A 41047-nucleotide genomic window follows, 5' to 3' on the forward strand; every position below is an offset into this window, starting at 1 on the left:
CGCGTACGCGGGGCACGCTCCAAAATATCCAGCTTCATGTAGAAACGGTATAAAACAAAGCTTTTAATGGGAAAATCGTCCTGGTTTTAGAAACTGTACTAGTTCAAAAACAGTTGTTTCTCTGCTTACGGAATAAGAGGCTAACTTCTATTTTTTTGTTACGATGTATCGCCGAATGCTTTTTTGAAAGGCTGTAATTTACATTTACAGAAACATCTATAGCTGAGAAATTTACGCTGTACAAATAGCGTTTCTCCTGACAAGCATTTTCTCAAGCAACGAATTAGAGATTAGCCATACCTGGCGAGTAACTCATAACGGGCATAAATCTTTCCAGGTTTAGGTTAGAAGCAACCTGAGCAAGCTTATGCAGATCGGTGGGGTCATCTAGATGAGGAATGCAGCCCAGCACTGGTTTTTGGGTAAGTGACTGAATCAGTTTGGTGGGTGCCCAATTGGCAATTTCTTCGTCGGTACAAGGTTTAACGCAGTTGAGAATGATGCCTTTGAGGTGTACCCGAGACTGTTGAGCAAGAGCAGCGTTAGCGACAGCTTGAGAAATCGCCCCTAACCTCACAGGCACCACCAGCACCGTTGGCAGTCGCCAATCCCACGCTAAATCAGCCACAGTGGTTTCATGGGTAACCGGTGAACCCAACCCACCTAAAGATTCAACCAGGACAAAGTCTCGCTCTTGCTGCAGGGTTTGAAACTGCTGCCAGACCTTTTCAAGCTGAATTTTGCGACCTTCGCGATCGGCAGCGATCGGGGGTGCTAAAGGGGCTTCAAAGTAGAGTGGCGTAATTTCGTCGGCAGACTGCTGCAGGGTAAACAGGTGAGTATAAAGTTCGCGATCGCCCTTCCCCGACTGAAGCGGCTTCATAATACCGAGCCGCTGTGAGCTGCAATAGGTTTGCCAGTAAGCTGCCAAAGCGCTCGTTAAAACAGTTTTTCCGGCATCCGTATCGGTGCCTGCAATCAAGAGGGCGTTCAAGCGTCACTCCACTTTTAGTTAACAATTCACAATCAGGAACTATACCCTTCTGGTGCTTTAACAGAAGCCTATTCTGGTGGCGGTTCCGTGGGAGCCGTCGCACTAACGCCTAACGTAAAGTCGGTTTCGTCGGTGGATATTACTTCTACAATGTAATCGCCACCGTCCGGCACCTGGAAACCCCAGAAAACTACATTTGAGGCATCAGGCACCGGTTCACCATTGGGGAAAAGAATATTGAGGGTAGCCGCACCGTCTATAATCTCGGCGGAAAAGACTTGCCCTTCCTGTACGTTGACCAGGTAGCGTTTGGTAAGGCGATCGCTCACCGTATCGCTGACTTCTACACCCTCTGAGCCCGCCGGAAAACTCAAGCGTTGTGTATCGACCTGAGGCTCGACTGGAGTTGGGCTGGGGCTGGGTGTTGGAGTTTCAGTTGGGGTCGGGGTTGGTTCTGGTTCCGGTTCTGGAGCCGCTTCCAGGCTGAGGTCTAGTCTATAGTCGCTTTCCTCAACTCCTCGGACGGGCCTCAGCTCAAGATAGTATTCACCCGTGAAATCAAGCACTCCCTGCCACTGCTGGACTCGCTCAGCGTTGCCCTCCACCAAGTCTCCATTGGGGGCAAAGACGCTGAGCAATACTCCCTCACCCTCAATTGCAGCAGACAGAGTTTGCGCTTGCTCGGCAGACACAATGTAAGTTACAACCTCATTTTCTCTCAGCGTTCCCTCAACGCTGGTCGTATCTCCTGGCGCAAGGTTCAGCCGCTGACTGTATTCAACGGGTTCGTCGGTTGGAGTTGGGGTTGCTGTTTCAGTTGGAGTCGGCGTCGCGACAGGTGTATTGTCAGACCCATTGCGGATCGCGCTAACCACCGCAAAGGTGGTTATCAACGTGACAATTGCCAATCCGGTGACAATTCCAGCCACCGCCCAAGGATTGTCCCAGACAGAGGTTTCTGTCTGAGTTGGAATAACTGGCCCTGCAGCCCGACGGGGTGCATTGGAGCTATGGGCTGTTGGCTCTGGACGGCGACCTACTGCCACGGTTTGCATTCGAGAAGTAGGGTTGGCTGCCTGAGTTGCTGAGGTTGGGGTAGGTGGGGGTGGAGGTGGGGGTGTAACGACCGAAGGGTTGGCTAATGCCTGGAGCGCTTGCGCTACCTCACTGACAGATTGGTAGCGATCGCCCGGACGATAGCTCAGCATTCGATTCAACACTTGAGCAAAACCAGGATTTACCTTTGCCCACTGCTGCCAGTACCAGGTAAGGCTGCGATCGTCATACAATTCCTGGGGCTCTTTGCCCGTCAGCAGCACTACCGCACTAACCGCCAACGCATAGAGATCGCTATTAGGGTAAGCCCGGCCTGACTGAATTTGCTCACTCGGCGCGTACCCAATCTTGCCAACGGTGGTCGGTTGATGCTCTGTTTCCGCTGGTTGAACGCGAGTGACAATTTCTTTGACTACACCAAAGTCAATCAGCACAGGCAAATGATCCTGCTGCCTGAGAATGATGTTGTCAGGCGCAATATCTCGATGAATAATTCCTTTACTGTGAATGTGCGCCAACACGGGCAAAAGCTGCTGCATCAGTTGCAGCACCTCGGCTTCTGTAAAAGCTTTACCTTGCGCCTTCCGCTCGTTGAGTAGGGTACGGTAGGTCTTGCCTTCAACGTAGTCTTGTACGAGGAATAAACGCTGATTTTCCTCAAAGGTGGCACGAAACTGCGGAATTTGAGGATGCTGAATCTGATAAAGAATCGCGGCTTCCCGCTGAAACAGTTCCTTCGATTTATCTAAAACGTAAGCGCCACTCTGCGATGGGATGAACTCCTTCAGCGCACAGCGCTCGTTAAATCGTCCTAAATCTTCTGCCAGATAGGTACGACCAAACCCGCCTTGCCCCAAAATGCTCGACAAGCGGTAGCGATTTTGTAAAACAGTCCCGGTGGGAATGGGTGGTTGCATGACAGATGATTCACTGAGATCTCACAAACAAATAGGAACAAGCTCCGCCAAGTTAAAATTGCGGATGCTTATTGCTCCAAGATCTTGAGCGTATCGCACCAACAGCAATTCGCCAACTGACTTGCTGAGTAGTTTGAGCAACGCCAGCCCTATTGCCTTGCGAACACCTCATCATACCAGGGAAGGTCACGCCCCGCGCTGCAACCCATTCAGGCGAAACAGCAAAAATTGGGTGAACTGATCCGAGTTGAAGTTGTCATCACTCACCAGCAGCAAACTTTGACTGCCATCTGGTAACTGCGGCCCCAGCACCATACCTTCTAGGTTGTCCAGGGGAATGCCTAAATCTGCCAGGTCGAGCAACAGCCGCTTGCGAATGGGTTCGATGCTGCTCAAGTCTCCACCTAACCTGGGAATGCCGGATGTATCTGTGGCTCCACCTGTAGCCAGCTCAAAAATGCGGGCACCCGCTCCGGCAACGCCAAAAGAGTGTTCCATGCTCAGGAAATGACCGCCTTGGTCTAGCACGAGTAACTCAGTCAAACCATTCACCGTGAGCAGTGGTGGCGAATCATTGGGATAAAGATACTCCGCGATCAGCACAGGTAGCTCATTGCCAATAAGATAGTGCAGAAATCGACTGTAGTTGGGTCGTTCTGACGCTTCTGTCTCGTCTGAGTTGACGGGTCGGCGGTCTTGTTCCAGCTCTGCCTCGGTTGCAGCAAATAGGCGAAACGGTTCTAGCCAGGTCGTGCTAAAGCCTCCAGGATTGAGCGTTAGGGCTTCAAACCCAAGGTTATTTTGCACGCCCTGGGGCTGATCCTCCACAGTTTTAGGGAGATAGCGTTCTGGAATCGGCAAGTGCTGCTGCCATGCGCCTGTCGCCAAGTCAAACTCGTCTATAAATGGAGGAATGCCATCAGAGGCAACGCCTTCGCTGGAGATAAAGACCGTTTGGCGGGGAGAGAGGGCAAGCCCTTCAGGATCAATGGTGCCCTGGGCAAAGGGTTCTCCGTTTTCTCCAAGTAAGGTGGTTACTTTCTCGATTTCAACTCCAGCGATCGCCACCTCCCCAGACTCATTACTCAAATTGAGCTTGAGCGTGTAAAAGCGAGCCGGGGCAAATTCACTGCGATCGTCTGAGAGAACGTAGAAGCGATCGCCCTGCCTGTCATAGGTAAGTGCTGAAAGCCCACGCACGGGTGTGTCTTGAAACACCGTATCGGTCGGCAATCGATATTCACCTAAGAAATCAAGGGAAAGGTCTAAAAAGAGTCGCTCCTCGGCACTGACCTGAGGCAAAGTACAGCCTGCAAGGAGCAGTACTGTAAAACTGAGAAGTAGAACTCTTAGAAAAGGGAAAAACCGTTTCAACACTTTAGAAATACCCAAATGCCCCGCCGGAATGCACTGTCTGTATCTTAGCGAAACAGTGTTTTAGCGGAGGGGCGATCGCCTTCCCAACCGAGTCAGGGGTAAAGCGATTTACCATCCTAACCAACCCAAACTTGACTTCCAAGAAACTCATCTAATCTTCATAGGAAGCCATGCTGTATCTACTTTCCAACAAGACTAAGTGAAGTCGCTAGCTCGAAACTTGAAGCTTCAGTAAAAGGTGAGTGGGCATGATCCGAGATATTTCCTGTTTGAGTGCGCTGATCGTTAAGCCCCCTGATTAATCTCACACCCCTGAGTAAGGAACCCAGATATGAAGCCTCTCACTCAGATTTCATCGGCAACAATCGTTACGACTACTTTGCTCGGTGGCCTGTGCATGGGTACGCAGGCAGCGACGCTGATAGGAGAATACCTCTCAAAATCTGGCAGCAAAGTCAGTTCAAGCCTGATTTCACTTTCAGCAAATTCAGGAAATAATACAGGATTGTTCCCAGGAACTTGGGCAAATAATTCTCTACTACAAACTTATGGCGGTCATGTGGTGATTGATGCGATCGCCTCTGACAACACCGATGTCCTCTACGAAGATTTGCTTGGACTGGGACTCCAAAACGGCTCCAAATATGGCTCCCTTGTCTCTGGTTTGCTGCCGCTTGACGCAATTTCCTCAATGGACAGCTTGAGTAGCTTAAAATTTGCCCGACCCACACAGTTTCTATCTAACGTAGGGGTAACGACAAGTCAGGCTGATAGATCAATGCGGGCTGATATTGCTCGCTCGACCTTTGGGGTTGATGGAACAGGTGTGACAGTAGGTGCGCTGTCTGATAGTTACAACAACTTAGATGGTGAAGCCGCTGACATTGCTAGTGGCGATCTGCCGTCCAATGTGAACGTGCTTTTAGACCTTCCTAGTGGTGGCAGCGATGAAGGGCGTGCAATGCTGCAACTGATTCATGATGTCGCTCCTGGTGCAGATCTAGCGTTTTACACTGCATTCCTGGGGGGGCAAGCAGACTTTGCAAATGGCATTCTTGAGCTGGCCGCAAGCGGATCTGATGTGATTGTGGATGACGTCATTAACCTGGCTGAACCAATGTTTCAGGATGGCATCATTGCCCAAGCAGTTGACCAAGTCGTAGCTGATGGTATACCGTACTTCTCCTCGGCAGGCAACAACGATCGCAATGCCTACGAAAGCACCTTCAGAAACAGCAGTGTGCTTGATCCCATCTTTGGAGGTGAACTGCATGACTTTGACCCTAGCGCAGGTGTAGATCCGTTTCAAAGCATTTCGGTTCCAGTTGGCGGAGAACTCTTTATTTCCTTCCAGTGGGATTCGCCCTTTTTCTCGGTCAGCGGCGGTGAAGGCTCTCCGAACGATCTCGACATCTTTCTGTTCGATGATTTCGGCAATTTACTAGCTTTGGGGGCAGACGCAAATGAAGGTGGCGACGCGGTAGAAATCCTGAGTTTCTTTAACGACGGCTCGTTTGGCACAGACCAATTTAACCTGGCAATCTCTAACTTTTCTGGTCCCGATGCTGGATTCATGAAATATGTTGTGTTCGGTAACGCCAGCATCAGCGAGTACGACACCAATAGTGGCACTGTATATGGTCATGCAAATGCTGAAGGTGCTGAGGCGGTTGGAGCATCCTTCTACGCCGATACGCCTGAGTTTGGAACTAATCCACCTGTGTTGGAGCCATTTTCTTCGGCTGGGTCAACTCCAATTTTGTTTGATGAGAATGGCGATCGCCTCTCCACTCCCGAAGTTCGCCTCAAACCTGAAATCGTTGCGCCCGATGGCACCAATACCACTTTCTTTATTCCCGGTTTAGATGTTGAGGGTGATGGCTTCCCCAACTTCTTTGGCACCTCGGCAGCGGCTCCCCATGCGGCGGCAGTTGCAGCCTTGATGCTGGAAGCGGCACCCGGTACAAGTCCTGAGGTGATTTACGAGACGCTGGAAGAAACGGCGATCGACATGAACGCTCCCGGATTCGATTTTGACAGCGGTTTTGGGCTGATTCAAGCAGACCGGGCAGTAGGAGCCTTGATTAGCACGCCTCCTGAAGAGGTACCTGAGCCTGCGTCGGTCTTTGGGTTACTGGCAGTGATTGTGGGTGCAGGCTCACGTTTGAAGCGTAAACCGAAAGCTGCATAGAACAATTAAAAAAAGGTAGAACTTCAAGTCCTACCTTCCCTACTGCTTAGTTTTGGTTGCGTTGCTAGAGAATGTAAAGCAAGAAGAACAGCACAATCCAGATCACGTCTACGAAGTGCCAGTAGATTTCTGCTGCTTCTACGCCGAAGTGGTGTTCGCCGGAGTAGTGTTCCTTATTGCGCGATCGCCACAGCACTGCCAAAATCAAGCACAGTCCCAGGAATACGTGCAAACCGTGGAAGCCAGTCAACACATAAAAAGTGCTGGCGTACAGGTTTGTCTTTAAGCCGAATTCCAGGTTGTTGTACTCATAAACCTGACCTGCCAGGAAGATTGCGCCCATTACCGCAGTCACTAGGAACCAGGTACGTAAGCCCTTGACGTTATTCTTCTTGACTGCCACATCCGCTTGGTGAATCACAAAGCTGCTAGAAATCAGAATTAGCGTGTTGATTCCTGGTACAAGCAGTTCGCGCTCAGGAGTGCCTTCAGGTGGCCAAACAGGCGCAACCACGCGGAAGGTCAGGTACGCCAGAAACAGACCTGCGAAGATCATGCTCTCAGCACCCAGGAAGACGAGCAGTCCAAACAGACGATGGTCTGGATGTTCCTCGTGGTGAGCGGCTGCCTCAGTTTCGTGATGATAGTTGAGTGCAGTCTTAGCGGGATCAATCGTTGAACCTTGCATAAGTTTCTGATACCTACGAATGCGACTTTTAAAATTTAAGTGAGATGGACAGTGCCTACCGGACTGGGAGCAGGTAGGTTGGCACCGCCCACCATGCGCTGATTAAGGCTCTGGACTGCCAGCCCTCGCTTCTTCAGGAGGAATGAAGCCCGGAGGTGCCTCCATATTTGATTGAGATTCCTCTGGCTCCATTTCAGGATTGCGGTTACCTGAACCGTAGTCGTATGGACCACTGGTGAGTACAGGCAATTCCTCAAAATTTTCGATCGCAGGAGGTGAGGTCGTCATCCACTCAAAGGTCAATGCCCGCCAGGGGTTGTTTCCTGCCTTTTTGCCGCTAATCCAGCTCCAGCCTGCATTCGCCAGGAAGGGTAGGGTTGAAACCGCAAGAATGTAGGAGCCAATCGTACAGACCAGGTTGAGCGTTGCGAACTTAGGATCGTAGAGCGCAATCCGGCGGTTCATTCCCAGTAAGCCCAGTTCGTGCATCGGCATGAAGGTCAGGTTCATGCCAATAAAGGTGAGGATGAAGTGAACGATGCCCAGCGGCTCGTTCAGCATCCGTCCAGTCATCTTGGGGAACCAGTGATAAATCGCCGCATAGATGCCAAACACGCTGCCGCCAAACAGGACGTAGTGCAGGTGAGCCACGATGAAGTAGGTATCGTGAACGTGAATGTCAAAGGGTACCGCTGCGACCATTACGCCGCTGATACCGCCAATCACGAACATCGAAATAAAGCCCATTGCAAACAGCATGGCGCTGTTGAGTTGGATCTTGCCGCCCCAAATCGTGGCTAACCAGCCAAAGACTTTAATCCCTGTTGGGACAGCGATTACCATCGTGGTGATCATGAAAAACATGCGTAACCAGGCAGGAGTGCCACTGGTGAACATGTGGTGGGCCCAGACGATTAGACCCAAGAAGCTGATTGCGAGACTGGAGTAGGCGATCGCCCGATAGCCAAAGATCGGCTTGCGTGAGTGAACCGGGAGAATATCTGAAATTGCGCCAAACAGCGGCAAAATCATGATGTAAACCGCCGGATGCGAGTAAAACCAGAACATGTGCTGGTAAACAATCGGGTCACCGCCGCCTGTGGGGTTGAAGAATGCGGTCCCAGCCAACAGGTCAAACGCCAGCAAAATCAACGCTCCTGCTAACACAGGCGTACCAATCAAAATCAGCGCTGAAGCTGCCAGCATAGACCAGCAGAACAGGGGCATATCATTAATCCCCATGCTGGGCACGCGCATCCGCAAGATGGTCACAAAGAAATTGATTGCGCCCAAGATTGAGGAAGTTCCTAAGACCAGCAGGGTAAAGATCCAAATTCCCTCACCCACCTTGCCCGTCATTAGGCTTAACGGCGGGTAGGAAGTCCAGCCTGCTTGAGGCGCTTCCAAGAAAAAGCTGGCGATCAGTACCAGACCTGCCGGGGGCACCATCCAGAAAGCAAGGGCATTCATCTTCGGGAAGGCCATATCCCGCGCCCCTACCATCAGCGGAATCAGGTAGTTCGCCAATCCTGAACCTGCCGGGATGATCCAAAGAAAGATCATCACCGTGCCGTGAACGGTTAGCAGGTTGTTGTAAAGTTCTGGGCTAACCAAATCTGACTCTGGTGTCGCTAGCTCTGTGCGAATGGCGGTCGCCAGAACGCCACCAATCATATAAAAAATGAAAGAGGTAACCAGGTATTGAATCCCGATTACTTTGTGGTCAGTGTTAAACGTAAAGTAGTCTTGCCACTTGCGTTTCCCCGGAATCGCGCCTTCGGTCGTGGGGGTAGTAGTGGATTGCCATTCTGCTTGTGTCATAGCTGGCTGTTGTGACTCTTGGCTGTTGAAACTCTTAAACTAACGATTCATTGAGATGTGCTGGGGATGGAGTTGCTCTAATGCGGTGGCAGCATCAATTCCCATTTGATCTACAAAGGGTGCTAAGAACTCAGCATCAGAGAGGTCTTCGGAGGGAGCGATCGCTTTCATTGCAACAGCCTGATTTGGATCGTTCAAACTGGCGATTTGCTCCTGAATCCAGCCGTCATATTCTTCCTGGGTCTGGACAAACAGCTTCGTGTTCATCGCGCCATGATAAGCACCACACAGTTCTGCACAAATCACGGGGTAGGTGCCGATGTGCCGGGGGACAAACCGCAGTTCCGTGTCTCGACCGGGAATGGCATCCTGCTTCAACCGAAATTCGGGCAGCCAAAAGGCGTGGAGCACGTCCTGCGCTTTGATGTTAAGCTGCACCTCTTTATCCACGGGAATGTGCATCTCGCCTGAGGTGATGCCACTGTCTGGGTAAGTAAAGATCCAGGCATACTGCAACCCCATCACATCAATATTGACATCAGCGGGTCTGCCTTCGTCTTTGGGAAAGGCTCCAACTCCAAGTGCCAAATGGTTGTGGATGTGGCGGGGCTTGGGCTGGTTGGATGGGTCAATCAACCCAGTAGCCGATTCACCGGGCAGCATTGCAATCTGAGCAATGCCAGGGTCGGTCGCCGCCTGTGGGTCAAATCCGCCCATCGCTTTATAAATGTCGAAGCTGTAAACCCCAATGATTAGCACAATCACTGCTGGAATTGCCGTCCAGACAATTTCCAGCGGGATGTTGCCGTGAATTGGTGGTCCGTCAGTATTGTCGCCAGGACGACGGCGGAAACGAATTATAGAGATAATAAGTACGCCTTGCACCAGGACGAACAGCCCAATTGAGACTGTCATCATGGAGTTAAACAGCCCATCCACCAAATTAGCCTCATCGGAGGCAGCTTCGGGCAGTAAACCGTGGTTTTGACCATACCAAAGACTCACCAGCGTTAGGATAATGCCAGCCAGTAGGGTAAGAATGTTGCTTGGAATTTTCACGGTAAGTTTGATTCAGCTCATTCAGCTTTAGTTCCGTTCAACTACCACGTTAAAGCAGGAATTGATAACGACACGGAATTCATATCTATCCTTAACGCTTTTTTTGGGATCTCAGCAGCCCTTGTGTAGCAAACACTACAAGGTGAAATAACAATATTAAATCTTGTGAAAGATTTGGGCGAAAGCTAACTTTAAGCCGCAATTTTTTAATTCCTTTAGTTAAGAATTTTTCAACCACAATCCGAAGAAAATCCTAAAGCTTTTCACGCCTGGGCATTGCGTCGCTAAGCTGGTGAATGAAGCTGTTGTAGACAGTGGAAAAAGTAAATACTCAGGTTTTTGTCAACTTTGGTATTGAATGATTCTCAATTCGATTACGGAGGCATAGCTGATGACTAACGTTCACACTCAAACGCATCAGAGTATGCCAGCTTCCGTTCCTTCTTCTCAAGTTAGACCTCCGCTTCAGCCTCAAGACCAGATTCGACGGCTCGTGTGGAAGATGGCGATCGCCACGTTCTTGTTAATGGCGATCGGCAGCGCCACTCGCGTCATGAACGCAGGGCTAGCCTGCCCTGACTGGCCACTCTGCTATGGCACCCTGATTCCCAGACAGCAGATGAACTTGCAGGTGTTTCTGGAGTGGTTTCACCGTCTGGATGCTGCTCTAATTGGGCTGCTGGCGATCGCCCTCGTTGCTCTAAGCGTGTGGCATCGTCGGGTCTTGCCCCGCTGGACACCCTGGGCAGCCTTGTTTGCCCTCAGCCTGATCGTGTTTCAAGGGGCTTTGGGCGGACTTACCGTCACAGAGCTGCTGCGATTTGATATCGTCACTGCCCATTTTGGGACAGCGCTGTTGTTCTTCACCACCCTGCTGCTTATGGGTATGGCGCTGCTGCCCTATCAGGGGACAGGTAATGTCGGCAAATTGTCCTGGATTAGCTTGACGGCTGCAATTTTGGTCTACCTGCAAAGCCTTTCCGGTGCGCTAGTTGGCTCTCGTTGGGCAGTGCACCAATGTTTGGCGGGCTCCCAACTTTGCGGGGTAATGAACACTCACTTGTTTGGTGTGGTTCCCGCAAGCCTGATGACCTTAGCGGTCGTTGTCCTAGCTTGGCGCACCCCGGCTCTCCATCCTGCCCTGCGCCGACTGACTTATGTTGCTGGAGGATTTCTGTTGCTCCAGGTGGCATTAGGATTTGCGACATTCCACTTCCACTTGCAGGTTGAGCCACTTACTATTGCCCACCAAGCAATCGGAGCCGCTCTGCTGGGTACGTTGGTTTGCTTCACTGCATTGGGAATGCGCGATCGCCAATTCACCAAAACTATTGCTTCCGCTCCCCCATCCCCCATCCCCACCCCCCAATCTCCTCTCGCCACCTGATCTTGGCTTCTGCCTACAAATTCTAGGAACTCAACTAATGCATGAAACCGTTTGGAATGATGCCCCTCGTCACCACCAAAACGTTTGGCAGGTGATTCAAAGTTACTGGCAGTTAACCAAGCCCCGCATCATCATCTTGCTGCTGATCACCACCGCAGGCAGTATGTGGATTGCTGCTGAGGGCAAAGTCGATCCGCTGCTGCTGCTGGTGACGCTACTCAGTGGAGCGCTGGCGGCGGCTTCTGCGAATACGATTAACTGTCTGTACGATCGCGACATTGACTATGAAATGGAGCGAACCCGCCATCGTCCGCTTCCCTCGGGACGAATTCAGCCGCGAGATGCGCTGCTGTTTGCGATCGCCCTTGCCGTCCTTTCCTTTACGCTGCTTACCGTCTTTGCCAACCTGCTGAGCGCATTGCTAGCCATGTCGGGCATTGTCACTTACGTTGTCGTCTACACTCACTGGCTAAAGCGACACAGCACCCAAAACATTGTGATTGGCGGTGCGGCTGGCGCAATTCCGCCTCTAGTCGGTTGGGCTGCCGTGACGGGTGAGCTGAGCTGGGCTGCCTGGGTATTTTTTGCGATCGTCTTTTTCTGGACACCGCCTCACTTTTGGGCGCTGGCGATGATGATTCGCGAAGATTACGCCAAGGTGAAAGTGCCAATGCTGCCTGTAATCGTTGGCGATGCCCCGACTGCCCGCCAGATCTGGATCTACACGCTGCTGTTGATTCCAGTGACGCTGCTGCTGGTCTATCCGCTGCATGTGATGGGCGCGGTTTACACCGCTGTGGCGCTACTGTTGGGTGGTGTTTTTGTGGCGAAAGCGTGGTCTTTGTTGCAATCGCCTTCTGATCACCAACTGGCACGATCGCTGTTCAAGTACTCCATCCTTTACATGATGCTGCTTTGCGCAGGTATGGCAGTCGATAGCCTTCCCATTACCCATCAGCTTACAGGCGCTCTAACCGAGAACCTAAATTCGCTGGTCAGCACTTTAACAGTGGGGTTGAGCGGGGGTTGAAAGGGGGTTGAAAGGTTAGTTATTACACTAAAATCTTGTACTCCATTGTTCGTATTTCATGGTGAAGGGTGATATGGCCTCCGCAGTTTTAATCGAAAAGCTCCAAAAGCGCTATGGCAGCGTCGAAGCAGTCAAAGATGTATCGCTCCAGGTTGAGCCTGGAGAAATTTTTGGGCTGCTTGGACCGAACGGAGCAGGCAAAACGACGACTTTGCGTTGTCTCTGTACGCTAGCTACTCCCGATGCTGGGAAGCTAGAGGTGTCAGGCGTTTCAGTCTTAGATAACCCCAAGACGGCGCGACAACTGCTGGGTTATGTGGCGCAGGAAGTTGCCCTCGACAAAGTGTTGACCGGTCGAGAGTTGCTTCAGCTCCAAGCGGCGCTTTATCACCTACCACGCGGCACTGCCAAAGAGCGAATTGACCAAATGCTTTCACTGCTAGGCTTAGCAGATTGGGCAGACAAAAAAACTGGAACCTATTCAGGTGGTTTAAAGAAGCGGCTGGATCTGGCGGCAGGACTGCTGCACCAGCCCGATGTTTTAGTGCTGGACGAACCAACGGTCGGGCTGGATATCGAAAGTCGCGTGGCTGTGTGGGACTTTTTGCGTCAGCTTCGCAGCAATGGCACGACTGTTTTAATCACCAGTCATTATCTGGAAGAGGTGGATGCACTGGCAGATCGCGTTGCCATCATCGACAAGGGTGTAGTCATCGCCACGGGTACGCCGTCTGAGTTGAAAGATAGGGTAGGGGGCGATCGCGTCACCCTTCGTATCCGAGAATTTACTCCACCTGAGGAAGCCGAAACCGCTAAAACAATGCTGAAAGATCTTCCCTTTGTGCAAGAGGTGATTATCAACGAAGCTCAGGGCAACTCACTCAATTTAGTTGTCGATCCGCAAAGCGAAGCTCTGATCACCATTCAGCAAGCACTCAAGGAAGCTGGACTACCAACCTTTGGCATTTCTCAAGCTCGTCCTAGCCTGGATGACGTTTACCTTGCCGCGACCGGAAAAACGCTGCTCGATGCCGAACTTGCTGCCGCCGGGACCCGCGATCCGAAGGCAGAACGCAAACAAAATATGCGGTAGAAATTCTACTTCTCACAGATCGCTTCTCATACGCAGAAGGAAACCACTATGGATATCTTGTCGGATACAGTAGCGCTATCGCGGATGCAGTTTGCGCTCACTGCACTGTTTCACATGCTCTGGCCCACGATGACTACGGGAGTTGGAATCTATCTTGTCATTGTGGAAGGACTGTGGTTGAAAACCCGCAATCCCGACTACTATCTTCATGCCCGCTTTTGGTCAAAGCTGTACGTGCTGAACTTTGGCATTGGCGTGGCTACGGGCATTCCGATGGAGTTTCAGTTTGGCACCAACTGGGCTCCCTTCTCAGAAGCGGTCGGCAATTTCTTTGGCAGTGTGATTGGCTTTGAGGCATCCTGGGCATTTATGCTGGAGGCGGCTTTTCTCGGCATTATGCTGTTTGGCTGGGAGCGGGTGAATGCGCCAATTCACTATATGTCCACAATTCTGGTGGCGGTGGGGGCAAATTTGTCAACGCTGTGGATTTTGACGGCAAACTCCTGGATGCAGTCCCCGGCAGGTGGGGAAATGATTGACGGTAAGTTTGTTGTGCATGATTACTTTCAGGCGATCGCCAACCCCTTCATGAAGAACAGCGTCCTGCACATGTTCTTCGCCACCACAGAAACCTCTCTCTTTGTGATCGGTGGCATTAGCGCCTGGTACATCCTCAAAAATCGCCATTCAGAATTTTTTTCAAAATCCTTTAAAGTCGTGCTGGCAACGGCGATCGCTGTTGCCCCCATTCAGATCTACATGGGGCACCTCAGCGGCGAACAGGTTTATCACTATCAACCCTCAAAGCTAGCCGCAATGGAAGCCCAGTGGGAAACGACTCCCGCCGGACAGCCTGCTGACTGGAGTGTGATTGCCATTCCCAATGACAGCGCCGAAAAGAACGATTGGGAAATCACCGTTCCCAATGCCCTCGGCTACATTCTAGAGTTCAAGCAAAACCTCACCGAACCTGTAATTGGACTGAGGGACTTTGAGCCAGAAAACCGCCCTCACATGGTTGGGCTAATTTACTATTCCTTCCGCATCATGATTGCGATCGGCTTTTTCCTCGCTTTTTTGATGCTGTGGAGTACGCTTTACTGGCTACTGGGCAGATTCTCAGCCGAAAACATTGCTCAGCAAAAATGGTTAATGCGAACCTGGATTTTTGCTGCGCCTTTGGGATTCATTGCGATCGACTCCGGTTGGATTGTTCGCTGTGTTGGACGGCAGCCCTGGACACTCTACGAACAGATTCGTACCGTCGATTCAGCTTCTCATGTGCCTGCTAGTAATGTTCTGGTTTCACTCACTGCCTTTGCCCTCGTTTACTCACTGCTGTTTGTCGCCACGCTCTACTTTGGCAGTCGGATTATTCGCAAAGGGCCAAATCTTGACCTTCCCATACCCGGCACTGAAGTCACTAAACCTGCTGTAAAAACAGAGCCCGGTGAGTTTGTACCCGACGAACGCCCTGTTGAAGCTCAGCAGTAGGCGAATGAGTCTTGCTGGTCTAAGAAGTTTTTGAGCGTGAAAGTTTGCTTTCACGCTCAAAAATTATCTCCAAAATTAGCCACCTCTATAGGTGAGTAGACTTCCTGCATGAGCCATTTTTTGAAGCGTGAATGGCTGATTGACTGACAAATCTTCTGATGTAGGTTGGTGGAGCAAAGCGGAACCCAACTCCTGCCTTGGTTTTGTTGGGTTCCGCGATGCTCCACCCAAGCTAGGGAATATCAATGGTTTTAGGAGTCTTGTTAAGTCAACTAGGCGTGAATATTGGTACAGCTTCCCCGCACCAACATTCACGCTGGAGATCTAGCAATTAACGGGTAACTCAGGAAAAACTCATTCGGGTTGAAGTGACTACGGATAAATTAAATAAAGAATGAGTTTAAGTCTTATAGATATAGCGCTACGCGCATACTTTAGGAAACGTTTTGGTGTAAAATTCCCGCGCAGTGGGTAGGTTCACACTTTCTAGCCCAAGTTCCAACTTTGACAGTTTACTCGCTAGCCTTTGGGTAGCATGGACATCAAAACAGTGAGGCAGCGTTTATCGAATCTCAAAAAGGGTTGGCGAGGAATTGACCCATTTTCGCTTCAGTTTCGTTTGACGGTTGGCGCTACGTTAGTCTCAATTTTGGGCATCGGCAGTGTGGGAATGTGGACAACCTGGAAGACGCAGCAGATTCTTGTGGGTAGCTACAAGCAAAGTATCCAGGCTATCAGCGATCGCTTTCCGCAAGATGTTGAACTGTATGACGATATGCTGCCCATGTCAGAAGCGTTGCAGCGGGCAGTGGATGCTCGCACATTACCCAATCTGATGGTTGTGGTGACTGATGATGCAGGTCAGATGATCGTTCAAACCACGGATGTATGGCAGCGCGAAGATATTTCGACGGTGATTGCTACCCTTCCCGCAGTTCCCGAACCTGCAATTTACGAAGCCAGCGATCGCTACATCATTCTCTCCAAAGTGCCGCTGGTTATAGAGAGCAATAACTTAGGCACCCTGTACGTCGCACAGGATATTACCACCGCTCACACAATGTTCTGGGCTGTGATTCGCAATTTAGCGATTGGTAGCCTGCTGGCGATGGTGGCGATCGCTATTGGCATTGCGCTGTATGTGAAGCGATCGCTACAGCCGTTGCGCCAAATGAATCAGCTTACAACCACACTGTCAGTCGAGGACTTAGACAAAGCTCAAACTCAACTTCGCTATGCCCCTACCGAAGTGAGAGAGTTAGTGCAAACCTGCAAGCAAATGCTAGCAAAGCTCTCCGAATCCTTAGAGCAACAGCGACGATTTGTCAGCGATGTTTCACACGAACTCCGCACTCCGCTCACGGTGGTTCATGGCTACATTCAAAGCACTTTGCGCCGTAGCACCAACCTGACCGAACCGCAGCAAGAAGCACTGGAAATTGCCGCTCTAGAAACCGATCGCACGATTCGACTGCTGCAAGATTTGCTAGACCTGGCGCGGGCAGATGCTGGGCACATGCACTTCAACCTGGAAACTTTTGCCCTGACTGAAGTGATTGAAGAACTGCTCGGCATGGCCTCAAAATTCAGCGATCGGGATATTCAAATTGAAGCGGCTCAAGAAAAAATTGTGGTTGAAGCAGACCGTAACCGACTCAAGCAAGTGTTGCTCAACCTGCTCGACAATGCCTTGAAATATTCTGAACCTGACCAACCTATTGTCCTTAAGCTTGATCAGGGGGGTGCGCAGGCAGTGATTCAGGTGTGCGATCGCGGCTATGGCATTCCCCTCCAGCATCAGTCCCGAATCTTCGATCGCTTCTATCGAATAGACAAAGCCCGTGCCCGCACAACGGGTGGCTGCGGTTTGGGGCTATCCATCGTTAAAACCCTAGTTGAAGGCATGGGTGGCAGTGTCACCTTGCGCTCAAAGCTAAACGAAGGCAGCATCTTTGTTGTCACCTTGCCCTTATCTAACTCCTTAGACCTAATCTGAAGGTTTATTCTTATCTGCTTTCCGCACAAAAATAGACCTTGTAGTCAGCTTTAAGGTACGCCCTAACTTCAACCCTTCACGGATTCCCTGACTTTATAATGCCTCTCACTCCGTAGAACTCCATCCATAGAACTCTATAGAACTATGACAGCAGAATTATGACAGCTCATATCCTGGTGGTTGAAGATGAAATTAACCTGGCGCGGTTCATCGAGCTAGAACTAAGCTACGAAGGCTATCGCATCACCGTGGCTCATGACGGTTTAACTGGATTGACCAAAGCGCGAGATATTGGGCCGGATTTGATCATCCTCGACTGGATGCTGCCTGGACTAAGCGGTCTAGAAATCTGTCGGCGGATTCGGGCAACGGGCGGCAGAGCCCCCGTGATTATCCTCACTGCCAAGGATGAGATTAACGATCGCGTTGCCGGCTTAGATGCTGGAGCCGATGACTATGTGGTGAAGCCGTTTAGCATTGAAGAACTGTTGGCTCGGGTGAGAGCATTTTTACGCCGCAGTCAGGATACGGAGGCAGACGTGCTGAGCTTTACAGATCTGCTGCTCAATCGTCAAACCCGAGAAGTGTTTCGTGGCGATCGCCTGATCGAGCTAACCGCCAAAGAATTTGACCTGCTGGAATATTTGCTAGCTCACTCGCGCCAGGTGATTACGCGCGATCGCATTCTAGAAAAAGTTTGGGGTTATGACTTTATGGGCGACTCCAACATCATTGAAGTCTACATCCGCTACCTGCGTCTCAAACTGGAAGCCAATGGTGAAAAACGACTGATTCAAACTGTGCGCGGTGTAGGCTATGTACTGCGCGAAACCGGATCGAGTGTATGAGTTTTGCCAGTCAGTTTTGCCAGCCAATTTATCTAAGTAAACCAGCTATGTTTCTGTCGATACATTCTCACCAACCCTCTCTCTTTATTTTGATAAGCTGGGGTGGCTAATCCAGAGAAAACCCTCTCAAGTTATGCACAGGTTACTATCAGGATCGCTGAGCGTTGATCATTTAACCGTTGAAATTGCCGAATTGCCAAAACCGCTACAGGGCTGCAAGCTGGTTCAACTTTCAGATTTGCACTACGATGGCTTGCGACTCTCTGAGCAACTACTAGCAGAAGCGATCGCGGCAGCGAATGCCGTTCAACCTGATCTGATTGTGCTGACGGGCGACTATGTAACCGATGACCCAGCCCCAGCCCGTACCCTCGCCTCGCGTTTAAAGCAGCTCCGCAGCAGTGCTGGCACCTATGCGGTGTTAGGCAACCATGATATTTTTCCTGCGGGTTCGCAAACAGAAATTACTACCGCATTTGTCGAAGCCGGAATTCAAGTTCTGTGGAATCAGATCGGCTATCCGTTTGGGTCAGAATTACCGCTGGTCGGGCTTGCCGACTTGTGGTCAAGAGAATTTGACCCTGCCCCTGTGATGAATCGGTTGGACCCAGCTACCCCTCGAATTGTTTTGTCTCACAATCCAGATAGCACCGTTCATCTCCAGCCTTGGCGAGTAGACCTCCAGCTTTCGGGACATACGCACGGCGGGCAGGTTGTCATTCCGGGGTTAGGGCCACTTCCCACTTGGTATCAAGCTGTGCGGCGACACGTCCCTAGACGACTGCGCCGCTGGATTCCGTACATGCGAGAAGATTGCTACAAAGTCGTGCGTCACTGGGAATGGGCCCAGGGCTTTCACCAAGTCGGCTCCAATTATCTATATGTAAACCGGGGCTTAGGCACCTACCTACCTGGACGGCTGTTTTGTCGCCCAGAGGTGACCGTAATTACGCTTGCAGAAAAGGCGATCGCACTGAATGAGCCAGATTCCAGTACAGTTAACAGACCGCTAAACTCGAAGGGAAGGCTTTCTCCTACTGCCTAATTCCTAACTCAGTAAAGTCCAATCCAGCTTCGGGATTAGCTTGATGCAACCCACTTCTACAACACCCTCTTTATCGGTATCGCCGTCAACAGACTTGATTACGATTGGCTTTCACGCCCTCTCCGATCCGTTGCGGATGAAGGTGTTGGATTTGCTCCGAGAGCAAGAGCTTTGTGTTTGCGAACTGTGTGACTTCATTGGGGTCAGCCAGTCCAAACTGTCTTTTCACCTGAAGACGCTCAAAGAAGCTGCCCTCGTGCGAACCCGTCAGGAAGGGCGCTGGATTTACTACAGCCTCAACCTGCCGCAATTTGTGGTTTTAGAGCAGTACTTGTCAGAATACCGCCGTTTTAGCCAAATTTTACCTGCCCGCTCCTGCGATCGCTAACCAGCAAAGGGATAGGGGCGAACAGCCGTTCGCCCCTACAAGCAGATTGGTCAAACTTAGCTCAAACTTAGACTGCTAGCTCAGCCAAAATGTCAGTAGCGTGGCTGTCTGTTTTGACGGTGCTGTAGACCTTGGCAATTTTACCGTCGCCACCAATGACATAGGTAACGCGCTTGGAATAGCCGCCGCCATCCACGTCATAGGCTTTCGTGATTGCGCCATCCACATCAGCTAAGAGCGGGAACGGAAGGCTATATTTTTCCGTGAACTTCTGGTGGGACGCTTCATCATCCATGCTCACCCCAAACACGGTAATGTCTTTGCCCTGGTAATCGGCGTAGTAGTCCCGGAAGCCACAGGCCTCTTTAGTGCAACCTGGCGTGTCGTCCTTGGGATAGAAATACAGAATGACGGTTTTGCCAGCGTAGTCGGAGAGTGAAACCGTATTGCCGTTGGTGTCTTTGACGGTAAAGGCGGGAGCCGTTGTGCCAACTGATAAAGGCATGGGTTCTATTTCCTGCTTTTGCATTGTTCGTTACAGATTGTAACTGCAATTTTGGTGTGGCGATCGCCCCTCTTGCGTAAAGATGTGCGACAACTGCTTGATATCAGCAGCCAATATTCTGTATTTTTGTAGTAACTGATACAGAATATTTTCTGTTTATATCAACTTAGCCACAGTTCTATTTCCGAAACGATCTTGAGGAATTGCTGATGGCGAGATGACTTTGAAGCACAAGGTCGCTTATTTTTCCTGATTGGCTTATTTTTCCTGATTGAGAGACACGATATGAAGTTAGACTTTTGCTCAGTAGAATACGACACCCAGTCCCGCTGGTGTAATCTTCCCAAAATCGCCTGCGACTGGCAAACAGTTCCGCATCCAGAAGTTCCCCAGACCGAGTTTCAAGCCTCTACCTGGGTGCAGCTATTAGAACTTCCTAACCCCTTTAGCTTTGATGAGGCGCTTTTGCTTTGTCAGCAATCGGCCGATCGTTGGCTAGCCTGGGTTCCCGATCACGGCGAAGTCTTGCTGCATGAGAACCAGTTTTGCGCTACTTGGAACTGATTGGAACCGATTGGAGCGGATAGGACTATCCTCCTGCTACCATTGCCTCGACCGCTTCGCCGCGCAGCAGCCCCATAATTTCTTCCTTATAGTCCTGAAATTTAGGCTGGCGCTTAATGTGGTAGTCTCGCTGATTCGGCAAGTCCAGCACAACCTCACGCAAAATAGTGCCGGGGCGTGAAGTCAAAATGTAGATGCGTTGCGACAGAAAAACGGCCTCTTCAACATCGTGAGTAATCATGAAAATGCTGGTGCGGGTACGCTCCCACACTTGAAGCAAAAATTGCTGCATCGTTTCTTTGGTTTGCACGTCCAGCGCTCCAAAGGGTTCGTCCATCAACAAAATTTTGGGCTGAGAGGCAAGAGCGCGGGCGATCGCCACCCGCTGCTTCATGCCGCCAGATAGCTCTTTGGGTAAAGCGTTGGAAAATTGCGATAGTCCTACCACGTCCAGATAGTAAGACACGCGCTGTCTGCGTTCCTTCTCAGACATGCCTTGCAACTTCAGCCCAAAGCCAACATTCTTGGCAACGGTCATCCAGGGATAAAGCGTGTAATTCTGAAATACCATGCCCCGATCTGCGCCTGGACCTGTCACCCGCACTCCGTCTACCCGCACCTCGCCCGCTGTTGGCGTTTCCAACCCAGCAATCAGCCGCAGCAGGGTAGATTTACCAGAACCCGACGCACCCACCGCGCAAACAAATTCGCCCTCCTCAATGTGCAAATTAATGTCTTTGAGGGCAACAATCGGACTATTTCGAGTCTTAAACTGTTTGTGGAGTTGAGCAACTTCAAGGTACATAGCTGTGAGTGAGGTAAGTGTGAGTAGCAGAAACCCGTTAGCAGTTAAAAATTAGAAGTTAGAAATTGAAGCAGATGTAGGGGTGCAGCATTCGGCAGATAGCCCTTGAAACAAACCAAGAATTCTCGCTCGAATGCTACGCCCTCATAGGGGAATAAGCTTTTCAAGCCTTTCAAGTTGCCCAGCGACCGGTGAGTTTTAGTAGCAGCCGAAACAGCAAGTCGATCGCCAAACCAATCAAACCAATGACAATTAATCCAGCAAAAATTTCATCCGTTCTCAGGAACCGTTGAGCAATACTAATTCGCTTGCCTAACCCTTCGGTTGCAGCAACGAGTTCTGCCACAATCACCAAGTTCCAGGATGAAGCCATGTTGACGCGATAGGCATCAATAATGCTGGGATAGATGTAAGGCAAAATCACCTGAAGTAAAACCTGTAAGCGTTTCCCTCCCAAGGTGTAAGTTGTTTCGATTAATTCTTTGGGGACAAACTTAACGGCATCCATAATCATCAGTGTGTTGAAGAATAAGGTGCCAATGAAAATCAATAGAATTTTGGGGACTTCGCCCAAACCAAAATAAAGAATGAGTAGGGGAATAAAGGCAGGGGCTGGCATATAGCGAATGATGCCAATGATAGGTTCCAGAAGCGATCGCCAACTCGCAAACGAACCCATTAATACACCCAAAGGGACAGCAATAATCGCTGCTAAGAAGAAACCGCTAAAGACCCGAAACATGCTGTAGGCGATGTCTGTGGGCAGTATTCCCTCCGTCCAAAGGCGTTGCAGTGCTGCTAGAGTTCGCAACGGAGTTGGCAGAAAGATTGCATACACTTCATAGTTTGCAGCGATGTATTCAGAAACCATCCACCAAAGGGCGATCGGTACAGTGATCGACAAAACAATCAGCGTCCAGGACAAGTTCTTAGGAATATCTTCAGCAATTCGCCAAAATACAGTAGGTGGCAGCATTCTGGGCGCATCAGAAACATTTTCGTTCCCTATAAACTCGCTAGATTGGCTCATTTGCTTTGCCTCAAAACTGCCTCAAAACTGCCTTAAATTGCCTGTGCTTTTGCAAGCAACATGACCTACCTAAATCATCAAATGACAGGTAGGAGGTAGGAGGTTGCCTAAACCCAATTCCTACCTGCTACCTAACCTTCCAATTCTTTATCCCTTCCCTGCCTGTTCTGCGTAAGCTTTGATAAACCGATCGTCAAAGATGTTACTCACGTCAGGAGCTTCTTGAACCAACTCGCTTTCTACCAGGAATTGGCTAATTTGTTCAGCAGCATAGGGCAAAGAAGACATATCTGAACCTGCTTCAAAAGCCTTGAGGTTGTCCTCAATACTGAAGATGGTTGTGCCCTGGTCGTATTCTTTGTACTCATCAACAGTCACGCCTGCCCGCTTCGACATGGTGTCGAATGCCTTGTCCTGATTTCCTTCGATGAATTCCAGCGTGGCAAACCAGGTATTGACTAGAGCCTGAACGTCTTCAGGACGCTCATCAATCATTTGACGGGTCACAACTAGGTGATCGGGAATTGAACCCGGATAATCTGCTGAAGTAAACAGTGGTTTGCTTCCCGGACGTTCTAGAGCCTGAGTGGTGAATGGGGCAAACACTCCAACTGCGTCTAACTGACCTGCCGCAAAAGCCGCCGCTGCTGCCCCAGTCTCTAAAGGCTGAAAATCGATATCAGCCTGAGTCATGCCAGCATCTTTTAGACCCAACAACAGTAGGAAATGGTCAACCGTGCCCTCTTCTGCTGCAACTCGTTTGCCGCGCAGGTCTTCAACAGAGTTAATTTCCTCGCTGGCGATAATCATGTCATTGCCAGTCGAGTTGTCGTTGACTAGAACAATGACCTGATCTGAGCCAGCAGCCACGGAGCTAATCGTGTCATTGAGCGTTTGAGTATTTGCATCAAGCTGTCCAGAGGCTAGGGCATTAATTGAATCGAGATAGCCGTCAAACCACGTCAGTTCAACGTTGACATTGTTTTGCTCAAACAAGCCTTCCTCGTCAGCCACCTGCCAAGGAATCCAACCAGGCCAAGCGCTGAAGCCCATAACGACAGGTTCAGCAGCAGTATCCGTACCAGGGGTTGCAGAATCCGTGCCAGGATTGGGCGCACAGCTTACTACAACGACTAAACCAAACAGAAAAGCAACTCCCCAAGATAACAGCTTGCGAATTCTCAATTCAGGCTCCTTTAGAACAGGTTGGTTAGTGAATGAATAGCGATAACTTTGCTGATAGCTCTAATAAACTTGAACTATTTTCAGTTGGAGATTCACCCAATGTAGATTCACCAAACTGTAGGCTGGGTAGAGTTTAAGAAACCCAACAGTCTTTGAATCAAGCAAGGATTTAGATCTGTTGGGTTTCTTGCTTCAACCCAACCTATACAGGTGTCAAGTTTTGCGTTTTAGAAGTCGTTTGAGTCGAAGGAACTTGTGACTGTAGCCAGTCAAACCAAACAGCTAATCCTTCTCCGGTTTTGGCAGAAACGGGAATAATTGTTGCATTTGGATTCATCTGACGGACGTTGGAAATGATTCGGTTTATATCAATCTCTAAATGAGGGGCTAAGTCCATTTTGGTGATGAGTAAGCAATCTGCTTCTTGAAACATCACCGGATATTTCAGCGGTTTGTCTTCTCCTTCAGTAATGCTTAAAAGGGCAACCTTGGCATGTTCTCCGACTTCAAATTCGGCAGGACAAACTAGGTTTCCAACATTTTCAACTAACACCAAATCAAAATCAGAAGGGTCGTATTGATGCTCTAGCTGATGCAGCCCACCCGCTACCATTTTGGAATCTAGATGACAGGAACGTCCAGTGTTAATTGCGATTACAGGAACGTTATATTGGCGCAGGCGGTCAGCATCTAATTCTGTGGTCATGTCGCCTTCGATTATGGCGATCTTTAGCTTCTGATTTAAGGCGGCCAGAGTTTTTTCTAGCAGCACGGTTTTACCTGCACCAGGGCTGCTCATGATGTTGAGGCAGGTGATTCCCCATGCGTCAAAGTGGGCACGATTGTGGTCGGCTCCTTCCTGATTTGCGTGCAGCAGATTGATTCCCAGAGCCGCGTCAAAGGTTTGATGCATAACTTTCCGCAGAGTCAGAACAGTATTCGATTCGATCAATCTTTAGCTCTCGCCCTGAACGAATGTCTTCCATTGGCGATCGACATTCAGGGCAAGCATATTGAACGCCGATTTCAGGGCGATATTCCTGCTGGCAGTGGTGACAAAAGGCAATCAAAGGTGTTTCTTGAATCACCAGTTTGGCAGCTTCTAGAAACGTGTTGCGGGTTTGCACCTCAAAGGCAAACTGTAAGCTGACGGGTTCTACACAAGTGAACTGCCCTACTGTGAGATGCACCTGAGAAATTTTGGGGCGTTCTGGCTGCGCTGCCCACCAATCTTGCACTGTTAAAATCAGTGCCTTCGTCATATCAGTCTCATGCATAGCAAAGATCCAAAATTTGCTGCTGTCCTTCTAACCCTCTAGATGTTGTTGGGTTCTGCATTCGCTTCACCCAACCTACGGGATGCTTTCATCCCTGATCTCTTTCCCTTAGCTCCACTCGACGAGTTCGGGTTGAGCTTCGGGGTGAATGTAGGCGGGCTTTTGCGATCGCGGCAGTTGTCCCGACAGCACTAAGTGCGCCATCGTGTCGCAGATTACCCGTGTTGCCATCAATGAAGTAATGTCACTGATGTCGTAAGGGGGTGAGACTTCAACCACTTCCAGTCCGCAAACTGGAGCTTTTTCGACAATCTTGCCAAGCAGGTAGAGTGCTTCGCGGGGCATCAGTCCACCGGGTTCTGGCCAACCTGTGCCAGGGACAAAGCCCGCATCAATGCAGTCAATGTCAAAGCTGATGTAGACGCAATCGGTACCATCTAGGGCACGTTCTAGAGCAAAATCGACTGCCGCATCTAAGCCCCGTTCAACAATGTCGGTGACAGTGAGAATGTTGGTGGCGCGATCGCGACATACCTTCACACCCTGACGTGGTACCTGCCACCCGCCGATGCCAAGCTGCACCAAGTTCTTAGCGGGAGCATTTTTCATATTGGTGGCATGGAACCAGGGGCAGGTGTGCATCCGCTCGTCCAGGTCGGTTTCCTGAGTGTCTACATGGCGATCGAAGTGAATAATCCCTACTTTTTTGTCGCCCAGATGCCGACAAACCCCACGCACGGTCGGAAAGCCAATCGAGTGGTCTCCACCCAAAATGATTGGAAATGCACCAGAACTGAAGACGTGAGCGACCCCCTTGGAAATCTGGTCAAACGACTTCTCGTTGTTGGCTGGAATGGTGAAAATATCGCCAACATCACAAAGCGTAATTTGTTCGCGCAGGTCGATGCCTAACTCAAAGTTATAGGGGGTGTAAAGCGCAGAAATGCGGCGAATTCCCTGCGGTCCAAAGCGGGTGCCAGGGCGGTAAGTGGTGCCCGAATCGTGCGGTACACCAATAATCGCCACATCATATTCTCCGACCTTTCGCACGTCTTCTACGTAGGGTGCTTTCAGAAAGGTATTGATACCTGCATAGTGAGGCAGTTCGCCCCGAGAAAAGGTAGGAATGGAGCGATCGCGAATGCTTTCAGCCGCTTCTAGCCCAAACTCCAGCCCTCTAGCGACTTCTTGCTGCCACCCAGTCATGGGCAAATGAGTTTCCCGTTCTAGAGCATATTGAGCCTCAGTTTGGGGTTGATGTCCGTTAGATGGATTTTGAAAGAGAGGATCATCAGTCATGTAAGTCACCCAGAAATCGTTGAATTATGCTAATTCTTTGACTGACCTGGGAAACTCGCTTGAGTTCGATTGAACTGCAAGGCAAAGCCCAGGAGACAGTCTCAGCCATTAGACTGCTTCTCCCGGGCTTTTATCCCGCCGTGTGGCTAGCTCACCTTCCATCTAAATGGTTGCAATGGCTAGCTGGCTTCTCTCGGACCAGACACTCAAATCGTAGGACCTGAACCGGAACCCTAGAAGCGACCTAATTGTTTCTACTAGCTTCAGCAGAGGGAACCTTAGTAAAGAACCCGTCAAAATTCGGTTTCCAAACTAGACCGCCTCTGTTCAAGATTCGAAGCAAAGTGGCTCGAACGCCCAATAGAGTGTTGTTATCCCTTCGCTGACAAACCTTGCAGATGCTTAGTAAAAGAGTTACCAATGGAACTAAATAAAAAATGTCATAGATGCTACTAAAGAACGTCAGGATCGATCAAATCTCTTAATTTTTGTCTTCCCCTGACGGCTTCCGACTTACTCATAAACTGCTGCTAAAGCCTGATGGCGTGCGATCGCCCCAAAAAAACAGCATAAGATAGACAAGAATGTAAATTTTTAGCTTTGCTTAGCCTTGCGCTGCTTTCTTTTGACCAGCCTCACCTAACCAGCCTCAACAGTTGCTAATGACCTCAATTCAATCCAGCAGTGCCCCGTCGATTCGATACCCCCGTCGCGCAGTTGAGCGAGCAGAGCGGGCGGTGCGGTGTGCGCCCTTTCAACTCCATCTGTTCGCTACGATGCGTCAGGAGAGTGTTGGGTTAAAGGCGATCGCGGGACAACCCGGCATCCAAAACCGCTATACCCGTCGCTCCCTGCCCGAATTAGTGGCAGAAAATGATTTACTTTGGCTGATTCAAACTGGATTGCTGCGAAGAGAGGTAGACGGACAGGGCTTAACAGACAGCTTTCGACTGACGCCACTGGGTCGGCAACTGGTTGAAAAGTGGCAGCACAAGGGTGAACATCTACCTGCACCGAGCCTACTCGATCGCTTACAGAATGCTTGGAATCGTTGGGTTCGCCTACCAGACTGGATACGATAGCTGCCCCAAACCGTTTAAGTATTTCCGAACCAGTTCAACTGGCTCAAACCTGGCTCAAAAAAATATCTCGAATATAATGACTGGTCGAGGGATTGCGTAAAGCGTCCAAATGTTCATTTTCATATCAGCCATCCCCTCGTTCGGCAAATCTGCCCGATCGCCAGGGATTTCTCGGAGGTTTTGCATGAAAGCCATCATGGTTGTCGGGACAACGTCCCATGCTGGGAAATCGCTCCTAACTGCGGCGCTATGTCGAATTTTGTGTCGCCGAGGTTGGCGAGTTGCTCCATTCAAAGGCCAGAATATGGCGCTCAATGCCTACGTCACTGCAAGCGGTGGCGAAATTGGTCATGCTCAAGCAGTGCAAGCATGGGCTGCTGGGGTTACTCCTCGGGTTGAGATGAACCCAATTTTGCTCAAGCCTCAGGGTGACATGACTTCTCAAGTCGTGCTGAAGGGTAGAGTCGTAGGTAGGGTCGGTGCGGCTGATTACTATGAACAGTACTTTGAACCGGGCTGGCAGGCGATCGAAGAATCTCTGGCCCGCCTGGGAGAAGAGTTTGACCTGGTCATTTGTGAAGGAGCCGGTAGCCCTGCCGAAATTAACCTGAAGCATCGTGACCTGACCAACATGCGGGTAGCTCGTCATCTCGATGCGCCCACTCTACTGATCGCTGACATTGAGCGTGGCGGCGTTTTTGCTCATATCGTCGGTACTTTGGAGCTGCTGGAGCCAGAAGAGCGATCGCTGGTTAAAGGAATTATCATCAACAAGTTTCGAGGACAGCGATCGCTCCTGCAATCGGGCATTACGTGGTTAGAAGAGCGTACCGGAGTTCCTGTCGTGGGGGTCGTTCCCTGGCTCGATCATGCCTTTCCGGCAGAAGACTCCCTTTCCCTGCTTGAGCGGAATGCTAGTCCTGCTAGCAGCGAAATCAACATTGCGGTGATTCGGCTGCCCCGAATTTCTAACTTTACCGATTTTGACCCACTAGAGTCAGAACCCAGCGTCTCAGTCCGATATATCGGCTTGAAGGATTCACTGGGCTACCCCGATGCCGTCATTCTTCCCGGTTCCAAAACGACGATCGCTGACCTCATCATGATGCAGCGTACAGGCATGGCTGAAGCGATTCAAAACTACGCCGCTGCCGGAGGCACCGTTATGGGAATCTGCGGTGGTTTCCAGATGATGGGCAGAATGTTGGCTGATCCAGAAGGTATCGAAGGGCAAGAAGGTCGATACAAAGGGTTAGGACTGCTGCCCTTAAAAACGGTGATTACAGGGCAGAAGGTTGCGCGCCAACGCCTAGTCACGTCTAACTTTCCTCAGACAGGTCTACCCGTCACAGGCTACGAGATTCATCAGGGACGCAGCCACTTACTAGACGTTGAATCTCCTGAGAATGAAGGGGCTTCTTTCAAACCCTTGTTTGATGATGTGAATTTGGGTGTAGTTGATTCAACCCAATCAATTTGGGGAGCCTATCTGCACGGCATTTTTGACAACGGACCCTGGCGACGTGCCTGGTTGAATCGTTTGCGTCAACAGCGAGGGCTAAAATCGCTGCCGACTGGCATCTCCAACTACCGAGAACAGCGGGAAGCCATGTTAGACTCCCTTGCTGACGTGGTTGAGTCCTACATCGACTTAACGCCGATCATGCCCTACCTGGGCAAATAAATTTCAGGGTTGTGTTATGAGCGTTCTGATTCGGTTTTTGCCCGACGATGTCTCTGTTGAAGCTGAGGTAGGAGAACCGTTGCTGCAAGTGGCAGATCGGGCGGGACTGACTATTCCTACAGGCTGCCTGATGGGTTCTTGCCATGCCTGTGAAGTAGAAGTAGAAGGCGGTGATACGATTTGTGCCTGTATTACGGCTGTGCCATCCGGTCAGCCGCAGCTTACGATCAATTTGTTTGTTGATCCAAGCTGGTAATGGGTGATGGAGGCAAGCAAACACTTGGGGAAACAGGTTAAGCGGGTGGCGATCGCCCTCGGTAGCAATGTCGGTGACTCTCCTGCCATCCTCAAATCTGCTCTGGATATTCTTGATCACACACCGGGCATTGTTCTAGAAGCAACGTCACACTGTTATCGCACGGTTGCAGTTGGGCCACCACAGCCCGATGTGTTGAATGCCTGTGCGCTGCTTGCAACAACTCTGGAGCCACAGGACTTGCTGAGTACCCTGCTGCAGATTGAAGCAAAGTTTGGGCGAGTCCGACGAGAACGTTGGGGTCCGCGATCGCTTGACCTTGATTTGCTCTTGTTTGACGACCAGATTTTGCAGCAGCCTGGTCTACAAATTCCGCATCCGCGCATGAACCAACGGGCATTTGTGCTGGTACCGCTTGCCGAAATTGCTGCCGATTGGGTTGAACCCGTATCTGGGAAAGCGATCGCCGAGTTACTTCAGCAGGTGGACTGCTCAGGAGTCAAGGAAATTGTCTTTACCCACGACTAATTACTCCCTTCCCGGTTAAAGATTAGGGACTAAAAGATTAGGGATGCCCCCACGTCGCGGGGGGCATCCCTAATCTTTTAGTGGGAGAGTAAATGACCTCAAAGATATCCATGTTCGGCGAGAAACGCCGAACTCACTCCATCATTGGCAGGTTGAATCAGAGTTTCCAGGTCGGCGATCGCCTTTCCTGTTTGATCTCCCCCTAACCGCAAAAACTTTTCCACATATTTACCCAGCACGTCGCCTTCTAGATTGACGAGAGCATTCAGCTTGAGGTGACGCAGATTTGTTTCAGCATAAGTCAGTGGAATTACTGCCACCTTAAACCAAGTGCCCTCTGAATTGCAGTCCGCAACGGTTAGGCTTACCCCATTCACGGCAATGCTGCCCTTGGTGACGATGTAGCGAGTCACTCGCGGATCAGTGACCGCAAAGCTCATTTCCCAGGAGTTCGCCGTTTGCACCGATGCTTGCAGATAACCTACTCCGTCTACATGTCCGGTAACAAAATGTCCACCCAGCTTACTGCCGACCTGCAAAGAGGCTTCTAGGTTGACGTAAGCATCGCCTTCTAGCTGTCCTAACGTAGTGCGGTACAGCGTTTCAGGGGAAGCAGTGGCGATAAACCCGTTTGGCAAAATTCGGGTTACGGTAAGGCACACGCCATCGACCGAGATGCTGTCGCCAATCGCCAAATCTGTCAAAAACCACTCCGGTGCAGTCGTACCGCAGGAGATTTGTAGCTGATCGTCCCCTAGAGAGTGAATCATTCCTGTTGTCTGGATTAGTCCTGTAAACACGGTTTTACGTCCGTTTAGGTTTAGTTTGCGATCGTAAAGAATTTGCAAAAAAATTGAACTAACTTCAAAGCCTTTTCACCTTAGCCGTCCTGATTTCAAGCTCTTGATCCTGAAACTTGGTGTTGGGGTCAATTCAGACTAGCTGCTGAGATTCCGACAGGCAGGCATCTCCATTGCTTCTCCAGTTAGCAGTCCATCTGCATGTTTGCTTGAAGTTAGGCTAGAAGCCTGTCCTGAGAGCAGATTTTACTCACTTGCATCGTGATCTTTTTAGTCAAAGATTCAAGTTTTTGGCTACGGATCAGGGCAAGATCAGGGCATACTGGAGTTCAGTAAAACTTATACGCCGGAACTTGTACAGGGAGAAGCAGATGTTTGAACCTGGACACTTTTAAGAGTTGAGTGAAAATACTCATCTCAGCTCTGATAATTTTGACCGCAAAGGATATAACGGTAAGTGTCTAGCTATAACCTCACGCCCTTTGTCAGCCTAAATGTTACGTCTATCTGTCATTATGGATTCACTAACCCCAGTTTATCTGTTTGAGTTGAATCGTCCTTGCTCAATGGATTCTAGAGGCTAAGCCAATGATTGAAATGAAAGTCGCTGGAATTGCCCTGGATGCAGCAACCCGTAGCCCTATTGTGCTTTTAAGGGATGCTTCAGACCGTCGCCAGCTCCCTATCTACATCGGGCAGGACCAGGCAAGGGCAATTATCAACGCGTTAGAAAATCAGGCTCCGCCCCGTCCTTTAACCCACGACCTGATTGTTAATCTCCTAGAAGAGTGGGACATGGCTTTGGAGCGAGTGGTGATTCACTCTTTGCAGGACAATACCTTTTACGCCATCTTAACGGTGCGGCAAGGGGAGAATAAGAAAGAGATCGATGCTCGTCCCAGTGACGCGATCGCTGTTGCCCTGCGTACCAAAAGCCCAATTTGGGTCATGGAAGAAGTCGTTGCAGATGCCTCGATTCCAGTTGATCGAGATGCAGACGAAGCCGAACGGCTTGCCTTTCGCGATTTTCTCTCTAACCTGCGTCCAGAAGACTTCACCCAAAGAGGGCGATACAGCAGCGGCGAAGCTTAGAATGATCTGACACAGCCGCCTCAGTTTAATGCGCTATCGTCGCTTTGGCAAAACAAATCTGAATATCTCGATTTTCTCCTTGGGAACCATGCGCTATTTGGCTTCTGAGGAGAATGCTCGTTTGACGGTTGAGCGATCGCTCAAGTTGGGAATCAATCACTTAGAAACCGCTAGAGGCTACGGCAAAAGTGAACAGTTTTTAGGAAAGGCGCTGGTCGATCTGGAAATTCCTCGCACTCAAGTTCACATCACCAGCAAAATTCCTCCAACTGCCGACCCGGATGCGGTGGAACGCAGCATTGACGACTCTCTCGCCGCTTTAGGCACGGATTATCTAGACTGCCTTGCTATTCATGGCTTAAATACGGAAGAACATCTTGCCTGGGTGCAGGCTTCAGATGGCTGCATGAAGTCTGTGGAACGGGCGATCGCCACTGGTAAGGTGCGTCACGTTGGCTTCTCGACCCACGCGCCGCTAGAGGTGATTTTGAAGGCGATCGCCACTGAGCAATTTGAGTTTGTTTGCCTCCACTACAACTACTTCTTTCAGCGCAATGCTCCTGCTCTAGAACTTGCCAGCCAGAAGGATATGGGCATCTTCATCATTTCTCCAGCCGATAAAGGGGGAATGCTCTATACCCCGCCGCCAATGCTCTCAGAACTGTGCCATCCCTTCTCACCGCTGGAGCTAAACTATCGATTTTTGTTGAGCGATCGCCGCATTACCACCCTCAGCTTGGGGGCAGCGAATCCAACAGAGCTAGATGAGCCGCTGGCAGTCAGCGATCAAGACGGCTCACTCACCGTGTCAGAAGTAGAAGCTTTAGAACGGCTGCAAGCTCATCAGGTTCAGGTTGTAGGAAGCGATCGCTGTAGTCAGTGTTATGCTTGCCTGCCCTGCCCCGAAGCGATCAATATTCCTGAAGTGCTGCGCTTACGCAATCTGGCTGTCAGCTATGGCATGACTGCTTTTGGGCAATACCGTTACGGCATGTTTGAGAATGCGGGACATTGGTTTCCGGGGAGGAGGGGCGATCGCTGTACTGACTGCGGCGACTGCTTACCCCGCTGTCCCGAACAGCTTGACATTCCCACGCTGCTGCGAGACACGCATGAGCGACTAAAAGGAAAATCAGGACGGCGGCTCTGGGGGGAGTGATAGCGTAAGGTATGGACGGATTTCTAAATTTAAACAAACCTGCGGGGCTAACTTCCCACGACTGTGCTGCGAAAGTGCGGCGTTTACTTAAGCTCAAGCGAGTTGGGCATGGCGGCACCCTTGATCCGGCAGCTACAGGCGTTTTGCCGATCGCTCTAGGGCGAGCTACCCGTCTGCTGCAATTTTTGCCTGGAGATAAAGCCTATCGCGCCACGATTCGCTTTGGCGTGAAGACAACTACCGACGACCTGGAAGGCGAAATTCTCACGGCTGTACCTGTACCAACCCTAACTCTGGAGCAAGTTGAGCAGGCGTTACCCCAGTTTCAGGGAAAGATTCAGCAAATTCCGCCCAGCTACAGCGCCATTCAAGTGCAGGGCAAGCGGCTGTATGAATTAGCCAGAGCAGGCGAAGCGGTAGAGGCTCCCATTCGCACCGTTGAAGTGTTTCAAATCGATGTGCTGGACTGGCGAGCGGGTGATTTTCCTGAACTAGAGGTGGCGATCGCTTGTGGTGCGGGAACTTATATACGGGCGATCGCTCGTGACTTGGGCAATTTCTTGAATAGTGGCGGCACGCTTGCATCCCTGACTCGCACTGCCAGCAGCGGCTTTCTGCTGAAGGATAGTCTGACGCTTGATCAGCTATCTGAGCAAATTCAGCAGGGCACCTTTTGCCCTATTTTGCCTGAATTTGCTTTAGAGCATCTGCCTGCAGTCAACCTGTCGGCACCGGAGGGTAAGCGTTGGTGTCAGGGACAGCGAATTCGCTTACATCCTGAACTCTTCCCAGCACAAGCTTGTCGGGTGCGCCACGAAAATGGTCTTTTTCTAGGAATAGGTCAGCTTGTCGAGCCAGAAGATATTCAGTTAAACGATGCTGAGGTAGAAGACAGCGCATCAGGAAATGGACTAATTCTGTCTGCCCAAGTTGTCCTTGTCCCGGAAGGGTAGGGATGGGTGGCGATCGCTTGCTCTCACCTATCCTTCTTCTATCGATTAAGTCTCACTTTAGCTTCGCGCTCAAGATTAGGGGCGCTAATGCGACGGTACTTGGCATACAGACCCATGTAAATTCCATAAAGAATGAGACCGAGGGCAACGACTCCCAACAGCCACGGTCCGTAGGGCTGCTCTGCTAGTGCTCCTAATGCACCCCCAACTCCTCTTGCCTGCTCTGGGTTGGATTGGCGTGCTGCCACTATCAAAAAAAGACCAATAATTGTGTAGACAATGCCTCTGGAAGTAATGCCAACTCTGCCAAACCAGGTTGCGGCTTTGCGTTCAGCCTGGCTCATTTCCCTAATTTTGAGTTCCTTACAAAACTTGGCGCTAAATGCTTCATAGAAGAAGTAAAAGCCCAGACCGATTACAAATGCACCTCCCAAACCAACCAGCCATTGCCCAAACGGTTGAGAAAGAATTCGGGCTGTCCAGTCTTGAGCTGACGAGTTACCACCGTCGCTGCTGCCCGCCGCTGCACCAGCAGCAAGCTTAATCGCAGAAAATGCTAGTCCTGCGTAAATTACGCTAGTAGTCGCATAGCCCAACCGTTGAGCAATTCCTTTAGCGTCTGTACCAATGCCCTCTGGGTCAAGAACTGCTTGAACCAATCGCCACAGAACATATCCTGCCAGACCAATTGCGATGATGACGAGCAGAATCTGCCCAAAGGGTTGCTTCACAATTGATTGCAGGGCACCCTGGGTGTCGGTCGTTCTACCCCCTGTGCTAAAAGCCGCTTGAGCCGCCAAGATGCCGACGACGGCATAGACGACTCCTTTTGCGGCAAAGCCAAACCGAGCAAACCGCTCAATCCAGTCCGAAGAATCAGAGGAGTTAAAAGATGGCTGTGTCATTAGCTCAAGGTGAAGTCCTGCAAGCAGTACTGTCGCTCAAATCGCCTAGACGATGCATCTACCTAGAGCCAGAAGTAGGGGGAAAATTAGGAATTTAAAGTGCAAAAGGAAGAAATTAAATAAACCCGTGCATGACTTTTGTGTTTGTATTTTCTGCTTGAATAGGTGATACAAAATCCGTTGCGTAAAGAAAAGTCATTGTCATGTTATGGGTGAAGCATCTAGTGGAGAGGTTAACTAGGTTGCAGAGATTATGACCGAATGCTTTGCCCTCACTGATTACCGCTACTTCAGTAGAACTAAGAACAAGTAGAATTAGTTTTTGGCTTTTCTGAACTTCTAATTTCAACTCATTCTGTAGCGTTTGAACTGTTCTAAAAAATCAGAAGAGATAGTTTGCTTTTCGCCTATTTCAGTGTTTTGGAACAGAACGGTAAAGGCCCCTGCTCCTAATCCAGCCTGAGGAAACATCCGGTAGCAGGGAAGTTCTGATAAGTGGGATTGAAAGTTCTGTAAATGAGAAATTGTTATGGGCTGGAATTGGGGAAACTTTTGCAAAAGCCACTCGCTGACCTGCTCATTTTCTTCAGGTGAATAGGCGCAAGTCATGTAGGCTAAGTAGCCTTGAGGCGCAACAAGCTGAGCAGAATTAGCTAAAATTCTTTTTTGCCGATTTGCGTTTTTGTTGATGTTGACTGGATGAAAGCATCCAGGCGCTTTTTCACCTTTAGCAAGCAAAGATTGACCGGTGCAAGGCGCATCCACAATCACGACATCAGCAGTTTTAGGAATTTTCTCAGCGAGAATCTTTGAGTCAAGGCTAATCACTAGTTTCTCCGCAGTGTGTTGGCTAAAGGCTCCTGAAACGGGACAGCGCTTTAGGTTGGAGACTAGTGCGCCGATTCTTTTGCCAATGACTTCATTACTGATTAGACTTTCAGGCTGCAAGGTTCTTAACGCAAAGAGGCTTTTGCCACCGGGTGCAGCACACATGTCAATGACGAGTTGTATTGGCTGAGTTCCTAACTGAGTTTCTACCTGAGGAAGGGCTAAAAGTGAAGAGGCGGCGAAGACTGAAGAAAAGTCCAAGCAATAATAATATCCTTGCTCGTGCAGGGGATGTTTTCCTGGTTTCTCAGTAGCAGAAAGGCGATCGACAAAGGTGGGTTGCCAAGAGAGGGGAGGGGCGATCGCAAAGGGCACTTCTGTGCGATCGCGACACCACAAAATGCAGGAATAATCGGGCTGCGGCTGCATCAAAGCTTCAATAAAACGTTCTTGCTCTGATAAATCTGAGAATAGCCGCCGACTGAACTTGAGTAAAAGATTAGATGGCTTTTCCAAAAAAATAACGAAGAATTGATAATTAACTAAATCTAAACCGGGCTGACTTTAACCCCTTAGTTTTGTCACTTATTCTAGGATATGGGTCAGGCTGATTGTTCTTGCAAAGACGGGGATCTCTACCTTCTCACCCCCATTACCACTCGCACTAACATCCCGAATAAGCGAAAATAGAACCAAACTCTCTTGCCTTACCTTGAGCACCTCACCCAAATCACACACAGCAAATGTGCAGTCCGGTTTGGCCAAAGTCAGACCGCAAGATTCTCACTTTAATCGCGCCCGAGTTAGTTTGCGGCAGGCGCTAAATCAATATACTCAGTTTTTGCGGGTGCCCAAGCGAGGTGGGGGCAGCATTGAGCTTCAGGCTGCAATTAAGGCAGACTTAGACCACATTTCTACAGCGCTCGATAAGCTTAATCACAGTGTTTTTCGGGTGGCGGTGTTTGGGTTGGTGAGTCGGGGCAAGTCGGCGGTGTTGAATGCCTTGGTTGGGCAAAAATTACTGCAAACGGGACCGCTCAATGGTGTGACGCAGTGGGCGCGTTCTGTTTACTGGTCGCCTTCGGTCGCAGGTGAACCCTTTCAGGTAGAACTGATTGACACACCTGGACTAGACGAAATTGGCGGACAGGCACGGGCTACCTTGGCGCGAGAGGTGGCGCAACAGGCTGACCTGATTCTATTTGTGATTGCGGGTGACATGACTCGCACCGAATATCGGGCGCTGATGGAATTACAGCAGGCGCATAAGCCGCTGATTTTGGTGTTTAACAAGACTGATCTTTATCCAGACCGCGATCGCCAAACTATTTACGAAAAGCTGCAAACCCTATTTGCTAGTAGCGGAGATCGATATCGTCCGATTCTTTCCCCGGACGACATTGTGATGGTAGCTGCTGATCCTGCACCAGTAGAAGTGCGAGTGGAATGGGAAGACGGACGCGTCACCCATGAATGGGAAGCCCCACCGCCCCAGGTGGATGAACTTAAGCAAAAGCTGCTAGAAATTTTGAACCGAGATGGGAAATCGCTGCTGTCCCTGAATGCGTTGCGACAGGCGAGAGAGTCAGAGGAGGCGATCGCCCACAAAACTTTAAAGCTGCATCAGGCGGAAGCCGAAGACTTGATCTGGCAATTTACCCGGTGGAAGTCCATTGCGATCGCCATCAATCCAATTGCCTTCCTGGATGTGTTGGGTGGTGCTGCAACTGATTTAGTCATGATCCGATCGCTAGCGCGGCTGTATGGGTTGCCGATGACTCGCTACGAAGCAGGTAAACTGTGGAATACGATTGTCTGGAGTTCAGGCGGACTGCTGCTAGGCGAATTGGGCAGCGGTTTGTTGCTGGGTGTGGGCAAGAGTGGTGCAGCCGTTGCCAGCGGGTTTGATAGCATTTCAGGATTTGCGGCTTATACAGGAGCGGCGATCGCCCAGGCAACTTTAGCAGGCTATGGCTCTTACCGAGTTGGCAAAGCTGCTCAAGTTTACCTGGAGCAAGGCTGCACTTGGGGACCGCTAGGAGCTAACACCGTCATTCAAGACATCCTCGAACAGATAGAGCCAGATAGCGTTGTTCATCGATTGCGCCGAGAATTAGGACAGTAGGGCACTTGCTCAGGCTTAAATCAGTCAACAAGCGCAGAAGCTAAAGTCACGAAAGTTAAGGTTGCACAGACCTAAGAAATGCAACTAGTACTTGCAAAAGCCACGCTCTAACTTCAGGGGAAGAATCACATGGAGCAACATCAAGATCGATCCCACGATTACAGCAAAAATCTTGATAACTACGGCAGAAATCTTACTGCCAATATGCTATCGATTGCGGTATGGGTCGCGGCTTTAATTTCAGTGATTACAACCGGAGCCGTCACACTGATTATTCACGGCTATGACATTACCAATCCGGCTGCTCTGACGGGAATTCGCAGTACTAGAGAGCGACTAGATCAGCTAGAGCAACGCATGATTGATCTGGAAGCCAACATTCAGGGAGGTAGCGATGATTCCTCCCTGGTTACGACCCTGGCAGACCTGCGAGCGGAACAGCAGCGGCTTCAGCAATCCATTGAAACGATGAAAACTGAGCAAGTTCGGCTTGAGCGCCAAACCCGTTCAGCCGAAACTCGTCTCGCCGATGTTGAGTGTGACCTGATCCAACACAACCTACAAGCTTACGGGACGCGAGGACTTGAGCGAGGCGACTACCGCGTCGATCCGGCAACCTGCCAAACGGACGCTGCTGAATCTGGGGAGCCTGCTCCCGCTCAGTCAAACGGTCAATCCAACAATTCTCTGCCTCGTCAAATTATCCCTGCTAACCCAACCCCTGCCAATTAACGCTCAGGTGAATGGCGCTAGCCCTAAACATTGAACCGGAACAGCAGCACATCGCCTTCCTGGACCACATACTCTTTGCCCTCACTGCGAACTAGCCCTTTTTCCTTGGCAGCGGTCATTGAGCCATTGGTCACAAGGTCTTTGTAAGCAACCGTTTCAGCCCGAATAAAGCCCCGCTCAAAGTCTGAGTGAATTACTCCGGCTGCCTGGGGTGCAAACATTCCCGCCTGAATTGTCCAGGCGCGAGTTTCCTTGGGTCCGGTGGTGAAATAAGTCCGCAGTCCCAGCAGTTCGTAAGTAGCGCGGATCAGCGACTTTAAGCCCCCTTCCTCAACGCCGAGAGAGCCAAGGAAATCTGCCCTTTCTTCTTCGGGCAATTCGACTAGCTCTGCCTCAACTTGAGCGGAGACAACTACTACCTGGGCATTCTCCTGCACTGCCAAATTCCGCACCTGGTCAACCCAGCCATTTCCCTCTGCTAAATCGTCTTCAGAGACGTTAGCCGCGTAGATGATCGGTTTGCCCGTCAACAAGCCTAACGGCTTGACCCAGATTTCTTCCTCTTCGTTGAGCGGCACCTGACGGGCAGATTTTCCTTCATTCAGGGCTGCTGCCAGTCTTTCTAACATTTCCAGCTCTGCCTGACCTTCTTTGCTAGAACGGGCTGACTTGCGCGTGCGCTCGATTCGCCGCTCGATTTGCGATAGATCGGCTAGCGCCAGTTCTAAATTAATTACCTCAATGTCGCGGAGCGGGTCAATTGAGCCAGAAACGTGAATGATGTCATCATTTTCAAAGCAACGAACGACATGGACGATCGCATCCACTTCACGGATGTTGGCAAGAAACTGGTTGCCCAGTCCCTCGCCTTTACTGGCTCCCTTAACCAACCCCGCAATGTCTACAAACTCTACTCGCGTGGGCACGATTTCAGCCGATTCGGAGATTTTGGCTAAGACCTGTAGACGTTCGTCTGGCACTGCAACCACGCCGACATTCGGCTCAATCGTACAGAACGGGAAGTTAGCCGCTTGCGCCTTGGCATTTGCGACCAGAGCGTTGAATAAAGTAGATTTGCCTACGTTGGGTAGTCCGACGATCCCGGCTCTTAGCATGTCGTTGTTGAAGAATCATAAGTCCAAAGTCCAGTTTTACAGGTTTTAGACCGGATCGGGTACTGCTGGCTGTGGAATTGGAGTCGGAATTGGCTGTGGAACTGGCGTAGGAATCGGTTCGGGCACCGGAGCCGGAATTGGTTGCGGAATTGGAGTGGGAATGGGCTCGGGGACTGGGCTAGGGATTGGTTCTGGGACTGGTCCAGGAACCGGGCTGGGTGTAGGGGACGGTTCTGGGATCGGCGGCAGTGGGTTGGGGTCAGGAATTGGTGAAGGGGGAAGTGGCTCTGTTCCAGGGATTTGAGGTCCGGGGTCAGGAGTTGGAGTGGGATAAATCAAGGCAGTTTGTTTTATTACTCAGCCTCTTTAGGGTAGGAAGCGATCGCCTCCTTTACCTCCTCCCAAAGAATGCAAATGGCAAATTCAAAAGGTCGATTTATAGCATTTCACTCGAAAGCTACAGATGAAAGGGCACCCCACCGAGCGGGGTGCCCTTTCATCTGTAGCCCTAATTTTTGGAATTGGTATTAGAAACGCAATCTGCCAGTTGTAATCAGTTGCAGCCCAGCAACAAGGGAGACAAACGCCAGGAAAAAAGTCCATAAGCTAGTCGGTCTCAGGACAACGCCACCGCTGACGAAGACTAGCAGAATTCCTAGCCCAACCAAAACCCAACCTAAGCCACCCGCACTTCTGTTAAAGAAAAGCAGCGCTACAACTCCACTAGTGACTGCTAAGACTGAACCTGCAGCAGAGATATCACGCCACCAATAGGGGGCTGTTTGCGTAGTGAAAATGATATTTTGCCCCAGAAAGTAAATCCCGACTAGCAGCAGTGCTAATCCAATAAGTTTGAGTAGAAGCCGCATTGCCCGTGATAACGCTACTGCACAATCTTAGCCAGGCAAAGGGCGATTGCCCTAAAACGCTACATCTCTAAACTCGCGCAAGTAGAGTTGCTCCGATATCTGCACTTGAAACCACAGTCCTTGCTCAATACCGACTTCCAGAAAAACCTGGTCAGTAGCATCTGGACAATGGATCGTAGATAACCACTGCCAGCGCTTGTAGTCTTCTAAAGCTGATTCAAGCCGTTTCGTTTTACTGATCTGTCTCATGGGTAGACCTCAATGCTACTCCCCCTCCCTACTCTAGTCATTCAATCGCGTTCCTGTTGAATTCTTAAAGTTTAATTCTTGAAAAACATACGTTCTGTTAAGTGAGCACTTTTCAAAAATCAAATTGAGTTCCCCTGGATAGAGAGTCCGCTGTAAAGTTGTCCATCACCCGTCCATTCCTGGCAGGCTGCTAGTCCCGAGTTTGGGTCTTGCGAATAGGTGTCCGTCGGCACCCAAACCCGCACGGTTTGGTCAAGCAAAACCTGGTAGAGATATTCCACATCTGGCTTGAAGCTCAGTCCGATGCGCAGGTTTGAGAAGTCGTCTTCACAAATCTCAAACCCAAACCGCACGACGATTTGAGCAACTAGACATTCTGGAGTATCAGAATATTCTCCGGAAATGTCTCTTTCTTGCCAAAATTTCTCCAGGAATCGGTTCAGAATTGGCAAAACTTTGGCAGGGGAACCATTTCGACTGGCATAAATAATTGCCGGGTTGTCCTCTACAACGATGTGACAAGGAATATTAGCCATTTGCCTCCTGGATTAATCAGGTTAATCCTCGATTAATTTTTCTTATTACTATCTAGATATAGCAGTCCTAAATTAATTGTTTTAA

At 50.2% G+C, this 41047-nt stretch carries 40 protein-coding genes and 1 riboswitch; of the genes, 19 read left to right on the plus strand and 21 right to left on the minus strand.

Features of this window, described 5'->3' with window-relative positions; genetic code table 11:
- Positions 1–283: 283 nt before the first annotated feature.
- The 3 genes from bioD to H6G00_RS25655 all read right to left on the minus strand — a co-directional run bounded on the left by bioD (position 284) and on the right by H6G00_RS25655 (position 4269).
- Complete coding sequence (gene bioD, locus H6G00_RS25645; protein ID WP_190641279.1) at positions 284–994, minus strand: dethiobiotin synthase; 711 nt, start codon at positions 992–994, stop codon at positions 284–286.
- Positions 995–1062: 68 nt separating this feature from the next.
- Positions 1063–2967, minus strand: a complete 1905-nt coding sequence (locus H6G00_RS25650; protein ID WP_190798898.1) for a serine/threonine-protein kinase — start codon at positions 2965–2967, stop codon at positions 1063–1065.
- 186 nt (positions 2968–3153) lie between these two features.
- Positions 3154–4269 (minus strand): esterase-like activity of phytase family protein, encoded by a 1116-nt coding sequence (locus tag H6G00_RS25655; protein ID WP_242042501.1) that lies wholly within the window; start codon positions 4267–4269, stop codon positions 3154–3156.
- A 406-nt stretch (positions 4270–4675) separates the two neighbouring features.
- Between H6G00_RS25655 and H6G00_RS25660 the strand changes: the two genes are divergently transcribed.
- Entirely contained in the window at positions 4676–6535 is a 1860-nt protein-coding gene (locus tag H6G00_RS25660; protein ID WP_190798899.1) for a S8 family serine peptidase, read from the plus strand.
- Between the two features lie 64 nt (positions 6536–6599).
- Here the strand turns inward: H6G00_RS25660 and H6G00_RS25665 are convergent, their stop codons facing one another.
- The 3 genes from H6G00_RS25665 to H6G00_RS25675 form a co-directional block, all read right to left on the minus strand.
- On the minus strand, positions 6600–7223 hold the full coding sequence (locus H6G00_RS25665; protein WP_190798900.1) for a heme-copper oxidase subunit III: 624 nt from the start codon (positions 7221–7223) through the stop codon (positions 6600–6602).
- A gap of 102 nt (positions 7224–7325) precedes the next feature.
- On the minus strand, positions 7326–9044 hold the full coding sequence (ctaD, locus tag H6G00_RS25670; protein ID WP_190641283.1) for a cytochrome c oxidase subunit I: 1719 nt from the start codon (positions 9042–9044) through the stop codon (positions 7326–7328).
- 39 nt (positions 9045–9083) lie between these two features.
- Positions 9084–10103, minus strand: coding sequence for a cytochrome c oxidase subunit II (locus H6G00_RS25675; RefSeq protein ID WP_190798901.1), 1020 nt, complete (start codon positions 10101–10103; stop codon positions 9084–9086).
- 424 nt (positions 10104–10527) lie between these two features.
- Here H6G00_RS25675 and H6G00_RS25680 point away from each other — a divergent pair, with 424 nt between their 5' ends.
- The 8 genes from H6G00_RS25680 (at position 10528) to H6G00_RS25715 (ending at position 19384) form a co-directional block, all read left to right on the plus strand.
- Positions 10528–11490: a heme A synthase gene (locus H6G00_RS25680; RefSeq protein ID WP_190798918.1), complete on the plus strand. Its 963-nt coding sequence runs from the start codon at positions 10528–10530 to the stop codon at positions 11488–11490.
- Between the two features lie 37 nt (positions 11491–11527).
- Positions 11528–12520, plus strand: coding sequence for a heme o synthase (locus H6G00_RS25685; RefSeq protein WP_190798902.1), 993 nt, complete (start codon positions 11528–11530; stop codon positions 12518–12520).
- A gap of 73 nt (positions 12521–12593) precedes the next feature.
- Complete coding sequence (locus H6G00_RS25690) at positions 12594–13613, plus strand: ATP-binding cassette domain-containing protein (protein WP_190798903.1); 1020 nt, start codon at positions 12594–12596, stop codon at positions 13611–13613.
- A gap of 48 nt (positions 13614–13661) precedes the next feature.
- The gene (locus tag H6G00_RS25695) at positions 13662–15107 is read left to right on the plus strand and encodes a cytochrome ubiquinol oxidase subunit I (RefSeq protein WP_190687931.1); all 1446 of its coding nucleotides are present in this window, start codon (positions 13662–13664) and stop codon (positions 15105–15107) included.
- Between the two features lie 550 nt (positions 15108–15657).
- Complete coding sequence (locus tag H6G00_RS36815) at positions 15658–17103, plus strand: HAMP domain-containing sensor histidine kinase (protein WP_347278226.1); 1446 nt, start codon at positions 15658–15660, stop codon at positions 17101–17103.
- 158 nt (positions 17104–17261) lie between these two features.
- Positions 17262–17951 (plus strand): response regulator transcription factor, encoded by a 690-nt coding sequence (locus H6G00_RS25705; RefSeq protein WP_190798905.1) that lies wholly within the window; start codon positions 17262–17264, stop codon positions 17949–17951.
- Positions 17952–18084: 133 nt separating this feature from the next.
- Positions 18085–18996: a metallophosphoesterase gene (locus H6G00_RS25710; protein WP_190798906.1), complete on the plus strand. Its 912-nt coding sequence runs from the start codon at positions 18085–18087 to the stop codon at positions 18994–18996.
- Positions 18997–19039: 43 nt separating this feature from the next.
- Complete coding sequence (locus H6G00_RS25715) at positions 19040–19384, plus strand: metalloregulator ArsR/SmtB family transcription factor (RefSeq protein ID WP_190687920.1); 345 nt, start codon at positions 19040–19042, stop codon at positions 19382–19384.
- A 67-nt stretch (positions 19385–19451) separates the two neighbouring features.
- Here H6G00_RS25715 and H6G00_RS25720 read toward each other — a convergent pair whose 3' ends face one another.
- Positions 19452–19889 carry a peroxiredoxin gene (locus tag H6G00_RS25720; RefSeq protein WP_190687917.1) on the minus strand — a complete coding sequence of 146 codons (438 nt, stop codon included), beginning with the start codon at positions 19887–19889 and terminating at the stop codon, positions 19452–19454.
- A gap of 285 nt (positions 19890–20174) precedes the next feature.
- Here H6G00_RS25720 and H6G00_RS25725 point away from each other — a divergent pair, with 285 nt between their 5' ends.
- A complete protein-coding gene (locus tag H6G00_RS25725; protein ID WP_190798920.1) occupies positions 20175–20453 on the plus strand; it encodes a hypothetical protein in 279 nt (92 codons plus the stop codon).
- A 25-nt stretch (positions 20454–20478) separates the two neighbouring features.
- Here H6G00_RS25725 and H6G00_RS25730 read toward each other — a convergent pair whose 3' ends face one another.
- From H6G00_RS25730 to H6G00_RS25755, 6 genes are all read right to left on the minus strand, one after another.
- Positions 20479–21258, minus strand: a complete 780-nt coding sequence (locus H6G00_RS25730; protein ID WP_190641293.1) for an ABC transporter ATP-binding protein — start codon at positions 21256–21258, stop codon at positions 20479–20481.
- Between the two features lie 172 nt (positions 21259–21430).
- Positions 21431–22288 (minus strand): ABC transporter permease, encoded by an 858-nt coding sequence (locus H6G00_RS25735; protein WP_190641294.1) that lies wholly within the window; start codon positions 22286–22288, stop codon positions 21431–21433.
- 147 nt (positions 22289–22435) lie between these two features.
- Complete coding sequence (locus H6G00_RS25740) at positions 22436–23473, minus strand: ABC transporter substrate-binding protein (RefSeq protein ID WP_190798907.1); 1038 nt, start codon at positions 23471–23473, stop codon at positions 22436–22438.
- A 202-nt stretch (positions 23474–23675) separates the two neighbouring features.
- Positions 23676–24386, minus strand: coding sequence for a hydrogenase nickel incorporation protein HypB (gene hypB / locus H6G00_RS25745; protein WP_190798908.1), 711 nt, complete (start codon positions 24384–24386; stop codon positions 23676–23678).
- Positions 24370–24750, minus strand: a complete 381-nt coding sequence (hypA, locus tag H6G00_RS25750; RefSeq protein WP_190798909.1) for a hydrogenase maturation nickel metallochaperone HypA — start codon at positions 24748–24750, stop codon at positions 24370–24372. The genes hypB and hypA overlap by 17 nt, the downstream gene beginning before the upstream one ends.
- Before the next feature lie 108 nt (positions 24751–24858).
- The gene (locus H6G00_RS25755; RefSeq protein WP_190687901.1) at positions 24859–26049 is read right to left on the minus strand and encodes an agmatinase family protein; all 1191 of its coding nucleotides are present in this window, start codon (positions 26047–26049) and stop codon (positions 24859–24861) included.
- Positions 26050–26166: 117 nt separating this feature from the next.
- A riboswitch (guanidine-I (ykkC/yxkD leader) is annotated at positions 26167–26297 on the minus strand.
- Positions 26298–26711: 414 nt separating this feature from the next.
- Between H6G00_RS25755 and H6G00_RS25760 the strand changes: the two genes are divergently transcribed.
- The 4 genes from H6G00_RS25760 to folK all read left to right on the plus strand — a co-directional run bounded on the left by H6G00_RS25760 (position 26712) and on the right by folK (position 29599).
- The gene (locus tag H6G00_RS25760) at positions 26712–27131 is read left to right on the plus strand and encodes an Npun_F0494 family protein (protein WP_190798910.1); all 420 of its coding nucleotides are present in this window, start codon (positions 26712–26714) and stop codon (positions 27129–27131) included.
- A gap of 184 nt (positions 27132–27315) precedes the next feature.
- Positions 27316–28815, plus strand: a complete 1500-nt coding sequence (cobQ, locus tag H6G00_RS25765; protein ID WP_190641300.1) for a cobyric acid synthase CobQ — start codon at positions 27316–27318, stop codon at positions 28813–28815.
- Between the two features lie 16 nt (positions 28816–28831).
- A complete protein-coding gene (locus tag H6G00_RS25770; RefSeq protein WP_190687892.1) occupies positions 28832–29071 on the plus strand; it encodes a 2Fe-2S iron-sulfur cluster binding domain-containing protein in 240 nt (79 codons plus the stop codon).
- 6 nt (positions 29072–29077) lie between these two features.
- Positions 29078–29599, plus strand: a complete 522-nt coding sequence (folK, locus tag H6G00_RS25775; protein ID WP_190798911.1) for a 2-amino-4-hydroxy-6-hydroxymethyldihydropteridine diphosphokinase — start codon at positions 29078–29080, stop codon at positions 29597–29599.
- A 98-nt stretch (positions 29600–29697) separates the two neighbouring features.
- Here folK and ribE read toward each other — a convergent pair whose 3' ends face one another.
- Positions 29698–30399: a riboflavin synthase gene (ribE, locus tag H6G00_RS25780; RefSeq protein ID WP_190798919.1), complete on the minus strand. Its 702-nt coding sequence runs from the start codon at positions 30397–30399 to the stop codon at positions 29698–29700.
- 588 nt (positions 30400–30987) lie between these two features.
- Here ribE and H6G00_RS25785 point away from each other — a divergent pair.
- Genes H6G00_RS25785 through truB form a run of 3 tightly spaced genes read left to right on the plus strand, consistent with a single transcriptional unit; the run spans position 30988 to position 33603 of the window.
- A complete protein-coding gene (locus H6G00_RS25785) occupies positions 30988–31491 on the plus strand; it encodes a bifunctional nuclease family protein (protein WP_190641303.1) in 504 nt (167 codons plus the stop codon).
- A gap of 28 nt (positions 31492–31519) precedes the next feature.
- Positions 31520–32650 carry an aldo/keto reductase gene (locus H6G00_RS25790; protein ID WP_190798912.1) on the plus strand — a complete coding sequence of 377 codons (1131 nt, stop codon included), beginning with the start codon at positions 31520–31522 and terminating at the stop codon, positions 32648–32650.
- A gap of 11 nt (positions 32651–32661) precedes the next feature.
- Positions 32662–33603 (plus strand): tRNA pseudouridine(55) synthase TruB, encoded by a 942-nt coding sequence (gene truB, locus H6G00_RS25795; RefSeq protein WP_190798913.1) that lies wholly within the window; start codon positions 32662–32664, stop codon positions 33601–33603.
- A 38-nt stretch (positions 33604–33641) separates the two neighbouring features.
- Here the strand turns inward: truB and H6G00_RS25800 are convergent, their stop codons facing one another.
- On the minus strand, positions 33642–34508 hold the full coding sequence (locus tag H6G00_RS25800; RefSeq protein WP_190641306.1) for a DUF1206 domain-containing protein: 867 nt from the start codon (positions 34506–34508) through the stop codon (positions 33642–33644).
- Positions 34509–34853: 345 nt separating this feature from the next.
- On the minus strand, positions 34854–35852 hold the full coding sequence (locus H6G00_RS25805) for an RsmB/NOP family class I SAM-dependent RNA methyltransferase (protein ID WP_190798914.1): 999 nt from the start codon (positions 35850–35852) through the stop codon (positions 34854–34856).
- Positions 35853–36081: 229 nt separating this feature from the next.
- On the opposite strand from H6G00_RS25805, the gene H6G00_RS25810 reads away from it, so the two are divergent.
- Together H6G00_RS25810 and H6G00_RS25815 are read left to right on the plus strand one after the other, a co-directional pair.
- Positions 36082–37461 carry a DUF697 domain-containing protein gene (locus tag H6G00_RS25810; RefSeq protein WP_190641308.1) on the plus strand — a complete coding sequence of 460 codons (1380 nt, stop codon included), beginning with the start codon at positions 36082–36084 and terminating at the stop codon, positions 37459–37461.
- A gap of 129 nt (positions 37462–37590) precedes the next feature.
- Positions 37591–38193 (plus strand): hypothetical protein, encoded by a 603-nt coding sequence (locus H6G00_RS25815; RefSeq protein ID WP_190798915.1) that lies wholly within the window; start codon positions 37591–37593, stop codon positions 38191–38193.
- Positions 38194–38216: 23 nt separating this feature from the next.
- On the opposite strand, the gene ychF is transcribed toward H6G00_RS25815, so the two are convergent.
- From ychF to H6G00_RS25840, 5 genes are all read right to left on the minus strand, one after another.
- Complete coding sequence (gene ychF / locus H6G00_RS25820) at positions 38217–39308, minus strand: redox-regulated ATPase YchF (protein WP_190641310.1); 1092 nt, start codon at positions 39306–39308, stop codon at positions 38217–38219.
- Between the two features lie 45 nt (positions 39309–39353).
- Positions 39354–39647, minus strand: a complete 294-nt coding sequence (locus H6G00_RS25825; RefSeq protein ID WP_190641311.1) for a gamma-aminobutyric acid A receptor, epsilon-like protein — start codon at positions 39645–39647, stop codon at positions 39354–39356.
- A gap of 188 nt (positions 39648–39835) precedes the next feature.
- A complete protein-coding gene (locus H6G00_RS25830; RefSeq protein WP_190798916.1) occupies positions 39836–40177 on the minus strand; it encodes a hypothetical protein in 342 nt (113 codons plus the stop codon).
- A 51-nt stretch (positions 40178–40228) separates the two neighbouring features.
- Positions 40229–40426, minus strand: coding sequence for a hypothetical protein (locus H6G00_RS25835; RefSeq protein ID WP_190641312.1), 198 nt, complete (start codon positions 40424–40426; stop codon positions 40229–40231).
- A 119-nt stretch (positions 40427–40545) separates the two neighbouring features.
- Entirely contained in the window at positions 40546–40962 is a 417-nt protein-coding gene (locus H6G00_RS25840) for a histidine kinase (protein ID WP_190641313.1), read from the minus strand.
- Positions 40963–41047: the final 85 nt, after the last annotated feature.

The organism is Leptolyngbya sp. FACHB-541 (assembly GCF_014695875.1).
GTDB lineage: Bacteria > Cyanobacteriota > Cyanobacteriia > Elainellales > Elainellaceae > JAAUTN01.

Excerpts from the sequence above, each read along its gene's own strand:
- H6G00_RS25650 (WP_190798898.1), bottom strand. The coding sequence starts at position 2,967 with ATGCAACCACCCATTCCCACCGGGACTGTTTTACAAAATCGCTACCGC.
- H6G00_RS25660 (WP_190798899.1), top strand. The coding sequence starts at position 4,676 with ATGAAGCCTCTCACTCAGATTTCATCGGCAACAATCGTTACGACTACT.
- H6G00_RS25665 (WP_190798900.1), bottom strand. The coding sequence starts at position 7,223 with ATGCAAGGTTCAACGATTGATCCCGCTAAGACTGCACTCAACTATCAT.
- ctaD (WP_190641283.1), bottom strand. The coding sequence starts at position 9,044 with ATGACACAAGCAGAATGGCAATCCACTACTACCCCCACGACCGAAGGC.
- H6G00_RS25680 (WP_190798918.1), top strand. The coding sequence starts at position 10,528 with ATGCCAGCTTCCGTTCCTTCTTCTCAAGTTAGACCTCCGCTTCAGCCT.
- H6G00_RS25685 (WP_190798902.1), top strand. The coding sequence starts at position 11,528 with ATGCATGAAACCGTTTGGAATGATGCCCCTCGTCACCACCAAAACGTT.
- H6G00_RS25690 (WP_190798903.1), top strand. The coding sequence starts at position 12,594 with ATGGCCTCCGCAGTTTTAATCGAAAAGCTCCAAAAGCGCTATGGCAGC.
- H6G00_RS25695 (WP_190687931.1), top strand. The coding sequence starts at position 13,662 with ATGGATATCTTGTCGGATACAGTAGCGCTATCGCGGATGCAGTTTGCG.
- H6G00_RS25705 (WP_190798905.1), top strand. The coding sequence starts at position 17,262 with ATGACAGCTCATATCCTGGTGGTTGAAGATGAAATTAACCTGGCGCGG.
- H6G00_RS25710 (WP_190798906.1), top strand. The coding sequence starts at position 18,085 with ATGCACAGGTTACTATCAGGATCGCTGAGCGTTGATCATTTAACCGTT.
- H6G00_RS25715 (WP_190687920.1), top strand. The coding sequence starts at position 19,040 with ATGCAACCCACTTCTACAACACCCTCTTTATCGGTATCGCCGTCAACA.
- H6G00_RS25720 (WP_190687917.1), bottom strand. The coding sequence starts at position 19,889 with ATGCCTTTATCAGTTGGCACAACGGCTCCCGCCTTTACCGTCAAAGAC.
- H6G00_RS25725 (WP_190798920.1), top strand. The coding sequence starts at position 20,175 with ATGAAGTTAGACTTTTGCTCAGTAGAATACGACACCCAGTCCCGCTGG.
- H6G00_RS25730 (WP_190641293.1), bottom strand. The coding sequence starts at position 21,258 with ATGTACCTTGAAGTTGCTCAACTCCACAAACAGTTTAAGACTCGAAAT.
- H6G00_RS25735 (WP_190641294.1), bottom strand. The coding sequence starts at position 22,288 with ATGAGCCAATCTAGCGAGTTTATAGGGAACGAAAATGTTTCTGATGCG.
- hypB (WP_190798908.1), bottom strand. The coding sequence starts at position 24,386 with ATGCATCAAACCTTTGACGCGGCTCTGGGAATCAATCTGCTGCACGCA.
- hypA (WP_190798909.1), bottom strand. The coding sequence starts at position 24,750 with ATGCATGAGACTGATATGACGAAGGCACTGATTTTAACAGTGCAAGAT.
- H6G00_RS25755 (WP_190687901.1), bottom strand. The coding sequence starts at position 26,049 with ATGACTGATGATCCTCTCTTTCAAAATCCATCTAACGGACATCAACCC.
- H6G00_RS25760 (WP_190798910.1), top strand. The coding sequence starts at position 26,712 with ATGACCTCAATTCAATCCAGCAGTGCCCCGTCGATTCGATACCCCCGT.
- cobQ (WP_190641300.1), top strand. The coding sequence starts at position 27,316 with ATGAAAGCCATCATGGTTGTCGGGACAACGTCCCATGCTGGGAAATCG.
- H6G00_RS25770 (WP_190687892.1), top strand. The coding sequence starts at position 28,832 with ATGAGCGTTCTGATTCGGTTTTTGCCCGACGATGTCTCTGTTGAAGCT.
- folK (WP_190798911.1), top strand. The coding sequence starts at position 29,078 with ATGGAGGCAAGCAAACACTTGGGGAAACAGGTTAAGCGGGTGGCGATC.
- H6G00_RS25785 (WP_190641303.1), top strand. The coding sequence starts at position 30,988 with ATGATTGAAATGAAAGTCGCTGGAATTGCCCTGGATGCAGCAACCCGT.
- H6G00_RS25790 (WP_190798912.1), top strand. The coding sequence starts at position 31,520 with ATGCGCTATCGTCGCTTTGGCAAAACAAATCTGAATATCTCGATTTTC.
- truB (WP_190798913.1), top strand. The coding sequence starts at position 32,662 with ATGGACGGATTTCTAAATTTAAACAAACCTGCGGGGCTAACTTCCCAC.
- H6G00_RS25800 (WP_190641306.1), bottom strand. The coding sequence starts at position 34,508 with ATGACACAGCCATCTTTTAACTCCTCTGATTCTTCGGACTGGATTGAG.
- H6G00_RS25815 (WP_190798915.1), top strand. The coding sequence starts at position 37,591 with ATGGAGCAACATCAAGATCGATCCCACGATTACAGCAAAAATCTTGAT.
- ychF (WP_190641310.1), bottom strand. The coding sequence starts at position 39,308 with ATGCTAAGAGCCGGGATCGTCGGACTACCCAACGTAGGCAAATCTACT.
- H6G00_RS25830 (WP_190798916.1), bottom strand. The coding sequence starts at position 40,177 with ATGCGGCTTCTACTCAAACTTATTGGATTAGCACTGCTGCTAGTCGGG.
- H6G00_RS25835 (WP_190641312.1), bottom strand. The coding sequence starts at position 40,426 with ATGAGACAGATCAGTAAAACGAAACGGCTTGAATCAGCTTTAGAAGAC.
- H6G00_RS25840 (WP_190641313.1), bottom strand. The coding sequence starts at position 40,962 with ATGGCTAATATTCCTTGTCACATCGTTGTAGAGGACAACCCGGCAATT.